Below are 57,671 nucleotides of genomic sequence, written 5' to 3'. Positions count from 1 at the left end.
CGCGCCGGACCGCCCGGCCCGAACACCTTGATCAGCTTCACCGTGCCCTGGCCCAGGTCCTGGTTCAGCCGGGCCACCAGCTGCGGCGCCAGCAGCCGCAACTGCGTCGCCCACACCGTCGAGTCGCACTGCACCGTCAGCACGCGCGCTTCCTCGTCGTACCGCTGCGGCTCGCAGTGCTGCGCCACCTCCGGACCGACCAGCTGCGGCCAGCGCCCCATCACGCCGCCGACCGCGGCCGGGGTCTCCCAGCCGCGCTCCGTGATCAGCCGGTTGATCGCCGCGCTCAGCGGCAGCGGATCGCGCCCGTCGGCGCGCGCGCCGGACCGCAGGCCGCCGCGGCGCGCCTGCTTCTTCTGCTGCGCGGCGGCGCCCCGCGCCCGCGCCTGCTCCTTGGCGGCGACCAGCGCCTGCCGGGCCAGATCGATCCCGGACAGCTCGGGGGGCTTGGGCTGGTCGGCGCCGGGCGGCCGCTCCGGGGGCTCCTCGGAGGGACGGTCCGGTCGCTCGCCGTTCATCACCTGCTCCGTCGCCCGCTCACGGCGTGACCTTCTCCGCCACGCCCTCGGACACCGCGAACCGGGCCCCGGTCAGCACGCCCGGCACATCGTCGTCCACCGCCGCGGTCACCAGCACCTGCTCGCCGGGCGCCACCAGTTCCGCCAGCCGCTCCCGCCGCCGGGTGTCCAGCTCCGCGAAGACGTCGTCGAGCACCAGCACCGGCTCGTTGCCCTCACCGCGCAGCAGGTCGTACGAGGCCAGCCGCAGCGCGAGCGCGTACGACCAGGACTCGCCGTGGCTCGCGTACCCCTTGGCGGGCAGCCGGCCCAGCTTGAGCAGCAGGTCGTCGCGGTGCGGGCCGACCAGCGTCACCCCACGCTCGATCTCGTTCTTACGGGCCGCGCCGAGCGCCTCGGTCAGCAGCCCGTACAGGTCCTCGCGCGTCGAGGCACCGGCCAGGCCCTCGCCCGCCGAGCCGCGGTACTCCATCGCCAGCGGGCCGCCGCCGGGCGCCAGCTGCTCGTACGCCTTGTCGGCCAGCGGCTGGAGCGCGGTGATCAGATCCAGTCGCTGGGCGAGCAGCTCCGCGCCGACCCGGGCCAGATGCTGGTCCCAGACGTCCAAGGTGGACAGATCCATCTGACGACCGCCGTGCCGCCGGGCCAGCGCCGCGCTCTTCAGGAGCGTGTTGCGCTGCTTGAGCACCCGGTCGTAGTCCGAGCGCACGCCCGCCATCCGCGGCGACCGGGCGGTGATCAGCTCGTCCAGGAATCGGCGGCGCTCGCCCGGATCGCCCTTGACCAGCGCCAAGTCCTCCGGCGCGAACAGCACCGTCCGTACGATCCCCAGCACGTCACGCGGTTTGACCTGCGACGATCTGTTGATACGGGCCCGGTTGGCCTTGCCGGGGTTCAGCTCCAGCTCCACCAGCTGCTGCCGCTCGCCCTGGACGACCGCGGCCCGCACGATGGCCCGCTCGGCGCCCATCCGCACCAGCGGGGCGTCGGAGGAGACCCGGTGGCTGCCGAGGGTGGCCAGATAGCCCACCGCCTCGACGAGGTTGGTCTTGCCCTGCCCGTTGGGGCCCACGAACGCGGTGACGCCCGGGTCGAGCGGGACCTCGACCCGGGCGTACGAGCGGAAGTCGGCGAGCGAGAGATGCGATACATGCATAGGGCGCGCCGACCTCCCCCGGCACCGGACTTCTCTGCCGGACTTGTTGGGTTGCTTACTTCTTCACGTTCTCGACCGCGTGGCCGCCGAACTGGTTCCGCAGCGCCGCGATCATCTTCATCTGCGGCGAGTCCTCCTGGCGCGAGGCGAAGCGCGCGAAGAGCGACGCCGTGATCGCGGGCAGCGGCACGGCGTTGTCGATCGCGGCCTCGACGGTCCAGCGGCCCTCGCCGGAGTCGGCGGCGTAGCCCCGCAGCTTCTCCAGGTGCTCGTCGTCGTCCAGCGCGTTGACCGCCAGGTCCAGCAGCCAGGAACGGATGACCGTGCCCTGCTGCCAGGAACGGAAGACCTCGCGCACGTCGGTGACCGAGTCGACCGCCTCCAGCAGCTCCCAGCCCTCGGCGTAGGCCTGCATCATGGCGTACTCGATGCCGTTGTGGACCATCTTGGCGAAGTGGCCCGCGCCGACCTTGCCGGCGTGCACCGAGCCGAACTCGCCCTCCGGCTTGAGCGCGTCGAAGACCGGCTGCACCTTGGCGACGTCCTCCGAGGAGCCGCCGTACATCAGCGCGTAGCCGTTCTCCAGGCCCCAGACGCCGCCCGAGACGCCGCAGTCGACGAAGCCGATGCCCTTGGCGCGCAGCTCCTCGGCGTGCTTCTCGTCGTCGGTCCAGCGGGAGTTGCCGCCGTCGACCACCACGTCGCCGGGGGACAGCAGCTCGCCCAGCTCGTCGATGGTGGACTGGGTGGCGGCGCCGGCGGGCACCATGACCCACACCACACGCGGCCCCTTGAGACCGTCCACCAGCTCCTTGAGGCTGTGGACGTCAGCCAGGTCCGGATTGCGGTCGTATCCGATGACGGTGTGGCCTGCGCGGCGGATGCGCTCGCGCATGTTGCCGCCCATCTTGCCGAGACCGACGAGACCGAGCTCCATCAGTACCCCTTACGTTGCGTTACGGCACATCCCCGACCTACGCGTCGAGTTTACGCGCGAAGCCACGACGCGGCGGCGCGGCCCCCACAGCTGTGGACAACCGGCGGCGGGTGGCCCGCGCCGGGCCCGGGACGTGCAGGTTTTCGTTGCCGAGCGCGTTCTTCCCGGTGCACGGGGCCACAGGGAAGGCCCCTGCCAAGCCTCGCCCGGTGGCGCCGGAACGGCTTCGGCCCCGCGGTTCCGGCACCGAAGCCGTCGCCGGGGACCGGGGGCGCACCAGCCGCTCCGTCGCGCCCCGTAACCACCCGTACCGGCTCGCTCGCCCGTACGGGTGCCCGCGCCGCGGCCCGGTACGGCCGGTCCGATGCGTACGGCCGGTAGGTGTGGCCGGTACGTACGGCAAACAGCTCCGCCCCTGACACGGGCCGACGGCACGCGTCAGGGGCGGGAAGCTTCCGGACGGCCGACCGCGGCGGGATCCGCGGCGGCCGTCCACAGCCTGTGGGGATCAGCCGGACAGGCGCACCGGCATGATCAGGTACTTGTACGCCTCGTCCGCCTCGGCGTCCTTGGCCGGGCGGCCGCTGAGGAGCGCCGGCTTCGTGGAGGTCGTGAAGGACAGCTGGGCCACCGGGGAGTCGATCGCCGACAGGCCCTCCAGGAGGAAGCCCGGGTTGAAGGCGATGGAGATGTCGTCGCCCTCCAGGTCCGCGTCCACCCGCTCCACAGCCTGTGCGTCGTCGCTGGAGCCGGCCTCCAGGACCAGCACGCCCTGCTCGAAGCTCAGGCGCACCGGGGTGTTCCGCTCGGCCACCAGCGCCACACGCTTGACGGCCTCGACGAACGGGGCGGTCTCGATCACGGCGACCGAGTTGAACTCGGTGGGGAAGAGCGTGCGGTACTTGGGGAGGTCGCCCTCCAGCAGCCGCGTGGTCGTGCGGCGGCCCGCGCCCTCGAAACCGATCAGGCCCTCACCGGCGCCCGAGCCGGACAGCGCCAGGGTCACGCTGTCGCCGCTGCTGAGGGACTTGGCGGTGTCCAGCAGCGTCTTGGCGGGCACCAGCGCCACCGCGGAGGCGTCCGGGCTCTCCGGCTTCCACAGGAACTCGCGCACGGCGAAGCGGTAGCGGTCGGTGGAGGCCAGGGTGACGGTGTCGCCCTCGATCTCGATCCGTACGCCGGTGAGCACCGGGAGGGTGTCGTCGCGGCCGGCGGCGATGGCGACCTGGGCGGCGGCCGCGGCGAAGACCTCACCGGGCACGGTGCCGGTGGCGGTCGGCATCTGCGGCAGGGCCGGGTACTCCTCCACAGGAAGGGTGTGGAGGGTGAAGCGGGAGGAGCCGCAGACGACGGTGACCCGTACACCGTCGGTGGAAATCTCCACCGGGCGGTTGGGAAGCGCGCGGCAGATGTCGGCCAGCAGGCGGCCGGAGACCAGGACGGTCCCCTCTTCCTCCACCTCCGCTTCCACGGACACGCGCGCGGAGACCTCGTAGTCGAAGCCGGAGAGGCTCAGGCTGCCCTCCTCCGCCTTCAGCAGCAGGCCCGCGAGGACGGGCACCGGCGGACGGGCCGGGAGGCTCTTGGCCGCCCAGGCCACTGCCTCCGCGAGTACATCGCGCTCCACCCGGATCTTCACCGGAAACCGCCTCCTGCTGTTGCTGGCTTACGCCCTGCTGGCCTTCTTCGTCGGCTGGGTCGCCGGAGACCAGTCTGACGTACGTCACCGACAGCCGTTGCTGCTCGGGGTCAAGTCGGATCGAGAGGCGCCGGACGACCGATCCCCAAGTTGTGCACAGCACCCGATTCGAAACGAGTTCCCAGGTAGCTATCCGTGGTCGTAGTAGTAGGGCTTGTGGAAACCGTGGACAACTGCGTCTGCGCAGGTCAACACGGTTTTTTTGTCCACCGGTCCTGTGGGCGGCAGCCGTGGACAACCGGCCTCTTCTGTGGACCGGCGTCCTTCATGCACACCCGATGCACAGGGGACCCCTACTTCTCCCCAGTCCTGTCCCCAGCTTTACCCAGGTTCCCCACAGCCCAATCCGGCACCTTGGTGTGATGCCTTTCACTCGCCCCGGTGAGCCCGGGTGTCACCTTGCCGAACAGTGGACAGGGGTGTGGAGAACTTGGGGACAAGGGCGGGTCGCCTGTGGGCGGCCAGTGGACAACGCGACCCGCCCACTGTGGAGCGATCTTCTGTCCACACCCTGTGGATGAGTGTTAGCCACAAATCCACACGCCGCTGACCTGCGCTGATACCCCAGCACCCCACTGTCCTGTGGACTTCACAGGGATAACTTCCCAGTCCCCAGCGTGTGGACGGAAGATTCTTGGCCAATCTGTGGAGCACGGCCGTGACCTGACGCGAAATCGAACAGAGGCGGGGACCTTCCACAGGGTCGGGACGGCGGTGGGCGGGTGCGAAGCGCTGTCCGGGCCCGGTCGGAACGCCGCTCCGGCGGGATTTTGGACGGTCGGGGGCGAGCCGGAGGCGGGTTCGTGGCGGGCGTACGGCGGTCTGCGGGCACCTCGGCGGGCGGTCGGCGCCCCCTTCGTACGGCGAGAGCCCTCCGTACGGGCGACGGCTCTCCGTACTCGCGCCGTACGAACGGCGAAGGGCGCCCCGGGAGTGCGTACGTCCCGGGGCGCCCTGGAGGCTCTGGCCGGCCGCTGGGCCGCGTCAGCCGTTCTTGATGCGGTTGGTCAGCTCCGTCACCTGGTTGTAGATGGAGCGCCGCTCGGCCATCAGCGCCCTGATCTTGCGGTCGGCGTGCATCACCGTCGTGTGGTCGCGCCCGCCGAACTGCGCGCCGATCTTCGGCAGCGACAGATCCGTCAGCTCACGGCACAGGTACATCGCGATCTGCCGGGCCGTCACCAGGACGCGACTGCGCGAGGATCCGCACAGATCGTCCACGGTCAGCCCGAAGTAGTCGGCGGTCGCGGCCATGATGGCGGTCGCGGTGATCTCGGGCGCCGCGTCCTCGCCCCCGGGGATCAGGTCCTTGAGGACGATCTCCGTCAGGCCCAGGTCCACCGGCTGGCGGTTGAGGGACGCGAAGGCGGTGACACGGATCAGCGCCCCCTCCAGCTCACGGATGTTGCGCGAGATCCGGGAGGCGATGAACTCCAGCACCTCCGGCGGCGCGTTGAGCTGCTCCTGCACGGCCTTCTTGCGCAGGATCGCGATGCGGGTCTCCAGCTCGGGCGGCTGGACGTCGGTGATCAGACCCCACTCGAAGCGGTTGCGCAGCCGGTCCTCCAGGGTCACCAGCTGCTTGGGCGGCCGGTCCGAGGACAGCACGATCTGCTTGTTCGCGTTGTGCAGTGTGTTGAAGGTGTGGAAGAACTCCTCCTGCGTCGACTCCTTGCTCGCCAGGAACTGGATGTCGTCGACGAGCAGGATGTCCATGTCGCGGTAGCGCTTGCGGAACGCGTCCGCCTTGCCGTCGCGGATGGAGTTGATGAACTCGTTGGTGAACTCCTCCGAGCTGACGTACCGCACCCGGGTGCCCGGATAGAGGCTGCGCGCGTAGTGCCCGATCGCGTGCAGCAGGTGCGTCTTGCCGAGGCCGGACTCGCCGTAGATGAACAGCGGGTTGTACGCCTTGGCCGGCGCCTCCGCCACGGCCACCGCGGCGGCGTGCGCGAAGCGGTTGGAAGCGCCGATGACGAAGGTGTCGAAGAGGTACTTCGGGTTCAGCCGCGCGGTCGGCTCACCGGGACCGGTCGCGGGCGCGGGCTGCGCGGCGAGCGGGCCTGGCGCGCCGCTGGGCGCGGGCAGCCCGCCCGGACCGGGGTTCTGGATGTGCCCGGGCGGCTGGTGTTCGGCCAGGTCACGGCGCTGCGGCTGCTGCTCGTAGGGCGAGTGGCCCTCGGGGTGCTGATGCTGCGGCGGACCGGAGTGCTCGGGTGCCGACGAACGGTAGTCACCCTGTGACCGCTGGGAGTGCTGCTGCTGTACGTGTGCGGGAGGCGGCGTCGCGTAAGGGTCGCGCTCGGGGAAGCCGCCCAGGCGCTGCTGCTGCCAGCCGTAGTCCTCGCGAGGGCCGGGGCCCCCCTGGCCGCCCATCCCGGAGTGCTGCTGCGGCCAGGCGCCGGGCTCGTGCCGGGGCTGCTGGTGCTGCTGCTGGTATTCCGGATACGCGGGGCGCACGTGCGGCAGGTCGTCGTCCTGGTGCCCGTAACCCTGCCGGTTGTCGTAGCCGTCGCTCTGCCGGCCGTCGTAGCCGCCGTACGCGTCGTGCTGCTGCCCCGGCTGCTGCTGGGGCTGGTGCCGCTGCTGCTGTACAGGGGACGACGGCGGGGCCGAGGGCAGCGGCTGCTGAGGCTGGGACTCCTCGGCGGAGTCGTCGACGGTGATCGCGATCCGGATCGGGCGGCCGCACTGGTGGCTCAGCGCCTCACCGATGAGCGGCGCGAGCCGGCCCTCCAGCACGCCCTTGGCGAACTCGTTGGGCACGGCCAGCAGGGCGGTGTCCGCCACCAGCGCCAGCGGCTGTGTCCGCTTCAGCCAGTCCTGGTCCTTCGGCTTGAGGCTGTCACTCTCCGCTCGCAGGAGGTGATCAAGTACACGTGGCCACACTGCGGCAAGATCGGCAGGTACGTCAGCCACAGAGCACGCTCTCTCACAGGTCCCACGAATGTGTGATTCTCAGGACGGGCGGGAAGGAATCGGAGTTGACCCACGGTAGTCAGGGCGACCGTGGTGATTCAAGTTGTTGTCCACAGGCTGTGCACAGTGTGTCCCGGACGAGGGCCGGTTTGACCGGATGACGCCGCCGCGCGTACCGTAACCAGGTCGAGTTGTCGATGGCTGCTGCCGCCTGCCTCCGATGGGCAAAGATCGCGCTCAAGTGATCGAAGTAGCGGTGCACTCGGGCGTTGCGAGCTACTCGTGGGCGCACGGTGACAGCCAGTCGACGCCCCACACCTGTCTCCCCGGAGACACCAAGCATCTCTGGAGCCCCCGAGTGAGCAAGCGCACCTTCCAGCCGAACAACCGCCGTCGCGCGAAGACCCACGGCTTCCGCCTGCGTATGCGCACCCGTGCCGGCCGCGCGATTCTCGCGTCCCGCCGTGGCAAGGGTCGCGCCCGCCTGTCGGCCTGAGCCCTGAGCTAGGTCCATGACGTGCTGCCTACCGAGCATCGGCTGAGGCGGCGCGAGGACTTTGCGACCGCGGTACGCCGGGGACGCAGGGCCGGGCGCCCGCTCCTCGTCGTCCACCTACGCAGCGGTGCAACGGACCCGCACGCAGCGGGGGAGAGCCCTCCCCCGGCGCGTGCGGGTTTCGTCGTGAGCAAGGCCGTCGGCGGCGCCGTCGTCCGCAACCAGGTCAAGCGACGGCTGCGTCACCTGGTGCGCGACCGGCTGGACCGGCTGCCCGCCGGTAGCCTGGTTGTCGTACGGGCGCTGCCCGGTGCGGGTGATGCGGGTCACGACCAGCTGGCCCGCGACCTGGACACCGCGCTGCAGCGGCTGCTGGGTGGAGATCCCCCAACCGAAGGTCAGGGGAGGGTGCCGCGATGAAGTACCCGCTGCTGCTGCTGATCAAGCTGTACCAGTGGACCATCAGCCCCTTGCTGGGTCCGGTCTGCCGGTACTACCCGTCGTGCTCCCACTATGGCTATACGGCCATCGACCGGCACGGCGCCCTGAAAGGGACCGCGCTGACGGCTTGGCGCATCCTGCGTTGCAACCCGTGGTCGCCAGGTGGCGTCGACCACGTACCACCCCGGAAGCGTCCGGTCTGGCATCGGCGGCTGAGGAGCCGCCTGGGCGGGTCCACCGTCCCTGAGCCTGCCGCACAGCCTGAGACTCAGCCCACCGCCCAAGGAGCCTGATTCGTGGACACGATCCTCAGTCCTCTCTATTACGCAGTTTCCTGGATCATCGTCCAGTTCCACTCGTTCTACAGCCTCATCTTCGACGAGAACAGTGGCGCGGCGTGGGGTCTGTCCATCGTCTCGCTGGTGGTACTGATCCGTATCTGCCTGATCCCGCTCTTCGTGAAGCAGATCAAGTCGACGCGGAACATGCAGGCGCTCCAGCCGAAGATGAAGGCGATCCAGGAGCGCTACAAGAGCGACAAGCAGCGTCAGTCCGAAGAGATGATGAAGCTGTACAAGGAGACGGGCACCAACCCGCTCTCCAGCTGCCTGCCGATCCTGGCGCAGTCGCCCTTCTTCATCTCGCTGTACCAGGTCCTCAGCCACATCGCGAACAACCAGACGGTCGGCGTCATCAACCAGTCGCTGCTGGAGAGCGCGCAGAAGGCGCACATCTTCGGTGCCCCGCTGGCCGCGAAGTTCCTGGACACGCCGGAGAAGATCCAGTCGCTGGGCGCCTCGGTCACCGACGTGCGCGTGGTCACCGTCATCATGATCGTCCTGATGTCGGCCTCGCAGTTCTACACGCAGCGCCAGCTGATGACCAAGAACGTCGACCTGACGGTGAAGACGCCGTTCATGCAGCAGCAGAAGATGCTGATGTACGTCTTCCCGATCATGTTCGCCGTCTTCGGTATCGGCTTCCCCGGCTTCCCCGTCGGCGTCCTCCTGTACTGGCTGACCACCAACGTGTGGACCATGGGTCAGCAGATGTTCGTCATCCGCCGCAACCCGACCCCGGGCAGCAAGGCCTTCCAGGAGCGTCAGGAGCGGCTGCGGGCCAAGGGCAAGCTCAAGGAGGACCCGGCCGAGGTCGAGGCCAGGAAGGCCGCCGAGGAGGCCCGCCAGAACCGGCAGCAGCCCAAGCGGCAGAGCAAGTCCCAGCGTCAGACCCAGCCCACCGGCGGCAAGCAGACCGGTGGCAAGCCGGCCGGCGGTCAGCAGCCCCGGCGCACCCGCGCGGGGTCCGGCTCCAGCGCTTCCGGTGCCTCCGACGCGGACGCTTCGAAGAAGCAGTCCCTGGAGAAGAAGGCACCGCAGGACAGCAAGCCGAAGGGCGGTTCCTCCGCCTCCGGCTCCCGTAACGCCAAGTCCGGACAGCGCAAGGGCCAGCAGCGGCCCAAGCACCCGTCCAAGAAGTAAGAAGGAGTCCTTCCGTGACGGACACGACCCCGGCCGCCGAGGGCACCGACACCCTGACCCGCCTGGAGCAGGAGGGTGAGATCGCGGCCGACTACCTTGAGGGCCTGCTGGACATCGCCGACCTCGACGGCGACATCGACATGGACGTCGAGGCCGACCGCGCGGCCGTGTCGATCATCAGCGACTCGACCAGCCGCGACCTGCAGAAGCTGGTCGGCCGGGACGGCGAGGTGCTGGAGGCGCTCCAGGAGCTGACCCGGCTCGCGGTGCACCGCGAGACCGGTGACCGCAGCCGCCTGATGCTGGACATCGCGGGATTCCGGGCCCGCAAGCGCGAGGAACTCGCGGAGCTGGGCGCGAAGGCTGCGGAGGAGGCCAAGGGCAGCGGCGAGCCGGTCAAGCTGAAGCCGATGACCCCCTTCGAGCGCAAGGTCGTGCACGACGCCGTCGCGGCGGCCGGGCTGCGCAGCGAGTCCGAGGGCGAGGAGCCCCAGCGCTGTGTGGTGGTCCTGCCGGCCTGACGGCCCGCGCCACCGAACAGCCCTTGATCTATCCGGCCCCGTCTGTACTCGCAGGCGGGGCCACGTCTTGTCAGCCTGATAACAGTCCAGAGGAAGGCGGTTCCCGTGACGGACGCAGCAGCGGAGCTCCCACCGGCGCCGGATGTGGCGCGCGAGGTGTTCGGTGAGCGTTTCCCGGAAGCCGTGCGCTACGGGGAGCTGCTCGCCGACGCGGGCGTACGCAGAGGACTGATCGGACCGCGTGAAGTGCCGCGGCTGTGGGAGCGGCACCTGCTGAACTGCGCGGTGCTCTCCGAGGTGGTGCCCGAGGGCGTCACCGTCTGCGACGTGGGCTCGGGCGCCGGGCTCCCGGGCATTCCGCTGGCCCTGGTACGCCCGGACCTGAAGATCACGCTGCTGGAGCCGCTGCTGCGCCGTACGAACTTCCTCCTGGAGGTCGTCGAGTTGCTGGGGCTGGATCACGTGACGGTGGTCCGCGGTCGCGCCGAGGAGGTCATGGGCAAGCTCCCGCAGGTCCATGTGGTGACCGCGCGAGCCGTGGCACCGCTCGACCGGCTGGCGGGTTGGGGTGTCCCCTTGCTGCGTCCGTACGGCGAGATGCTCGCGCTCAAGGGAGACACCGCCGAGGAGGAGCTGAAGGGTGCCCGCGCGGCACTGGGCAAGCTCGGTGTCGTGGAAACCTCCGTGGTCCAGGTCGGTGAGGGAATCGTGGACCCGATGTCGACCGTGGTGCGGGTGGAGGTCGGCGAGAGCCCGGGCGGTGTGCGGTTCGCGGCCAAGCGCGCCAAGGCGGCCCGGCCCAGCCGGGCATCGAGGGGGCGGCGACGCTGAGCGAGCTCCGGGGGCGCGAGGGATAGCCCGGGAAAACTAACAAAACGACATAAAGCGGAGTGTCGCGTACAAAACGGACGTGACACTGTCATCGTGTTTCACGTGAAACGTCGTTCTCTGCTGCATGGAATCATCAGCCGTGGTCGCGCAGCTGCCGAGCCGCGTAACCGCAGACCCACACAGGTCACGGATGTATCCACAGAAGCGGGTTCATCCACAGGAGAGCGGACCTCACTGGTTCACGACGCCGAAAGCATGGCAGGCTCTGAGCACTGCGAGCCTGATGTCGAGGAGAGTGAATCCTTGCGGTCCGACGCCAACATCGCGGGACCGATGACCGATCCGGTCCCCGGTCCCCGTAGCGAGTCGCTCGGGGATGACGTTTCACGTGAAACGCCGTCCCCGATGGACGACACCCCGATCGGTCGTGCAGCTCAGCTGGCGGTTCAGACGCTTGGCCGTACGGGAGAACCATTGCCACGACCCGAGGAAACCCGGGTCATGGTGGTCGCCAACCAGAAGGGCGGGGTCGGCAAGACCACCACCACGGTCAACCTCGCCGCCTCCCTTGCCCTGCACGGCGCCCGCGTCCTGGTCATCGACCTCGACCCGCAGGGCAATGCCTCCACGGCTCTCGGTATAGACCATCACGCCGAAGTCCCTTCGATCTACGACGTCCTGGTGGAAAGCAAGCCGCTGTCCGACGTCGTGGTGCCCGTACCCGATGTGGAGGGACTGTTCTGCGCGCCTGCCACGATCGATCTGGCCGGCGCCGAGATCGAGCTCGTGTCGCTGGTGGCCCGTGAAAGCCGGCTGGACCGTGCCATCAAAGCGTACGAACAGCCGCTGGACTACATCCTCATCGACTGCCCGCCCTCGCTCGGGCTGCTGACCGTCAACGCCCTGGTGGCGGGAGCCGAGGTGCTGATCCCCATCCAGTGCGAGTACTACGCGCTGGAAGGGCTCGGCCAGCTGCTGCGCAACGTCGACCTGGTGCGCGGGCACCTCAACCCCAAGCTCCACGTGTCGACCATCCTGCTCACCATGTACGACGGCCGGACCCGGCTGGCCTCCCAGGTCGCGGAAGAGGTGCGCAACCACTTCGGCAACGAGGTGCTGCGCACCAGCATCCCCCGCTCGGTACGCATCTCCGAGGCGCCCAGCTACGGACAGACGGTCCTCACCTACGACCCGAGCTCCAGCGGCTCGCTCTCCTACCTGGAGGCGGCCCGGGAGATCGCCCTGCGCGGAGTGGCCCGGACCGGCACCGGAACCCAGGGCCTCAACGTGACCTACGAACCACAGCACAGCATGTCGGAGGGGAACCAGTGAGCCAACGACGGAACAGGGGACTCGGACGTGGGCTCGGTGCGCTGATCCCCGCGGCACCGCAAGCCGCGGACAACACCGCTCCCGCGGTGAGCCGGGGCACGACATCGCCCTCCGCGGTGCCGGTCCTGACACAGGACCGGGGGGTGGCGGCGGCGAAGGTCACCGCGATCAACGCGAAGAGCGTTTCACGTGAAACGAACGAGCCGGAGGACGTGGAAGACACCACGGAAGGAGCGCAGGAGGTCGTCGGCGCGCACTTCGCCGAACTGCCCCTCGACGCGATCACGCCCAACCCGCGGCAGCCGCGCGAGGTCTTCGACGAGGACGCCCTCGCCGAACTGGTCACCTCCATCAAGGAGGTCGGCCTGCTCCAGCCGGTGGTCGTCCGGCAGACCGGACCCCAGCGGTACGAGCTCATCATGGGCGAGCGCCGCTGGCGGGCCTGCCGTGAGGCGGGCCTGGAGAAGATCCCGGCCATTGTCCGTGCGACCGACGACGAGAAGCTGCTGCTGGACGCGCTGCTGGAGAACCTCCACCGGGCACAGCTCAACCCTCTTGAAGAGGCCGCCGCGTACGACCAGCTGCTCCGCGACTTCAAGTGCACCCACGACGAGCTGGCCGACCGCATCGGCCGGTCGCGCCCGCAGGTCTCCAACACTCTGCGGCTGCTGAAGCTCTCGCCGTCCGTGCAGCGCCGCGTCGCCGCCGGGGTGCTTTCGGCGGGGCACGCCCGCGCCCTGCTCTCCGTGGACGACGCGGAGGAGCAGGACCGGCTGGCACACCGCATCGTGGCCGAGGGGCTGTCGGTGCGCGCGGTCGAGGAGATCGTGACGCTCATGGGCACCAAGCCCGCCGGCGGTTCCAAGGCCAAGAAGCCGCGGGCCGGCACCCGGGTGTCCCCCGCCCTGACCGACCTCGCCTCCCGGCTCTCCGACCGCTTCGAGACCCGGGTGAAGGTCGACCTGGGACAGAAGAAAGGCAAGATCGTCGTCGAGTTCGCCTCGATAGACGACCTGGAACGCATTCTCGGCACCCTCGCCCCCGGTGAGGGGCGGGTACTCGACAAGAGCCTCGCCGAGGAAAACGGCGACGAGGGCTGATCCGAGCCGTCCGGCCCCGAGGGCGGGCCGTGTTCCCGGCGAATTGCGGAACACGGCCCGCCCTTTGCTGTGTGGCGGTACCCGCGTAGGCGGACCGTGGATACGATGCGATCGGGTATGGCGCACATCCACGGGGAAATCCCCACAACGAGGAGTAAGCCATGCGAACGGTGAGCCGCACCGGACTGGTGGCAGCGGGCTTCGGCCTCGGAGCAGTCGGCGGTTTCGTCGGTGGCCTGCTCACGGAGCGGGAGCTGCGGACGGCATCGCGCGGTGCGGCGGGCGAGGGAAGTGAGGACCTGTCTTCATGGGCCGTCGGCTCGTACCGCTCACGCTGGACAACCTTCCGGATCTCCCCAAGCGCTGCCGTTCGTGCGTTTTCTGGGAGCTCGACCCCGTCAGCGGGGAGGCCGCGGTAAGAGCGGGCCGTCCCGAACTGGAGAAGGAAGCCTGGATCTCGGCCGTCCTCCTCGAATGGGGCTCCTGCGGCCGCGTCGTCTATGTCGACGACGTTCCGGTCGGGTTCGTGCTGTACGCCCCTCCCGCGTATGTGCCGCGCTCCACGGCCTTTCCCACGAGCCCGGTCTCCCCCGACGCCGTGCAACTCCTGACGGGTTGGCTGACGCCCGGCTATCAGGGGCAGGGCCTGGGCCGGGTGATGGTGCAGACGGTGGCGAAGGACCTCATCCGCCGTGGCTTCAAGGCGCTTGAGGCGTTCGGGGACGCTCGGTGGGAGGAACCCGCGTGTGTGCTCCCCGCCGACCACCTCCTGGCCGTCGGCTTCAAGACGGTACGCCCGCACCCCCGCTTCCCGCGCCTGCGACTGGAGCTGCGCACCACGATCTCCTGGAAGGAAGACGTGGAACTGGCCCTCGACCGTCTCCTGGGCGCAGTGCAGAAGGAGCCCGCCCTACGACCGCTCTGAGGAGCACCCACACAACGCGAACGGGCCCGCCCCCGAGGGGCGGGCCCGTTCGCATGGCATGTGAGGCGAGATCAGGCGAGGAAGTCGCCCAGCTCGCGCTCCAGCGCGGCCTTCGGCTTGGCGCCGACGATGGTCTTCACGACCTCGCCGCCCTGGTAGACGTTCATGGTCGGAATCGACATGACGCCGTACTTGGCGGTGGTCGTCGGGTTCTCGTCGGTGTTCAGCTTGGCGATGACGATCTCGTCGTGCTCGGCGGCGATGGCCTCCAGCGACGGGGCGATCTGGCGGCACGGGCCGCACCAGGTGGCCCAGAAGTCGACGAGTACGGGCTTGTCGCTCTTGAGGACGACCTCTTCGAAGTTGGCGTCCGTCACGGTCACCGTGGCACCGGCCATGGCAATCTCCTTACTGGGTGGGGTTGGGGCGTCGGGGCGGGGTCAGGCGGAAGCGGTCTTCTCCGGCTCGGGCACGTCCTCGCTGTCCGACAGGGCGGCGAGGTGGCGCTCGGCGTCCAGGGCGGCGGAGCACCCGGTGCCGGCGGCGGTGATCGCCTGGCGGTAGGTGTGGTCCACGACGTCGCCGGCGGCGAAGACGCCCGTGAGGTTCGTACGGGTGCTGGGGGACTCCACCTTGAGGTAGCCCTCGTCGTCCAGCTCCAGCTGACCCTTGAACAGCTCCGTCCGCGGGTCGTGGCCGATCGCGATGAACAGACCGGTCACCGGGAGCTCCGAGGTCTCGCCGGACTTCAGGTTGCGCAGTGTCAGACCGGAGAGCTTGTTCTCGCCGTGGATCTCGGCGACCTCGCTGTCCCAGACGAAGCTGATCTTCGGGTCGGCAAAGGCCCGCTCCTGCATCGCCTTGCTCGCCCGCAGCGTGTCACGACGGTGGATGATCGTGACCGACTTGGCGAAGCGGGAGAGGAAGGTGGCCTCCTCCATCGCGGTGTCGCCGCCGCCGACCACGGCGATGTCCTGGTCCTTGAAGAAGAACCCGTCGCAGGTCGCGCACCAGGAGACACCGCGGCCGGACAGCTCGTCCTCGCGGGGCAGGCCCAGCTTGCGGTGCTGCGAACCGGTGGTGACGATCACGGCCTTGGCGCGGTGCACGGTGCCGGCGGTGTCGGTGACGGTCTTGATCTCCCCGGTCAGGTCGACCGCGACCACGTCGTCCGGCACCAGCTCGGCGCCGAAGCGCTCGGCCTGGGCGCGCATGTTGTCCATCAGGTCGGGGCCCATGATGCCGTCGCGGAACCCGGGGAAGTTCTCCACCTCGGTGGTGTTCATCAGCGCGCCACCGGCGGTGACGGCGCCCTCGAAAACCAGCGGCTTCAGGGAGGCACGGGCGGTGTAGAGCGCGGCGGTGTAGCCCGCGGGCCCGGAGCCGATGATGATCACGTTGCGGACGTCGCTCACGGGTGTCTTCCTTGTCTCTGCCGACTGCTTGCTGGGGCTCTCGGTGAACTCTCACCCCACCCAACGGATCCTACGGGGCAGGCATTCCCGGGGTGCCCCGGCGCCCTCGCCGCCGGGTCAGTCTCGCCGGTACGAGTGGCTCAGCAGCACCTTCCCGGGCGCCGGCGGCGACGCCGAGACGCAGGAGGACGCGATGACATAGGCCGAGACGCGGCTGGGGTCGGTGGGGTGCGGCAGAACGACAAGGTACGCGTCCTGGCCCTCGTAAGAGCTGCGGACGGAGGCCAGGGGAGCCTCGGTCCGCCCGGTGCCCTGCTGGACGCAGGAGGGGACGGTGTCCGTCGCGCCGCGCAGCGGGGTGTCGGGGGAACTCTGCGTGCCGACGTCCGGAGTCTTCTTGCTGCCCGAGGAGGTGAGGAGGTCGTGGACGCGGGTTTCCAGGGTGGCGGACGTCAGGGCGGAAGAGGCTCCGGCGCCCTGCTTGGCCGTTTCGGCGTGCTGCTTCTGCGCATCGCTCTGTCCGCTGCCGGAGCTGATGTTCTGGATGATGACTCCGCCGACACTGAGGACCGCCGCAGCAGCCGCGGCACCGAGCAGTGCCCTAGGCCAGCGACGGCTCCGGGAACGGGCGCCGTGTGTCTGACGGCCCGGACCGGTAGCGGCTCGGGGGTGTCCGGCCGGCCGGGAAGCAGGCCCGGAAGGCGATGCGGTCGGCGGTGTTTCGGTTTCACGTGAAACGACTGCGACCGTGACATCCGGTGTTTCACGTGAAACATCGGGGTTCTGGTCCGGGGCCGTCGAGTCGAGCAGCGCTTCGGCCGCCAATGCCGCATCGATGCGCTCCGCCACATCGGTGGGCATGCGAGACGGCCCGGGGAGCGTGCCGAGCAGCCCCCGAATCTCCTCCAGGGAGGCGTATACGTCCTCGCACAGCTCACAGCACGCCAGGTGATCGCGTAGATCAGCGGTGCGGGACGGTGACAGCAGACCGTCCGTGAGCGCGGAGATCTCGGAGACCTCCGGGTGCTCGTCCGTGTCGGTCGTCGAAGTCACGAGCGCCCACCTCCGCCCTTCACGGCATCTGTGTCCTTCGGTCCTGCCGCCTCTGGGACGGATGTCCCCTGCGCCCGGTTCCTTCCCCCGCTGACGGGTCTGCTATCCCCTTCTCCTGAACGCAGATGGGTGAGCATCGGCAGCAACCGCGCCCGGCCCCGCGAACAGCGGCTTTTCACCGTGCCGGTGGGCACGTCCAGGATCTCGGCCGCCTCGGCCACCGGATATCCCTGCATATCAACGAGGACCAGGGCAGCACGTTGTTCCTCGGGCAGAGTGCGCAGCGCTCGGAGCAGCTCCCGGTGCAGGTCCTGCCGCTCGGCCGGTACGGCGGCGGATTCGTGCGGTTCCAGCAGCTGCTCCAGCCGTTCGGTCTCGGCTACCGGGGACGTACGGCGGGAGGCCGCCTTGCGGGCGCGGTCCAGGCAGGCGTTGACCGTGATGCGGTGCAGCCACGTCGTGACGGCCGACTGGCCGCGGAAGGTGTGGGCGGCCCGGTAGGCGGAGACGAGCGCGTCCTGGACGGCGTCCGCGGCCTCTTCCCGGTCGCCGAGGGTGCGGAGGGCCACCGCCCAGAGCCGGTCACGGTGGCGCCGGACCAGCTCGCCGAAGGCGTCGGGGTCGCCGGCCACATGGCGCGCGAGGAGGTCTCCATCGCTCGCCACGTCAGAGCCGCCTGTCTCAGGCCCCACAGGTCCCCCTGCTCGCGCGGTCAGCGGATATGTGGCTCCATTGAAGCCCGCCGCGCTGCGAAAGTAAACGTCGGAGAGGTGCGGAGCCGCGTTACCGGCCAGCATGCGCAGCCTGCGATTGGACCGCTGCGGTGTGCCATCACTTCGGTGCCGTGAAAGGGCGCTTATCGGCTGACTTGCCGAGGTCCGGACAAACTGAAACGATCATGAACGCCGGTGATTCCGCCGGATTCGTTGAATGCGGTCCCGGGTGGACACTGTCGCCCATATATCGCTGTCGGAGAAAGTTTCAGGAGTAGCTTTTCATGAGGAACCTCAAGCGTCTGCTGTTGGTAGTGGTGGCTTCGATAATCGCCCTCGGTGCGATGCCGGGTTCGGCTTCCGCGTATTCGAAGGGCAGCTGCAGCCACCGCAAGACGCTGACCACGAAGACCTACGGCGGGCATGCCACGGTGAAGCTGCTCGTGTACCGGTGCGGCGACGGCCATGACTGGACGATGGCCAGCATGACGTCGAACGGAAGCGACAGCGAGGGTGCGCTTTGGATGGATGTATCCCGTAACGGCGGGAAGACCTGGAAGGGATTGGTTCAGAAGCGTCGGTTCAGTCTCGACGCCGGTGACACTGCTGCGATTGCGAACAACAAGCTTCAGTACGACGGCCCCGGATACTCGGTGCGGGCCTGTGGGTACTTCGGAAACAACAAGGTCTACTGCACCGGCTGGAATTAGACAGCACCGTATTCGCTGGTCGGGCCCTGGCCGGTACATCGGCCAGGGCCCGAAGTCTGTCTTTTCTCGGTAGCTGCGCGGAATTCACCAGGCTGTCCTTGCCGGTCCGTGCGTATCCTCGTTCACAGGCCGGCGAAAGGTATCGAAGGGATCAGCCGTTGACCTTGATTTCCGAGATGCCGCCCCGGTAGCCGCCCGAATCGGAGCTCGGCAGTTCCGTGATGTGAATCAGGACGTAACGCGTCTTTACGGGCTTGTCGAGCTTCACGGACAACGTGTTGCCCGACTTCTCCAGCTTCGACAGGCGCTGCGGGAACGCGCTGAGCGTGGTCGGGTTGGAAGCCGCCGCGTCCGCGGCGAGCACTTCGGTGGTGTGCCCCGGCCGGTACATGCTGACCTCGACGCTGGAGACCTCCTTCACACTCCCCAGGTCGACGACGAGGCCGCTGCCGTCCTTGCGGGGCGAAAGGTTGCCGAAGTTCGCCCAGCCCTTGAACTCACCGGTGATCCAAGCGGTGCCGGGGTCCCCGTCCACAGCGTTCGACGCCGGGTCATGCTGGCTGGCGACGGGCTTGCTGGTGAGCGGCGAGAACTCGGTGACATCGTCGATCGCGATCGGCTTCGGAGCGGGCTTCTTCTGCTGCGTCCCGCTTTCCGGTTGGGTGTTCTCCTGGTTGTTCCGGCCCTCGTCCTGCAACAGAGTGTCCGCCAGCTGCCAGCTCCCGAGTCCCAGCGCCGCGATGAGCAGGCCGGAAACGCACCACTTCAGCGCCCGGCCGGTGCGGCTCTGCAGCGGTGGCGGCGGGGTGGGGACCGGTGCGGTGCGTGCTGACACACCACCGGTGCGCGTCGGCGGCTGGCCGTACGTGCCCTGCTGGTAGCCGGTGCGCTGATAGGGCGGCGGTGAGGTGAAGGACGTCTCCGGCGGTCGGATGCGCGGTATGGCCGTGACGGCCTTCGCCAACTCCTCCGGAGTCGTACAGGCCGGTTCCTGGCGGGACGCGGTGGCACCGTCGTTGACCAGCGCGCGCATGGCCAGCTCGGACAGGCCACGGTGCACGCCGGCCCGTACCTGGTCCGGCGGGATCATGCCGACGTCCTTGGGCAGCCCGGACAGGCCGTACGCGTCGCTCTCGTACGGCCAGCGCTGGGTCAGGGCGGCGTACAGGAGCGCGCCGATCGCCTCGGTGTCCGTGCGCTGCGGATGCTCGCTGGTGATGCCGCGCAGCGCGGCCATCACCGCCAGGCCGCGGATGCGGTACTGCCCGGACTCGGTCCGCAGCACCGAACTCGGGTTGAGCCTGAGATGGGACAGGCCTTCCCGGTGGGCGGCGGCCATGGCCTGGGAGACCTGGCTGACGAGCTGATAGGCGTCGTGCGGTTCGAGCGGCCCGTTCGCGAGCACGGCGGTCAGCTCGGTGGCGTCCGGCAGCCATTCGTGCACGACGTAGACGAGGTCGTTCTCCTCGACGGCGTCCAGGACCTGCACGAAGCGGGGGTCACCGAGCAGCGCGGCGGAGCGGGCGGCGGACAGCACGGGGCGGGCACGTGGGTGGTCCGCGGGCAGGACGTGTACGCCGACGGCACGGCGCAGTTTCTCGTCGACCGCACGCCAGCTGCTGAATCCGTCCAGACGGGTGACGCATTCCTCAAGGCGGTAGCGTCTGGCGAGCTTGTGGCCGCTGTGCAGTTCGGGCGGCTTGGTGTCGGTCACCGCGGCACGCTGATCGCCGGTGCGCGCGGTGTCCTGGTCCGTGCCGGTTACGCTCTCGGCCTCCGCACCGTCGTCCGTGGCCTGTCCCGCCTGGGCGGTCAGCGGTTCCTCACCGCTCGTGTCGGCCACGTCGACGGCAGCCGTGCTCCGTTCCGCCACCGTCGTTCCTGCCTCCCCATCCGTTGCAGGCTCTCCGAGCCAAGACAATTGTGCCCACAGTCCGCCACTATGCACGACACACGGTTGCGGCCGATGGTTGTGCCCGCTCAGCGCCCCAGCTTCGCGCGCACCATGCCGACCATGGCGTTCATCTCTTCGACCCGCATCCGCTTCGCGGCGAGGAAGAAGACGGCGATCAGTGTGACACCGCCGCCGACCAAGGCGGCCAGGGAACCGGCGACGCCGCTGCCGAGGGCCATGGTGATTCCGTATGCGGCCGCGCCGCCGACCAGAGCGGCGGGCACACAGGCCCCGGCGAGGCGGGCGTACGTACGAATGACGTGCGGCCCGTCCAGATCGCCGCCCAGCCGTGTGCGCAGTCGTCGCCAGGCGACGCCGACACCGACGGCGTAGGCCAGTCCATAGGCCGCGGCGAGACCCACCACGACCCATCGGGCCGGCAGGAGCAGGAAGCACAGACCGGAGACCGCGGCGTTGACGGCTGCCACGATCACGGTGTTGAAGAACGGCGTGCGGGTGTCCTCGTAGGCGTAGAAACCGCGCAGGATGACGTACTGCGCGGAGTACGGAATGAGGCCCAGACCGAACGCCATGATCACGTAACCGATGTTGGTGGCACCGGCGCCCGCGCTGGAGAACATCAGCGTCGCCATGGGGACACCGAGCGCCAGGAACGCGAAGGCGCACGGCACGATGGCCACCGCCGAGGTGCGCAGACCGTAGGAGATGTCGTCGCGTACGGCGGTGACGTCCCCGTCGTGGGCGGCCCGGGAGATGCGCGGCAGGACGGCGGTCATGACCGAGACGGTGATGATCGCCTGCGGCATCTGCCACAGCTGGAGGGCGTAGTTGTAGGCGGTGATACCCGTGCCGGAGTGGCCCTGGCCCTCGGCGACCGAGCCGGCCCAGGTGGCGATCTGGGTCACCACGACCAGGCCGAGCTGGTTGGCGAGCACGAAGAAGAAGGTCCACTTGGCCAGCCGCGCGGCCTTCCCCAGCCCGTGGCCGCGCCAGTCGAAGCGCGGGCGGAGCCGGAAACCGGCGTCCCGGAGGTAGGGGAACATGGCGAGCGCCTGCACGGTCAGACCGAGCAGCGTGCCGATACCGAGCAGCCGGACCGCGTCGGCGGAGACGTTGCCCGCGCTCACACCGCTCTGCGAGAAGTTGCCGAAGACCCAGATGAAGGCGCCGAACGTGGCGATCACGATGATGTTGTTGAGGACCGGGGTCCACATCATCGCGCCGAACCGGCCGCGGGCGTTGAGGATCTGCCCCAGCACCACGTGCACGCCCATGAAGAACATGGTCGGCAGGCAGTAGCGGGCGAAGGCGACCGCCACGTCCATCTGCTCGGGATCGGAGGCGATCTTCGGCGACATCAGGCCGATGAAGACCGGGGCCGCCAGCACACAGACCGTGGTGATGCCCGCCATCAGCACGGTGACCAGCGTCAGCAGGCGGTTGGCGTAGGCCTCGCCGCCGTCCTCGTCGTTCTTCATGGCCCGCACGAGCTGCGGGATGAACACCGCGTTCAGGGCGCCGCCGCCGACGAGGATGTAGATCATCGTCGGGAGGGTGTTGGCGACCTGGTAGGAGTCGTTGAGGGTGCCGACGCCGATCGCCGCGGCGATGACGAGGTTGCGGACGAAGCCCAGGATGCGAGAGACCAGCGTGCCCGCGGCCATCACCGCACTGGACTTCAGCAGCGACGACGCGCGTCCTCCGGAGCGCTTGGCGGGAGCCGCGGGCTCCGGGGCGGGGGTCGGCGGCTGCTCCGGTACGGAGGTGGCCTGCGGCACCGGCTCCTGCTGCGGCGTCATCGGACGCTGTTGCGGCTCGTACGGCTGCTGCTGGTCCCGGTACAGATGAGCGAAGGCGTCCGGTTCCCGGCGTTCGTCGGAGGCCTGCGAGATCAGGTCGTCCACGCCCACGAACTGCGTCGTGGCGGCGTCGTCGCCGTACGGCAGATGCCGCGTCGGGCCCTGCGGCTCGGGTGGCGGTGGCGGGGCCCACACCTGTGGGTCAGGGGTGTGCTGGGGAGCTGGCGGCTGCTGGTAGAGCGGGTGCGGGGCCTGCCCGGGAGGCGGCGGGGGGTGCGCGGACCGGTCGTAGAAGACGTCGTTGACCGGATCCTGAGCCGTGGGGTCCTGGGACCGGTAGGGATCGTTGGCGTACGCGTCGTGCACATACGGGTCATGGGGCTGCTGCCCCTGGGGCGTCGGCGGTCCCTGACCCGCGGGGGTGTCGTGCGCACCCCTGCCGCGGTCACCGTCGTACGGCGCATTCATCGCTGCCCCACCTCATCCGTCGCCGGCCATCCGGCCCCGCCATCTATCAACGGTCCACTTTCTCACCTGAGCCGGACCCGTCCGTGCTTTCCGAACCGGTGTCCGGCTCGCGGTCACCCGGCTGCTCCGGCTCGTCACCGTCCGTACCGCCGTCTCCGTTGCCGTCCCCGGCCCCGCCGTCACCGTCGGTCCCGTCGCCGTCGCGCCCCACCGCGGCGCGCTTGCGCTGGAGGTAGATGCGGACACCGGCGAGGACGAGCAGCAGGACGCCGCCCGCGATGACCAGCATGATCGTCGAGGTGATCTCGGTGACGTTGACCTGGAAGGTCATCGGCCGGCCGTACGGTTTGCCGTCCGAGGTGTAGAGCTGCGCCGTCACCTGCACGGGGCCGTTGGCGTTCGCCGTCGTGTCGAACTTGAACGACTGGCTGTGGCCGCCGTCGACCGTGATCTCCTGCGGCTCGCCCGTGTCGAGCCGGTTGGGCTGCGAGGAGGTGAGCTCCAGCGTCAGTCCCTTGACGCCCTGGACCAGGTTGTTCTGCACCGTCACCGGAATCGTCGCGCTGCGTCCGGAGAGCGTCGCGGGAGACTTCTGGATCAGCTGCACGTTCTTCGTCAGACCGTCGAGGTACGTCCGCACAGAGCTGCGGAAGGCCGCGGCGCCCGCTTCGTCGTTCCGCCACTCGGTGGACATCTCCCGCATGATGGCGTTGCCGAACGGCGTCACCACGCGCGGGGGCTGGGACAGCACGGGCGCGAAGTCGTCCAGCGCGGTCTGGGTGTCCTGGATCTCTTCGAAGGCCTCGGTCGGGAGTTCCTGCTTGCGCAGTGAGGCCGGGTACTCGCCGGCGCCCGGCACCTCGCGGTTGGCCCCGGGGTCGGGCGCGGCCTTGGCGGCACCCGCCAGGTTCAGCGGCTCGGCCCAGCGGCCCGGCACCAGGTTCTTGACGCCCGCGGCCATCGCCTGGGCCTGGGTGACCGACGGCGTGCGCTGCGGCGCGACGACGATGTTGCGCTGCCGTCCGGGCTCCTGGCCATTGATCATCAGGCTCTGGGCGAGGAACTGCTGGATGGCCAGCGTGGAGTTCTCGGCCTTGGCCAGGTCGCCCTCGAACGCCGTGGACAGCCCGGCGTCGGCGACGATGGCGGTGTTGCCGCCGCCGATCGGACGGGCCGCCGTCGGGCTGTAGGAGAGGCTCTTCTCCTGGAGGCTGTCGCTGCGGGCGATGATGTTGTGGGCGCCACCGGAGGTGGCGACATCGACGATCGAGGAATCGACGGCGCCTTCGGCGGGCCAGGCGAAGTCCGTACGCGGTTTGATGCCCAGGACCGTCTCCACGGTCTTGGCTGCCAGCGTCGTGGCGGGGCCGAGGTGCGCGAGGGCGCTGGGGACCTCTTTACCGCGGTGCGCGAGCGAGGCCAGGTCGGGGTCGGCGAAGGGCAGCGCGATGACCTCGTGGGTCTTCACCGCCTCCTCCATCTGCTTCAGCCACTGCTTGGCGACCGCCTGGTTCTTGCCCGCCGTGGGTCCGTTCGGCCCTTCGACCTTGTACGTCCTGGTCATCGCGTCGACGGAGGCGAGCACGTCGGGATCGATGACGAAGGTGACGGGGAGGTCCTTGCCGAGCGCCACGAGCTGCTGGAGCCGCCCACCGGGAGCGATCTCCGATGCCAGGTTGTCGTTGCGGAAGACCGGTGTCTGCTCCGCGTCGGCGTCGGTCTCCGCGGTCAGGTGTGTGGAGGAGATCAGCGGCCACAGGTACGTGAGCTGCGTCTTCTTCCCCACGTCGGAGTTCTGCCAGGGCAGGAACGTCCGCTTGATGCCGAGCACCTGCTCGTAGGAGGCGCCCTGGGACCGGCCGGATACGGAGACGCCGAGCTGGTAGACGCCGTCGTCACCGAGATCGAGGTCCTTGACCGGAACGTGGAGGGTGAAGGTGCGGCTGACGCCCGGGTCCAGCTTGTCGATCTTCTGGGTGCGGTTCTCGATCTCCTGACCGTCGGCTCCGGGGGAGAAACCCGTGCGCTTGGCGGCCGTGTCGATGGCGCTGCGGCTGTTGAGGGCGGGGCCTCGCCGCAGACCCACGTGCGCGTCGGTGATCGGTGTGTTGCTGCCGTTGGTGAGCGTCCCGGAGACGGTGAGGGTGTCGTCCTTCTTCGGCGCGCTGGGGGTCAGCGCGTCGACGGAGACATTGACGGTGCGGGGGCCGGCGGCACGGGCTTCGGGGGCGGCCGGAATCTGCGTCATCCCGGCCAGCAGCGGCACACCGGCGACCAGCGCCGCGACCCGGCGGAACCACCGACGGCGCGGCCGTTCACTCCCTTGGAACCCTGCCGCCTCGGCCACGCGTTCGCCCGTCCCTCGTCGTCGTCAGTGGTCGTCGGAATGTGCGTCCACGCATGGTAACGAGACCCGCTGGGGGGAAGTGCTGGGGACCGGTCCACAAGATCGCTCGGCGGTCGGGCGGGTGGGGAGCTTGGCCCCTTTTCCCGCGCTGCGCGGCGCCGCCGCCGACGGGACGCCGCGCGCGACGCGGCCACGTACCCTGTTCTGTTGTGCCGAACGCCAACAATGACTTCCCCGCCCCGCAGCCCGAGCGGACCCCGCAGTCGACGGACGCGCTGAACCAGGTCCAGCGCCGTGCCGTCGGAGAACTGTTGCGGGTGTCCCCCGTCGCGGACGATCTGGCCCGCCGTTTCCAGGAGGCCGGGTTCACGCTTGCCCTGGTCGGCGGCTCGGTACGGGATGCCCTGCTCGGCCGGCTCGGCAACGACCTCGACTTCACCACCGATGCCCGCCCCGAGGACGTACTGAAGATCGTCCGACCGTGGGCGGACGCGGTGTGGGAGGTCGGCATCGCCTTCGGCACCGTCGGCTGCAAGAAGGACTCGTTCGACATCGAGGTCACCACCTACCGCTCCGAGGCGTACGACCGGACCTCGCGCAAGCCCGAGGTGTCCTACGGCGACTCCATCGAGCAGGACCTGGTGCGCCGGGACTTCACGGTGAACGCGATGGCGGTGGCACTGCCGCAGAAGGAGTTCATCGACCCGCACAGCGGCCTGGAGGACCTGGCGGCCCGTGTCCTGCGGACGCCGGGAACGCCGGAGGAGTCCTTCTCCGACGACCCGCTGCGGATGATGCGAGCCGCCCGGTTCGCCGCCCAGCTGGACTTCGAGGTGGCCGACGACGTCGTCTCCGCGATGAAGGCCATGGCCGAGCGCATCGACATCGTCTCCGCCGAGCGGGTGCGGGACGAGCTGAACAAGCTGCTTCTCGGCGCCCACCCGCGCAAGGGCCTCAAGCTGCTGGTCGACACCGGACTCGCCGACCGGGTGCTGCCGGAGCTGCCCGCGCTGCGTCTGGAACGTGACGAACATCACCGTCACAAGGACGTCTACGAGCACTCGCTCACGGTGCTTGAGCAGGCCATCGACCTCGAAGAGGACGGTCCCGACCTGGTGCTGCGGCTGGCGGCGCTGCTGCACGACATCGGCAAGCCCAGGACGCGCCGTTTCGAGAGCGACGGCCGGGTCTCCTTCCACCACCACGAGGTGGTGGGAGCGAAGATGACCAAGAAGCGGATGACCGCGCTGAAGTACTCCAACGACCTGGTCAAGGACGTCTCGCGGCTGGTGGAGCTGCACCTTCGCTTCCATGGCTACGGCACGGGCGAGTGGACCGACTCGGCGGTCCGCCGGTATGTGCGGGACGCCGGCCCGCAGTTGCAGCGCCTGCACAAGTTGACGCGTTCGGACTGCACCACCCGCAACAAGCGCAAGGCCAACGCCCTCTCCCGTGCCTATGACGGGCTGGAGGAGCGCATCGCGCGGCTGCAGGAGCAGGAGGAGCTGGACTCGATCCGGCCGGATCTGAACGGCAACGACATCATGCAGGTCCTCGACATCGCGCCCGGCCCGGAGGTCGGTAAGGCGTACAAGCACCTGCTCGAACTGCGACTGGAGAACGGCCCGATGGAGCGGGAAGAGGCCGTCGCCGCTCTGCGGGAGTGGTGGGCCGCGCAGCAGTGAGTCGTTGTTTCACGTGAAACACGATGGTGGGCGCTGTCGTGTTTCACGTGAAACGAGGGTCGTCTCCCCTTCTTGCTGCCTTCGAGGCCGAGCGCGCCCCTGCTGCGGTGTGGGCGGCCGGTGACATCCGAGTAGGCGTTGTACTCCGTCAGGTCGCACAGCTTCTCGTCGGTGCTGTTGCCATGCACCTCGAATGTGACGGGGCGCGAGGTGATCCTGTCGCCACTGGGGCGCCCCAGGGCCGGGCTCGGGCGACTAGCGCCGTACAAAGCGGGTCAGCGACACCGCGGTTGTCGCGTAGAGCAGAGCCACGGTGACGACGAGGACGCTGGACCTGCCGTCCGGCGGCAGCATCAGCGCCGCCACGGCAGCGGCACCGACGTAGGCGACGTTGAAGAGCATGTCGTAGACCGCGAAGACACGGCCGCGGAAGGCATCGTCCACGGACGACTGCACCACCGTGTCCGTGGAGATCTTGGCCGCCTGGGTGCTGAGGCCGAGGACGAAGGCGGCGATCAGTAGCGGCACGTAGGCGAAGGACAGTCCCAAGGCCGGTGTCAGTACCGCCGACAGTCCCGCACAGCAGGCCATCCAGACCAGGGGCGTGTACCTGCCCACGGCCGACGGCGTGATGACGGCGGCGGTGAAGAAGCCCGCGCCCGATACGCCGACGGCGATCCCGAGGAGCGCCAGCCCACCCGACTCGCTGTCGGACCATGCGTATCGGCACAGCATCAGCACCGTCACGGTCAGCGCCCCGTAGCAGAAGCGCAGCGCGGTCATCGCCGCCAGTGCCGCCGCGGCGGTACGCCGCTCCACGAGGTGGCGCAGCCCGGACACCAAGCCCCGTGTGGTGCTCAGCAGTGCCGCGCCGATACGAGGTTGGAGCTGGGAAGGGTCTGGCCCCAGCAGCCCCGGGCCCATGCGCAGCGAGACACCGGCGGCGCACAGGTAGAGGGCGGCGGCCAGCAGCACGATGGCCGTGTTCGACTGGGCCCCGGCCAGCCGGACGGCGAAGGCGAGCCCACCGCCCGCGGTCGTCGCGAGCGTGCCGGCGGTCGGGGACAGGGAGTTGGCCACGACCAGCTGTTCCGTACCGACGACCACACGCGGCAGGGCGGCCGAGAGCCCGGCCAGCACGAAGCGGTTGACGGCCATGACGGAGAGCGCGGAGGTGTAGAAGAGCCAGTCGGAAGCTCGCGCGGTGATCAGGGCCGCGGTGCCGACGGCGAGCACGGTGCGCAGCAGGTTGCCGTACAGCAGAACCTGCCGACGGCGCCACCGGTCGAGGAGGACACCCGCGAAGGGGCCGAGCAGCGAGTACGGGAGCAGCAGGACCGCCATGGCGGAAGCGATGGCCGCGGGAGATGCCTGTTTCTCGGGCGAGAAGACGACGTACGTGGCGAGCGCGACCTGGTAGACACCGTCGGCGGCCTGTGAGAGGAGCCGTACGGCCAGCAGGGAGCGGAAGTCGCGCAGCTGGAGCAGTACGCGGAGGTCACGCACAACGGGCATGTGACCCAGCCTCACACAGCGCACAGGCCCCCGGACGGAATTCCGGGGGCCTGCGGGCTAGGCGGACGGCGCGGTGCTCAGCGCTCGACCTCACCCTTGATGAACTTCTCGACGTTCGCGTGCGCCTCGTCGTCGAAGTACTGCACCGGCGGCGACTTCATGAAGTACGAGGATGCGGAGAGCACCGGGCCGCCGATGCCGCGGTCCTTGGCGATCTTCGCGGCGCGCAGGGCGTCGATGATGACACCCGCGGAGTTCGGGGAGTCCCAGACCTCCAGCTTGTACTCCAGGTTCAGCGGGACGTCGCCGAAGGCACGGCCCTCCAGACGCACGTAGGCCCACTTGCGGTCGTCCAGCCAGGCGACGAAGTCCGACGGGCCGATGTGGACGTTGTCCTCGCCCAGCTCGCGGTCGCGGATCTGCGAGGTGACGGCCTGGGTCTTGGAGATCTTCTTGGACTCCAGGCGCTCGCGCTCCAGCATGTTCTTGAAGTCCATGTTGCCGCCGACGTTCAGCTGCATCGTGCGGTCCAGGACGACGCCCCGGTCCTCGAAGAGCTTGGCCATCACGCGGTGCGTGATGGTGGCGCCCACCTGCGACTTGATGTCGTCACCGACGATCGGCACGCCGGCCTCGGTGAACTTGTCCGCCCATTCCTTGGTCCCCGCGATGAAGACCGGCAGGGCGTTGACGAAGGCGACCTTGGCGTCGATGGCGCACTGGGCGTAGAACTTCGCGGCGTCCTCGGAGCCGACGGGCAGGTAGCACACCAGGACGTCGACCTGCTTGTCCTTGAGTACCTGGACGATGTCCACCGGCGCCTCGTCGGACTCCTCGATGGTCTGGCGGTAGTACTTGCCCAGACCGTCGAGGGTGTGGCCGCGCTGCACGGTCACACCGGAGTTCGGCACGTCGCAGATCTTGATGGTGTTGTTCTCGCTGGCACCGATGGCGTCCGCCAGGTCGAGGCCGACCTTCTTGGCGTCGACGTCGAAAGCGGCCACGAACTCGATGTCACGCACGTGGTAGTCGCCGAACTGCACGTGCATCAGGCCGGGCACGCGGCTGTTCGGGTCTGCGTCCTTGTAGTACTCGACGCCTTGCACCAGCGAGGCGGCGCAGTTGCCCACGCCGGCGATGGCTACGCGAACCGAACCCATTCCGGTTGCTCCCTGTGTTCTCGACAAGCCCCGCGGACTGCGGAGCCTCATGTGGTGGTGTCATCGGACGGATCCGGCCGGGAACCACCCCGACGCCGGGGCAGGCCGCCCGTATCTCCTGACGTGTCCTTCTGGTTCCGCTCAGCGGGGTCCACGGCGCGTTGATCACGTCCGGCGCGTTCGCTCTCGATCAGCTCGTTGAGCCACCGGACCTCGCGCTCCACGGACTCCATGCCGTGCCGCTGCAGTTCGAGGGTGTAGTCGTCCAGCCGCTCGCGCGAACGTGCCAGGGATGTGCGCATCTTTTCGAGGCGCTCCTCCAAGCGGCTGCGGCGGCCTTCCAGCACCCGCATCCGTACGTCGCGCGAGGTCTGCCCGAAGAAGGCGAAGCGGACGCCGAAGTGCTCGTCCTCCCACGCGTCCGGGCCCGAGTGGGCGAGCAGCTCCTCGAAGTGGCTCTTCCCCTCCGGTGTCAGCCGGTAGACGATCTTCGCCCGGCGCCCCGTGAGGGACGTGGGCGCGGTCTCCGGATCACCGCCCGTCTCCTCGGTCAGCCAGCCGTTCGCGACCAGCGCCTTCAGGCAGGGGTAGAGGGTGCCGTAGCTGAACGCACGGAAGACCCCCAGCGACGTGTTGAGCCGTTTGCGCAGCTCGTAGCCGTGCATGGGGGACTCGCGGAGCAGTCCGAGGACGGCGAACTCAAGGATGCCGGACCGCCTGCTCATGCCCGCCTCCTTGTCCTCGTGCGTTCTTTATGCCGAGCTGATGTATCGATTCGATACATCCAGACGATAGGTCGGGCCCACGGGAGCGGCAAGAGGGATGACGGTGAGCGCCGTCACATCACTGTTTCGGTCTCACCAACCTGACGGATTTGGAGTGAATTTCAACAGTGAGCAGGTTTTGGCCGTGCGTAGTCTGTGCGGCATGCAGACTGCCGGGAACCGTGGGGCGACAGGGGACGTCCCCGTCCTCGGTGTAGTGCGACCCCATGAGCCATATGGGTGCCGTACGTCGGGGGGACCTGAAGCCAACTGCCGCCTTCAGGCGACGAGATAGATAGCGCGCCTGCCCGAGGAGTATTCGTTCCATGAGCGAGCACCGTCGCAAACCGCCCCAGCCACAGGGCGGCGGACGTGCAGCGGCCCGACGAGCCGCACAGCAATCGGGGCGCCGTGCGGCGCCCTCCCGTGGCTCCGCCCCCGGCCCGGCTCCCGACTCCGGGGCGTACGGGCAGGAACGGCCGGCCGGCGGCAGAGCAGAGGCGCGGCGGGCCGCGCAACGCGGTGGTCGGCGGCGCGCTTCCGATACGGCCGCGATGGCCTCGGGCAGTGGCCATGGCGGCCGTGGTGGTGGTCGGCGCACCGGCGGCGGTGGTGGCGAAGGCGGTCGCGGGCGGGGCCGGGGAGCGGGCAACCCCGGCAAGAAGCGGCTCATCGACTATCCGCGGTCCGGCAAGATCGGCTGGCGCCGCTTCGTGCCCTCGTGGAAGCAGGTCCTCACCACCTGCATCGGCTTCATGGCGCTGCTCGTCGGCGCGGCAGGTCTCGCACTCGCGTACGTGGACATCCCGGACGTGCAGAAGGCGTCGCAGCTGCAGAAGAACGTCTACTACTGGTCCAACGGCAAGCCGATGGTCGTCGCCGGCGGTGGCGAGCTCAACCGCCAGATCGTGCCGATCGACTCGATCCCCAAGACCATGCAGAACGCGGTGATCTCTGCGGAGAACGCCTCGTTCTATCAGGACTCGGGCGTCGACCCGATGGGCATCGCGCGTGCCATCTTCAACATGGCCAAGGGCGGCGAGACCCAGAGTGGCTCGACCATCACCCAGCAGTACGTGAAGAACACGTACCTCGATCAGTCGCAGACGCTCAAGCGCAAGGTCACCGAGCTGTTCATCTCGGTGAAGGTGGGCATCCAGGTGAAGAAGGACACCATCCTGGCCGGCTACCTCAACACCGCGTATTACGGGCGCGGTGCGTACGGCATCCAGGCGGCGTCCCGGGCGTACTACGGCAAGGACTGCGACAAGCTCACGCCGAGCGAGAGCGCCTTCATGGCCGCGCTGCTCAACGGCCCCAACCTCTACGACCCGTACATCACGACGGAGACCAAGGGCGCGAACCTCAAGCGGGCCGAGAACCGCTGGAAGTGGACGCTGGACCGCGAGGTCGAGGTCGGGCGGATGACCAAGGCGGAGCGGGACCAGATCAAGGAATTCCCGATGCCCCGGAAGCCCAAGAAGGCCATGGACCTCCGCGGCCAGAAGGGCTACCTCGTCGACCTCGCGAACAACTACATCACGGCGAACACCAACATCACGGACGCCAAGCTGAAGATGGGCGGTTACGAGATCCACACGACCTTCGACGAGAAGAAGGTCAATGAACTCGCCGAGTCCGTGGACAAGGTCACCAAGGAGCACATCAGGCCGGACCAGCGCGAGGTGGACAAGTACATCCAGTTCGGCGGCGCCTCGGTCGAACCCAAGACCGGCAAGATCGTCGCCATCTACGGCGGCAAGGACGCGACCCAGCACTATACGAACAACGCCGACTACACAGGTGTCCAGGTCGGTTCGACCTTCAAGCCGTTCGTGCTGGCGGCGGCGATGACCGACGGCGTACGGGATCCGCACAATCCCCAGCGGCGCACGCGGGTCTCGCCGAACAGCATCTACAACGGCGACAACAAGCTGAAGCTGCTCAACTACGACGGGACCGTCTGGCACGACAAGGACGGCAAGGAGTGGCACCAGGCGAACGACGGCAACGAGGACCGCGGAAAGATCACCCTGCGTACCGCCATGCAGTTCTCGGTGAACACACCGTTCATCCAGCTCGGCATGGACGTGGGCCGTGACAAGGTGAAGGAAGCGGCCATCGCAGCGGGGCTGCGCGACGACCAGAGCATGGCGAAGACCACCCCGACCTTCTCGCTGGGCACCTCGGCGCCGAGCGCGATCCGGCTGGCCGGCGCGTACGCCACCTTCGCCGCCAGCGGCCAGCAGAGCGACCCGTACTCGGTCGAGAGCATCGAGAAGGACGGCAAGACCGAGTACAAGCACACCGACAAGCCCAAGACGGGCTTCAGCGCGGCGGTCGCGGACAACGTCACGGACGTTTTGAAGACCGTGATCGAGAAGGGCACCGGTACGGCGGCGAAGCTGCCCGACGGCCGTGAGGCGGCCGGCAAGACCGGCACCACCGACGACAACAAGTCGGCGTGGTTCGCCGGGTACACGAAGCAGCTGGCCACCACGATCGGCATGTGGCGGGTGGACGACCAGGCCAAGCAGCAGCAGTTCCTGAAGATGTACGGCGTGGGCGGCGAGAAGAAGGTCCACGGCGCCTCGTTCCCGGCCCGCATCTGGGCGGACTACATGGCACAGGCGATGAAGGGCCAGAAGCTCGAACGCTTCCCGGACCCCGCGCCGATCGGTCAGACGGTCTATGGCGACGGAATGAGCCCGTCCCCGAAGCCCACCCCGTCCGCTCCGACGCCGAGCTCCCCGACGCCCACACCGTCCAAGACGGTCAAGCCCAGTGAGCCCGCGAGCCCCACTCCGACCACCACCTGCGCGGACTGGGACCTCGCATGCCGGCACAACGGTGGCACGACCGACGGTGGCCAGACCGGCGGCCGGCCGGGTGGCGGGGACACCGGCGGTACCACCACGTCACCCGACCCGAGCACGGGGGGACCCGGAGGCGGTGACGACGGTGGCATCTTCGGACGCCCGGCAGGCGGGACATCGGGTGGACGACGCGATTGACCGCTGACTGTTTCACGTGAAACGTGACAGCCGAAGCCCCCGACCCGGTGGATCCGGGCCGGGGGCTTCTCCGTGTTCGGCCCAGGACCGTACGGCAGGATGGGCGCATGACGAGCGTGGGACAGGACGAGCCCGTACGGCCGACGAGGCGGGACGAGGTGGCGGCTGCCGGCAGCGAGCTGATCGGCGGTCCTGCCGGACGGCGCGCTTTCTTCCGCACGGGCTGGTGGAACCCGGTACGCATCGTCGCGCTGGTCGCCATCGGGATGTTCGCCCTCGGTATGGTGCAGAAACTGCCCTGCTACAACAGCGGCTGGTTCTTCGGCGCCACCAGCCAGTACACGCACGCCTGCTATTCCGACATCCCGCACCTGTACGCGGGTCGCGGATTCGCCGACGGACTGATCCCGTACTTCGACAAACTGCCCGGTGACATGGAGTACCTCGAATACCCGGTGCTGACCGGAGTGTTCATGGAGGTCGCCTCCTGGATGACGCCCACCGGGGGCTCGATCCAGCAACGCGAGCAGATCTACTGGCTGGTCAACGCGGGCATGCTGATGGCATGCGCGGCGGTCCTCGCGGTCTGCGTGGCACGTACCCACCGGCGCCGTCCGTGGGACGGGCTCCTGGTCGCCCTCGCCCCGGCCCTCGCTCTCACCGCCACCATCAACTGGGACCTGCTGGCCGTCGCCCTGACCGCTGTCGGGATGCTCATGTGGTCGCGCAGCCGGCCCTTCGCGACGGGCGTGTTCATCGGACTGGCGACCGCCGCGAAGCTGTACCCGGTGCTGCTGCTCGGACCGCTGCTCATCCTGTGCTGGCGGGCGGGACAGTGGCGCGCCTACGGCAAGGCCGTGATCGGTGCCGCTGCCGCATGGCTGGTGGTCAATGTGCCGGTGATGATCACCCATGACGCGTCCGGATTCCACATCAGGGAGGGCTGGTCGAAGTTCTACACCTTCAGCCAGGAGCGGCCCATCGATTTCGGTTCCATCTGGCTGCTCATCTCCCAGCGCACGGGCAACCCGATGGAGGACGCGAACACCTACGCCACCCTGCTCATGATCCTCGGCTGTGGCGCCCTGGCCCTGCTGGCCTTCTACGCGCCGCGCCGGCCGCGGTTCGCGCAGCTCGCCTTCCTGGTCGTCGCGCTCTTCATCCTGACCAACAAGGTCTACTCACCGCAGTACGTGCTGTGGCTGATCCCGCTCGCCGCACTGGCACGGCCACGCTGGCGCGACTTCCTGATCTGGCAGGCGTGCGAGGTCATGTACTTCCTCGGCATCTGGATGTACCTCGCCTACATCGGCAACGGCGACAAGCACCAGGGGTTGCCGCTGGAGGGCTACCAACTGGCCCTGATACTGCATCTGTTGGGGACGCTGTATCTGTGTGCCGTGGTGGTGCGGGATGTGCTGCTGCCGGAGCGGGACCTCGTACGCAGGGACGGTGAGGACGACCCGTCGGGCGGGGTGCTGGATCACGCACCCGATGTCTTCGTGCTGGGCCGGGCGCATCGGCTGTCCCGGCACGCCTTGCAGTTCGAGAAAGCGGCGCAGGTCCGCTGGGGTGTGGCCGGCGACTCCGTCCACCGGTAACCGCGCGCACGGAACGGGCCCGGTGCCGCAGATCTGCTCTGCGGCACCGGGCCCGATGTTTTCGTTCTGGGCGGCTCAGCGGTCCACGAGGCGGTCGTACTGCGTCGTGGTGTGCCGCAGGTGCGCCACCAGTTCCTCACCCACCTGCGGCTCGGGGGCATCCCCCGGTACGAAGAGGATGGAGACCTGCATGTGCGGAGGCTCCGCGAACCACCGCTGCTTGCCCGCCCACACATACGGCGAGAGGTTGCGGTTGACGGTCGCCAGGCCCGCGCGGGCCACGCCCTTGGCGCGGGGCATCACGCCGTGCAGCGCCTTGGGCGACTCCAGGCCCACGCCCTGCGACGTACCGCCGGCCACCACGACCAGGTAGCCGTCCGAGGCGGCCTTCTGCTGCCGGTAGCCGAAGCGGTCGCCCTTGCTGACCCGGGTGACGTCCAGGACCGAGCCGCGGTACTCGGTCGCCTCGTGGTCACCGAGCCACAGACGCGTGCCGATCCGCGCGCGGAACCGTGTCTGCGGGAACTGCTGCTGGAGACGGGCGAGTTCATCGGCCTTGAGGTGGCTGACGAACATGGTGTGCAGCGGCAGGCGGTTGGCCCGCAGCCGGTCCATCCAGCCGATGACCTCCTCCACCGCGTCGGAGCCGTCGGTACGGTCCAGCGGGAGGTGGATGGCGAAGCCCTCCAGCCGTACGTCCTCTATGGCGGCGGCCAGCTTCGGGAGGTCTTCCGGCAGCACGCCGTGGCGCTTCATGCTGCTCATGACCTCGATGACGACCCGGGCGCCGACCAGGCCGCCCACGCCCTCCACCGAGGAGACCGAACGGATGGCACGGTCCGGCAGCGGAACCGGTTCCTCGCCGTGCCGGAACGGCGTCAGCACGAGCAGGTCACCGCTGAAGAAGTCCTTCATGCGGGCCGCCTCGTAGGTCGTCCCGACGGCGAGGAGGTCGGTACCGAGGAGGGCCGCTTCCTCGGCGAGGCGCTCGTGCCCGAAGCCGTAGCCGTTGCCTTTGCAGACCGGGACGAGCCCTGGGAACTGCTGCAGAACGCTCTGCTGGTGTGCCCGCCAGCGCGCGGTATCGACGTAGAGGGTGAGCGCCATGGCCGGGCCCGGAACCTTTCTCGTAGCTGCGTTGCGGTCGAAACAGAGGGGAGAGGTCAGCGGCGCGACATGTAGATGTCGAGCGCCTTGTGCAGGAGCTTGTTGAGCGGGAAGTCCCACTCGCCGAGGTACTCGGCTGCCTGCCCGCCTGTGCCCACCTTGAACTGGATGAGGCCGAAGAGGTGGTCGTTCTCGTCGAGCGAGTCGCTGATGCCGCGCAGGTCGTAGACGGTGGCGCCCAGCGCGTAGGCGTCGCGCAGCATCCGCCACTGCATGGCGTTGGAGGGCCGGACCTCACGGCCGATGTTGTCCGAGGCGCCGTAGGAGTACCAGACGTGGCCGCCGACGACCAGCATCGTCGCGGCGGAGAGGTTCACGCCGTTGTGGCGGGCGAAGTACAGCCGCATGCGGTTGGGGTCCTCGGTGTTGAGGGCCGTCCACATGCGCTGGAAGTAGCCGAGCGGCCGCGGCCGGAAGCGGTCGCGCACCGCGGTGATCTCGTACAGCCGCTGCCACTCGGGCAGATCCTCATACCGTCCCTGGACGACCTCGACGCCGGCCTTCTCGGCCTTCTTGATGTTGCGGCGCCACAGCTGGTTGAAGCCCTTGTGGACGTCCTCCAGCGAACGGTTCTCCAGCGGCACCTGGAAGACGTAGCGCGGCTGTACGTCACCGAAGCCGGCCCCGCCGTCCTCGCCCTGCTGCCAGCCCATCCGGCGCAGCTTGTCGGAGACCTCGAAGGCGCGCGGCTCGATGTGGGTGGCCTCGATGTCGCGCAGCCGCTTGACGTCCGGGTCCTGGATACCGGACTTGATCGCGGCGGCGTCCCAGCGCCGGATGATCACCGGCGGGCCCATCTTCACCGAGAAGGCGCCCTGCTGCTTCAGATGCGCCAGCATCGGCTTCAGCCAGTCCTCCAGGTTCGGGGAGAACCAGTTGATCACCGGGCCCTCGGGCAGGTAGGCGAGGTACCGCTTGATCTTGGGCAGCTGGCGGTAGAGGACCAGACCCACGCCGACCAGCTGTCCGCTCTTGTCGAACCAGCCCAGGTTCTCCGAGCGCCATTCGGACTTCACATCGGCCCAGGCCGGCACCTGCATGTGGCTCGCCGAGGGCAGACTCTGGATGTACGCCAGATGCTGCTCTCGGCTGATGGTCCTCAGGGTCAGGCTCATGCGGGGCGCTCCTCGGCAGGTTTGTCCCCAGGGTCGGGGCTCCGGCTCTCGCGCCGAAGCCTACTGCGACAGGGGAGCGCCCCGTTTGGGCGAAGGGGGGTGGAGCCCCGGCGCCCGCCCAGGCCCGGCTAGCCGAGGACCCCGCCGAAGAGACCGCCGTGGGCCATGCCGAGGAAGAATCCGACCGCCGCGGCACCGAGCCCGATGATCAGCAGGAAGCGCTCGGCGGTCGTCGCGGAGATGAACTGTCCCCACGCCCCGGTGCCGATGCCGATCAGTCCCGTCCAGGAACTCAGCAGGTGAAGGTGGTGGAAGTGGGCGGTGAAAAAGGCGATCAAGCCGAAGACCAGCGTCACGGCGACCAAGGTGTTCTCGACCGGATGGGCCTTGCCGTCGCTGTTCAGAAGGGAGAGGAGGCCGTGCTGCGGCCGGACTGCCTGTGCCATGCGACACCTCCGATGACAGGGCGGCGAACTGTAACGCCGCTCACACCCGTTGTGTTCCAGATTGGGGGGATCAGCCTCCGGATTTCAACCGGAGGCTTGGCGGCAGGTACTCTGTACAGTCTGCGCCCACGTCTGCCCAGGTCTCCTGGGTCGGCCCGGTGCGGAACGCATCATGACCCTCCTGCCACGGAACGACCGTGGCCGCTGAGTCCAAAGGAGGTGGGTTCAACATGCGTCACTACGAGGTGATGGTCATCCTCGACCCCGATCTCGAGGAGCGCGCTGTCTCCCCGCTGATCGAGAACTTCCTCTCCGTCGTCCGTGAGGGCAACGGAAAGGTCGAGAAGGTCGACACCTGGGGCCGTCGTCGTCTCTCGTACGAGATCAACAAGAAGCCCGAGGGCATCTACTCGGTCATCGACCTGCAGGCCGAGCCTGCGGTCGTCAAGGAACTCGACCGTCAGATGAACCTGAACGAGTCGGTCCTCCGGACCAAGGTCCTCCGTCCCGAGACCCACTGAACGCATCAGCGTCAGCGGTGACCGGGTTCGAGTAGCCACACCAGCAGCCAGCAGCACACCCGCCGAGAGGTTCCCCTAATGGCAGGCGAGACCGTCATCACGGTCGTCGGCAATCTTGTCGACGACCCCGAGCTGCGCTTCACCCCGTCCGGTGCGGCGGTTGCGAAGTTCCGCGTCGCATCCACCCCCCGCACCTTCGACCGCCAGACCAACGAGTGGAAGGACGGCGAGAGCCTGTTCCTGACCTGCTCGGTGTGGCGTCAGGCGGCGGAGAACGTCGCCGAGTCCCTCACGCGGGGCACCCGCGTGATCGTGCAGGGCCGCCTGAAGCAGCGGTCGTACGAGGACCGCGAGGGCGTCAAGCGCACGGTCTACGAGCTCGACGTCGACGAGGTCGGCGCCAGCTTGCGCAACGCCACGGCCAAGGTCACCAAGACCTCGGGCCGCGGTGGCCAGGGCGGCGGCTTCGGCGGCGGCCCGCAGGGCGGTGGCCAGGGTGGCGGCGGTTGGGGCGGCGGCCCCGGCGGCGGCCAGGGCGGCGGTGCTCCCGCCGACGACCCGTGGGCGACCGGTGCCCCTGCAGGCGGCGGCCAGCAGGGTGGCGGCGGCGGTGGCTGGGGCGGTGGCTCCGGCGGCGGCTACTCGGACGAGCCGCCCTTCTAGGTCCGACGACCGGCCCGTACGCACGCTGTTTCACGTGAAACAGCGTGAAACGGCCGGGGGCCTGAGGGCGACAGCACAAACTTCTTGAACTCACTGGAGAGAGACAATGGCGAAGCCGCCTGCTCGCAAGCCTAAGAAGAAGGTTTGCGTGTTCTGCAAGGAGAAGATCTCCTACGTCGACTACAAGGACACGAACCTGCTGCGGAAGTTCATCTCCGACCGCGGCAAGATCCGTGCCCGCCGGGTGACCGGCAACTGCACCCAGCACCAGCGTGACGTCGCCACGGCCGTGAAGAACAGCCGTGAGATGGCGCTGCTGCCCTACACCTCCACCGCGCGATAAGGGAAGGGTGACCGACACATGAAGATCATCCTCACCCACGAGGTCTCCGGCCTCGGCACTGCCGGTGACGTCGTCGACGTCCGTGACGGGTACGCCCGTAACTACCTGGTCCCGCGCGGTTTCGCGATCCGCTGGACCAAGGGTGGCGAGAAGGACGTCGCGCAGATCCGCCGCGGTCGCAAGATCCGCGAGATCGCCACGATCGAGCAGGCCAACGAGATCAAGGGCCAGCTTGAGGGCGTCAAGGTGCAGCTGGCCGTGCGTGCCGGCGAAGCCGGTCGCCTGTTCGGCTCCGTCACCCCGGCCGACGTCGCCTCGGCGATCAAGGCCGCCGGTGGCCCCGACGTGGACAAGCGCCGCGTCGAGCTCGGCTCGCCTATCAAGACCCTGGGCTCGCACCAGGTGTCCGTGCGTCTGCACACCGACGTCGTAGCGAAGCTGGGCGTCGAGGTCGTCGCCGCCTGATCGCAGCGGTCGTAGCACCACGCCGAAGGGCCGCACTCCGGAAACGGGGTGCGGCCCTTTCGCGTACCGGTCAGTCCTCGGCCTCGTCCTGGGCCCGCTTGTAGAGGTCGGCCACCTCATCACCGAAGTACGCGGCGTAGGAGACATCGTCCTCGTCGCCGCCGCCCTCGTGGCCGCCCAGAACACCGATCACCGTGCCCGTGTGGCTCTTGGGGTCGTAGTCGGCGAGCCAGGGGCTGCCGCTCGTGCCGCCCGCGAAGTCGGTGCACTGGACGCGCATCTGGGTGTCGCTGAACTTCGTCGTGCGGTTGTGGCACGAGATCGGGGTCTCGCTGCTGGTGGGATAGCCGGTGATCTTCACATCGTTGTCGAAGCCGGGATCGATGCCGAGGGTGTTGCCGCCCAACACGTCCTGGATCTGCTTGCCGTCCTTGCTGTCGAGAACGAGGAAGGCGACGTCCATGTTCTCGTCCTGGGACTTGGCCCAGCGGTCGTCGACGACGACCTTCCTGACCTTCCACAGGCCGGTCGGTTCCTTGCCGTCGCGGTAGTCGGGCGCGAAGACCAGGTCCTCCACGGGCCGGCCGGTCTCGGCGTCGAAGGCGCAGTGCGCCGCGGTGATCAGCATGTTCCGGCCGGGGCTCTGCACGACACTGGCGGTGCAGAAGTGATCGCCGGAGTCGTCCTTCTCGAAGATCGCACCCACTCGGGCGTTCTGCTCGGTGCTGCGCGGGGTGTACGCGCTGCCGTCGTCGGCGGGGGCCGTGGCGGACGGGTCCTGGTCCTGGGGGTCGTGGTCCGACTCCCCCGATTTGCCGAATCCGCTCCTGATGGTGCCGCCGCCGCGGCTGCTGGTGTCGGCTTCCTGGGAGGCGTAGCCCACTATGACGCCGGCCCCGATGACGGTCAGCGTCAGGGGCAGGACGATTTTCCTGGCAAGCGGGCGCACACGGTCATTATCAGCATGGCCGGTTTACTTGGGGTGTCTTCAACGCGAGGCTCCGGTCACAATCCACCGACCCGACCGGGTGCGTGTCCACAATGTCAGCATCCGCACGGTCATCATCAAGGCCATGGCCCACCACAGGGCGGTCAGGCCGCCGCCGACGACGGGCACCAGCAGCGCGGCGGGGGCGAAGAGGGCCAGCGTCACCAGCATCGCCCACGCCAGGTACGGGCCGTCGCCCGCGCCCATGAGCACGCCGTCGAGAACGAAGACGATGCCGGAGACCGGTTGGGTGAGGGCGACGACGAGAAGCGTGGGCAGCAGCACGTCCTTCACGGCGGGGTCGGTGGTGAACAGCGGCATGAACAGGGGGCGGGTGAGCACCACGAGCAGGCCGAGCACCACGCCGGAGGCGATGCCCCACTGCACCATGCGCCGACAGGCCGCCTTGGCGCCCGCCGCATCGTCGGCTCCCAGGTAACGGCCGATGATCGCCTGGCCCGCGATGGCGATGGCGTCCAGGGCAAAGGCCAGCAGCTGCCAGAGGGTGATGACGATCTGGTGGGCGGCCACCTCGGCGTCACCGAGGCGGGCGGCGACGGCGGTCGCGATCATCAGGACGGCGCGGAGCGAGAGCGTACGTACCAGCAGCGGTACCCCGGCCTGGGCGCAGGCCCGGATCCCGGCGGCGTCCGGCCGGAGCGATGCGCCGTGCCGTCGCGCACCGCGCACCACGACGAACAGGTAGACGGCGGCCATGCCGCACTGGGCGATGACGGTTCCCCAGGCCGAGCCCGCGATGCCGAGTCCGGCACCGTAGACGAGTCCGATGTTCAGGACGGCGTTGACGGAGAAGCCGCCGACGGCCACGTACAGCGGGGTCCGGGTGTCCTGGAGACCGCGCAGGACACCGGTGGCCGCCAGCACCATGAGCATCGCCGGGATGCCGAGGGCGCTGATGCGCAGATAGGTGACGGCGTACGGAGCGGCGGTCGCGGAGGCGCCGAAGACGTCGACGAGCCAGGGAGCGGTGGGCAGGACGGCGGCCAGGACGGCCGCACCGAGCAGGAGCGCGAGCCAGATGCCGTCCACGCCCTGCCGGATGGCACCGGAGCGGTCACCGGCGCCGACCCGTCGGGCGACGGCGGCGGTGGTGGCGTACGCGAGGAAGACGAAGACGGAGACGGCGGTGGTCAGCAGCGGGGCGGCGACTCCGAGTCCGGCGAGTTGGCGGGTACCGAGGTGGCCGATGACGGCGCTGTCGACCATGACGAAGAGGGGCTCCGCGACCAGCGCGCCGAAGGCGGGCAGGGCAAGCGAGATGATCTCGCGGTCGTGGCGGCGGTCGGGGCGCCGCGGCGTCGCGGGGGCCTGTGTCATGCTGCCAATCTAATCTTCCACAGGTAAGTGACACAACTGCCAAGCGGCCCTTACCGGCTGCCAGGCGGAGTGTTCTGCTCCGTGGCGTTTGGGTCGATCATGAACAGGTTCCCGAAGTTTTTCTCCCCCACAGCCTATGGATGACAAAAGCGCAGTTCAGAGCGGCTGTGGACAGCTGATTGTGTGTTTGTCCACAGCGGTGTCCCCCGTGCCGTGCACAGGTTCGGTGCACTTCTCCACAGGATCGGGTCCATCGTCCACATGGCCTGTGGATAACCAGATTGGCGGACGGTGCCGTCGGGCCTACCGTAGTCCGGCGCCTGGCCCCTGTTTCCGTCCGAGAACCCATCCGCACTCGACGCGCCGTAACCGGAGCCGGGCCTCTCGCTTTGTCAGAGCTGTGCCGTAAGAAAGAAGCGCACAGCAAGGTCCGCGCTGCGGACGGGAGGAGGTGCCGGGGTGAGCATGCCCGAGCCCGTGGAGGACCCCTGGGCGGACACCGGCCCCAGCGACCGGCTGCCCGCCGCGCGCTCCCGTCGAGGCGAGGGCAAGGGCCGTGGCCGCGACGACCGGCGCGAGCGCGGCGACGAGGAGGGCGGCTGGGCCCCCGGTGGCTTCGAGCGCGTACCGCCGCAGGATCTGGACGCCGAGCAGTCCGTGCTCGGCGGCATGCTGCTGTCCAAGGACGCCATCGCGGACGTCGTCGAGGTCCTCAAGGGCCACGACTTCTACCGCCCGGCCCACGAGCTGATCTACCAGGCGATCCTCGACCTGTATGCGAAGGGCGAGCCGGCCGACCCCATCACGATCGCGGCCGAGCTGACCAAGCGCGGTGAGATCGGGCGGGTCGGCGGCGCGTCGTATCTGCACACCCTCGTCCAGTCCGTGCCGACGGCGGCGAACGCCGAGTACTACGCCGAGATCGTCCACGAACGGGCGGTCCTGCGCCGGCTCGTCGAGGCCGGCACGCGCATCACACAGATGGGATACGCGGCCGACGGCGATGTGGACGAGATCGTCAACAGCGCCCAGGCGGAGATCTACGCCGTCACCGAGCAGCGCACCAGCGAGGACTACCTGCCGCTCGGCGACATCATGGAGGGCGCGCTCGACGAGATCGAGGCGATCGGCTCCCGCCAGGGGCAGATGACCGGCGTACCGACCGGCTTCACCGACCTGGACTCCCTGACCAACGGCCTGCACCCCGGCCAGATGATCGTCATCGCGGCGCGTCCCGCGATGGGTAAGTCCACCCTGGCGCTCGACTTCGCCCGAGCGTGTTCGATCAAGAGCAATCTGCCGAGCGTCATCTTCTCGCTCGAAATGGGCCGCAACGAGATCGCGATGCGTCTGCTGTCCGCCGAGGCGCGGGTGGCCCTGCACCACATGCGCTCCGGCTCCATGACGGACGAGGACTGGACCCGGCTGGCCCGCAGGATGCCCGACGTTTCGGCCGCGCCGCTGTACATCGACGACTCGCCGAACCTGTCGATGATGGAGATCCGCGCCAAGTGCCGCCGCCTCAAGCAGCGCAACGACCTCAAACTGGTGGTCATCGACTACCTCCAGCTGATGCAGTCCGGTGGCTCCAAGCGCGCCGAGAGCCGTCAGCAGGAGGTCTCGGACATGTCCCGTAACCTCAAGCTGCTGGCCAAGGAACTGGAGATCCCGGTCATCGCGCTCTCGCAGCTGAACCGTGGTCCCGAGCAGCGTACGGACAAGAAGCCGATGGTTTCGGACCTGCGTGAGTCCGGTTCCATCGAGCAGGACGCGGACATGGTCATCCTGTTGCACCGCGAGGACGCCTACGAGAAGGAGTCCCCTCGCGCGGGCGAGGCCGACCTGATCGTGGCCAAGCACCGTAACGGCCCGACGGCGACCATCACCGTGGCGTTCCAGGGCCACTACTCGCGGTTCGTGGACATGGCGCAGACCTGAGAGGCGCCTGCCGCCGCCGAATTCTCACCGGCCCAGAAGGGCCGCCTTCTGCACGCGTCGCGCGAAGACCTCCTCGCGACGGTCCGCCATCTGCCGCAGAGCTTCCTTGCGGTCCCGCTTGGACAGCCGGTCGAGATAGGTGTGGCCGAGGAGGTGGTCGGTCTCGTGCTGAAGGCACCGTGCGAAGTAGCCCGTGCCTTCGATGACGAGGGGGTTTCCGTCCTTGTCGAGACCACGGACGACGGCACGGTCCGTACGGGGGACCGTCATGGTGGCGCCGGGTACGGACAGGCAGCCTTCGCATGCTTCGATGAGTCGGCGACCGCCGGGTTCGGGTACGTCCAGGACCGGGTTGATGATGTGGCCGACGTGCCGGATGCCGTCGTCGTCCGGGCAGTCGTACACGAACAGCCGCAGGTCGACACCGACCTGATTGGCGGCCAGGCCGGCGCCGTCGGCTATGTGCATGCTCAGGAACATGTCGTCGATGAGCGTGGACAGCTCGGCGGAGCCGAAGCCGGTCACTTCCTGGCACGGGCGGCTCAGAACTTCCTCACCGATTTCCGTGATCCGTCGTTCCGAACCCCGCTCCGCCTCCGGGGGAAGAGCGGGGTAGGAATCGACGGGGCGGCCCTGCACACGGACTCGCCGGTCTGCGGTACGCGTCGTCCGGTCGTGACGAACAGGCATCGCTGTCTCCCCTTCTGCGCACGTCACAGGAGCCGTGGACACCGCCGCGGCTGATCTGCCCCGCGCGAGAGTCGCTTGCGCGGGGCTTTGCAAAGTAGCAGACTTTGCAAAGTGACTGAGGATGATCTCGCCGCGCACGCCCACCGGACGCGTGACGCCGACGCCGTGTTGCCCGAGCACGAGGTCCGTACGGCCTTGCTGGACCTGTTGGCGGAAGTCGGCACCGTCACCGCGACCGAAGCCGCCGCACGGCTGGGCTACAGCTCCGGGCTCTGCTCGTTCCACCTTCGCCAACTCGCGCGGCACGGACGCATCGAGGAGGCCCCGCACCGTGGGGGCCGCGCACGGCCTTGGCGCCTGACGCGGCGCGACGCCGCCTCCGGTACGCCCGAGGAGGAGCAGTTCGGAAACTTGGCGCGTGGCCTGGAGGACGAGAGCTGGCAGCGATGGCTCACCCAACGCGACCAAGCACCGGTCGAATGGCGCAACGACGAAGCCTTCAGCGCGGTCGCCTACCTGACGCCCGAAGAGATGAGCCGGGTCGCCGAGGCCATCCGACGGGTACTGGCCCCCTATCAGGACCGCGAGCAGCGTCCTCTGGCCCGACCTGACGGTGCCCATCCGGTGGCGCTCATCGCCCGGTTGTTCCCGTTGCTTTCGGAGACGACGGGTGATGGGAATTCGGAGTGAAGCCGTGGTGACTTCAGGTGGTTCTGCGGGGCTGGCGGGTCGTGCTCTTGGGCTCCATACGGGCCGTAGGCGCTGCGTTGTCCGTAGGCTTCGGTGCCTGCCGCGCTGTTGCCTCGTCGATGGTCTTTTGCAGTGCCTGACGAGCGGCAGCGAGGTCGGCGGAGCGGCGGTCGAGGTCGCGTAGCTGGGCGTGGAGAGCGTCGAGCACCCCGGGGCAGGGGTGTACGGCGGCGGTGCCGGTCGTGCAGGGCAGCACCTGACGGATGATGCGGGTGGGGAGCCCGGCGGCGAGGAGCGCGCGGATGCGTCGTACGGCGGTGACGTCGGATTCGGCGTAGGTCCGGTAGCCGTTGGGCAGGCGCTCGGGACGGAGCAGACCCGCCCGCTCGTAGTAGCGCAACAGCCGTTCGCTGCTCCCGGACCGCTCGGCCAACTCACCGATCAGCACGGTCCGTCCCCTCGCTTGACCTTCCAACCATGTCAGGGATCAACACTGCTTCCGCCTGCCCGCATTCCGCGGGCGGCCCGTACCACCGGAAGGCGCAAGCGTGATCATCGACGGCCACAGCCATGTCCACGACCCGCTCGACATCCACCTGTCCGCGTTGGACGACGCGGGGGTGGACCGTACGGTCCTCTTCCCCACCCGTCCGCATCCCGAACGAGCGACGGACCTGGTGTCCCTACGCCATGAGATGAGCGTGTTGGACCGGGCGTTGGCGGGGGGCTCCGCCGGCGGCTCGGGGGCCGCTGGGGACGATGGGTACGCCAAAGCGTGGCAGGAGCTGGACGCGGCGCTGGCCGCTCAGCCGTCGCGCTTCCTGGGCTTCGGGGCCGTTCCCTTGGGCCGTACTGCTGACGAGACCGCGGCCTGGGTGGAGCGAGAGGTGGTGGGCCGAGGGCTGTACGGCATCGGGGAGCTCACCCCGCCGCCGGATCGGGCGGCACTGGTGGAGCCGGTGCTTCGAGCGGCCGCCGACCACCGCGGGCTTCCGGTGGTGGTGCACGGCTACGCCCCCACGAGCGCGGCGGACCTGCACACCCTGACCGACCTGGCCGCCCGCTATCCGAAGGTGCCGTTGGTGATCAGCCAACTGGGCGGGAGCCATTGGATGCAGGCGATCGAACTCGCCCGGACCACACCCAACGTCTACCTGGAGCTCTCCACCGCCCACCTGATCTTCGCGGTGCGTCTTGCGATCCGCGAACTGCCCGCCCGCACCCTCTTCGGCTCGGACGCTCCCTATGGTGACCCGGTCGTCGCCCGAACTACGGTGGAACGGGTCACACGGCCCGGGGAGGTCCGCGAGCGGGTGCTGGGCGGGAATCTGGCCGTGCTGCTGGGGCTGTCGTGAACGCCGGGTCGGCATCCGAGCCCGGGGGCCGATCGGCGTACCGGCCGACTGTCAGTGGTCTGCCTCAGACTGCGCAGCATGATTCCTTGGACTCTCACCGACATCACCGAAGCGGTGCGCGCGAGTTGGGCCGCTGACACGTGCTCTCCCGACGACCTGGCCCGGGACGGCTGGTCCAGCGACAACCCTTCCTGGGGCCATTGCGACATCACCGCGCTCGTCGTGAACGACTTCTTCGGCGGGGGCCTCATGGTCGGCGAAGTGCACCTTGAGGGGGAAGGGCACGGTCATCACTGGTGGAACCGGCTCCCCAGCGGCATCGAGATCGACCTCACTCTGGAGCAGTTCCGGCTCGGGCAGGTGGTGACCGGGGGCCGGGCCGTGCGACGCCCCACAGGTCGGCCGGCTCCGCGCTGGGATGAGTACGAGATGCTGCGTGACCGGGTCCGAAGCAGGCTCGGCGGATACCCCGGTAGGTGATCTGAGGAGCCGCCTCGTCGGTGGCTTTGACCTTCAGGTTGCTTGAAGCTCGACAATCGCGTGCATGGACGAGAGCGAGGAGCTGCTGGGCATCGGGGCGTTCGCGCGGCGCGTGGGGCTGACTCGCGGCGCGTGGGGCTGACTCCCAGCGCGCTGCGTTTCTACGACGATTGCGATGTCCTGCGGCCCATCAGGGTCGATCCGGCGAGCGGGTACCGGTTCTACGGGCCCGAGCAGGAAGTCCGGGGCGTACTTCTGCGCCGGCTGCGTGCGGCGGGACTGCCACTGGTGGACGTCAGAGTCGTGCTCGACGGTGGCGAAGCGGAAGCCCGTACGGTGCTTCGCACGCACCTGGAGCGCACGCGACGGACCGCGGACACCGCGCGGGTTCTGGTGGAGGGGCTGCTCCGCGATCTCCCGGGGGGAGCGTCGGAGCAGCCCCTGGGGCGGGCCGTCGTCGGGGGTGCGGAGCTGGCCAGTGCGGTACGGCAGGTGGGGCCCGCCGTGGCGGATGCCGGGACGCAGCAGGAGTTCCCCGTCCTTGGGTGCGTGTTGATCGAAGTCGGCGACGGGGAGCTGCGGTTGGTCGCCACCGATCGGTACCGGCTCGCGGTCCGTGTGCTGCGGGCCGGGACGGTGGACGGTGGCCCGTGCCGGGTGCTCGTCGATGCCGCGGAACTGGCGGACATGGCGGCCTGGGCCCTGCGGCGGCAGTACGTCGATGTCGAGGTGTACGGCGATGGCGGGTGCCTGGTCGGGGCGGGCGGTGAGCGGCGTGCGTTCGTGGGGCGGACGGAGGAGTACCCCGATTACCGGCTGGTGCTGGACGGCCTGAATGACGTACGGCATCGGGTGATTGTGGACCGGGAAGCGCTGCGCGAAGCGTTCGCCGAGCGGGAGAAGGGCGCCGTGCTCACTGTGCGGTCCGGAGCGCAGGAGGCGGCCATCAGCGGAGATGGCGGCAGCCGGGTCACGGTGAGTGCGGTGTGCACGGGCCCGTCGCTACGGGTGGCTTTCGACCCGGCGGTGCTCGTACCCGCGCTGGATGCGGGCGTAGGCCCCGATGTGTTGCTGGAATTCGCCTCCGGTGCGGAACCGGTTGTCGTGCGCTCCGCTGATCAAGGCAGCTTCACGACCTTGGTGATGCCGGTGCGGGAGCTTGTTTCACGTGAAACGGACTGAGGGGAGAGGGGCCGTGGACCCGGAGAACCACGTGGTGCGACTGTGCGTACGAGGTATGGGCGCCGAGGCCCGGGGCGAGGAGGACGAGGCGCGACGGCTGTTTCTACAGGCCTGGGACGAGGCGACCGACGACTACGAGGCCTGTATCGCTGCCCATTACGTGGCCCGACACCAGACCACGCCACAGGACACGTTGCGGTGGAACCGGGAGTGCCTGGACCGGGCCGACCGAGTGGGGGATGAACGCGTACGTGGCTTCTACGCGTCCCTGTACGCGAACATGGGGCGCGCGCACCGCGAGCTCGGCGAGATGACCGCCGCACACGCGTACTTCGTGCGGGCTGCCGAACGGGTACGTGACATTCCCGAAGGGGAGTACGGGGTGTGGAACCGGTTCGCGATCGCCGAGGGGCTGCGTGAAACGGCCGCCCCGTCGGTGGTTGGCGACACTCCCGAGTGCCGGGAGGGGACGGAACCGGTGAGGGCGTCGCCGACCGAGTTGCTGTCCGGTCTGGTGACCAAGCTGTGTGAACGCAACGAGCTGAAGGCGCTGGGATTGATCCTGCCCGCATTCCTGGGCGACCTGGGGACCGAGGAGGATCGGGTACGGCTCCGCTCGGCTCTGCACATGGTGCATGCGGCACGGTGGCTCCCGGCAGTGGAACAAGCGGCTTTGGAAGCGGCCATTACGGCGCTGGCGGAGACGGAGGCGGACAGGGCTTCGGTTGCTGGATGAGAGGCGGGGAAACGGAAGCCGCTCTGCATGGGACCGGGACCGGGGTCGGAGGCTTCAGCCTTCTCTGAACTGGTATCGCGGGATCAGGCACCGGGTGAGGACAGCTCGCACTGTGGTTGGGGCCCGCCGGGCTGAAGGGAGGCGTTGGCCAACTCGCCGAGGGCCTGTTCGGCGCGGGCGAGCTCGTTGCCGACCTGCTCCCGTACGTCCTGGAGCTGGGCGATACAGGTGTCCAGCTCGGCGAGCTTGCGGCGGTACACCTGAAGCGAAGCGGGGCAGGAATCGCCGGACGGGTGGCCGGCGCGCAGGCACTCCACGAAGGGCCGGGTCTCCTCCAACTCGAAGCCGAAGCGTTGCAGCATGCGGATCTGCTGGAGAAGCCGCAGGTCGGATTCGTCGTAGGAGCGGTGGCCGTTCGGCGTACGTTCGGCGTGCAACAGTCCGCGCGCTTCGTAATACCGCAGGGTTCGGGTGGTCGTCCCGGCCCGCTCGGCAAGCTCTCCGATCCGCATTTCCATTCCCCCATCCGGCCCGGTTCGGTGCTGGCCGGGCCCGCCATGCCGAAGACCGTAGTGCCAGGAGGCGCCGTTCACGAGTGCGGGCTCCGGGCGGCTTCTTGTGGCGGTCGGCTCCCTCACGAGAGGAGTCGGTGCTCGTGGCCGGACGACGGCAAGTTCGAGTTTCCGGGGCGGTTCTCGCGGGGCGGGTGATGGGATGGGCCCGTCCTTTTCCCGTGATCGTTGTTGAGCTGTCGAGGAGTGCCATGAGCGCGGAATCATTCGGCGTGGCCCAGGGCCTGGTGTCGTCCGAATCGGTGAGCGGTTCGCAAGAGCGTGGTGCCGAGCGGTTCGGGACGTTGTTGCCGGAGACGCGGCGGGCGCTGGTCCGGCGCCTGGCCGTGGGCCAGGCGGAGGGGCGCGCGCCGTCGATGACAGGAGCGGTCGTACGGGGCGGGCGGGTGGCCTGGACGGGTTCCCGCGACGGTTCCTGCCCTGATGGCGCCGGTGGGGTGGACGTGCAGTACCGGATCGGGTCGATCACCAAGACGTTTGTCGCGGTGCTGGTGATGCGGCTGCGAGACGAACGGCTGCTGACGCTGGAAGACCGGATCGGCGAACATCTGTCGGGCAGCCCGGACCCCGACGTGACCATCGCCCAACTGCTCTCGCACAGCTCCGGGCTGGCGGCGGAAGCCCGCGGGCCCTGGTGGGAACGGACGCCCGGCTCGTTGCGGCAGACGCCCGGTGACCTCTTCGAAGACAACCCCCGCCGACTGCCCGCCGGGCGCCGATTCCACTACTCCAACCCGGCCTACGCCCTGCTGGGCTCGCTGGTCGAGCAGAAGCGGGGCGGACAGACCTGGGGCGAAGTGCTGCGCCGTGAGGTGCTGGAGCCGCTGGGCATGAGCCATACGTCGCTCCTCCCTGAGGCCCCGCATGCCGACGGCTGGGCCGTGCACCCGTGGGCGGATGTGCTGCTGCCGGAGCCCGCCGAGGACACCGGGCTGATGGGCCCGGCCGGACAGCTGTGGTCCACGGTGGAAGACCTGGGAAGGTGGGCGGCCTTCCTGACGTACGGGGACGACCGGGTGCTCGGTGCCGCCACCCTGGCCGAGATGCGGACACCCGCCGTACCGCCCGAGGGCACGCAGTGGGACGCCGGCTACGGGCTCGGCATCCAGCTCACACGGCGCAACGGCCGCCTGCTGTTCGGCCACACCGGTTCGATGCCCGGCTTCCAGTCCTCCCTGTGGATCGACGGGGCGGAGGACGTCGCCGGCATCGCTCTGACGAACTGCACGTCGGGGCCCGCGATCAGCGCCATCGCGGCCGACCTGGCCGGGATCGTCGCGGAGCGGGAGCCGAGGATCCCCGAGCCGTGGCGTCCGCTGGCCGGCCCGCTGGACGAAGACCTACTGGCACTCACCGGACCCTGGTACTGGGGCGCGCACCCGTACGTGCTGCGGTTGCGTGCGGACCGGGGCCTGGAGATCTCGCTGATGTCGGGGCCGGGTGGGCGTGCCTCGCGGTTCCGCGCGGAGGCCGACGGCACGTGGACCGGGCTCGACGGTTACTTCGCGGGCGAGAAGCTGCGCGTAGTCCGGAACGAGGGCGACGGCTCGGTGAGCCACCTGGACCTGGGCACCTTCGTTTTCACCCGTGGCCCGTACGCGCCTGCCGGGCCGGTACCGGGCGGTGTCGACGCCGAGGGCTGGCGCGGGCGCTGACGGCTGTGTCGGGCCCGCCACGTGTGAGCCATGAGTGGCGGGGCGGGCCAACGGGGGCGAGGAGCGGGGCCGTGGGGGCGGACCGAGCCTCTACGACGGGGCAGAGGTGTACGGGCGTGGATCAAAACCCGTACGGCAAGGGCGACCACCCCGGACGTACAGTCGAGCCAGATATCAGGAGCCGCCGCACCGCGGCCCGCTACCGCTGGAAGGCCACCGTGACTGACGCGACCGCCGTGAACACGACCTCCGACGCCCCGGACCTGCTCGACCTGCCGCCGCTCACCGCCGGACACTTCGCGCGGATCGAGGACAAGGTCGCAGCACTGATGCGGACCCGGGCCGATGTGGTGGCCACGCAGGGCGAGGCGCTGCTCCCCCTGGAGGCGTGCATCCGTTCCGCCGTGGGGCCCGGCAGCACCGCGCTCAACATCGTGACCGGACCGTACGGCGAGACCTTCGGCGGCTGGCTGCGGTCGTGCGGTGCCGAGGTCGTCACGATCAGTGCGCCGTTCACGGGGGCCGTGAGCCCGGAGCAGGTGGCCGAGGCGCTGCGCGAGCACCCGGCCATCGACTTCGTGAGCCTGGTGCACGCCGAGGCGGCGACCGGCAACACCAACCCCGTCGCCGAGATCGGGGCCGTCGTACGTGAGCACGGCGCGCTGCTGATGCTGGACGCGGTCGCCTCGGTGGGCGCCGAACCGCTGCTCACCGACGAGTGGGGAGTGGACCTGTGCGTGATCGGCGGGCAGAAGGCACTGGCGGGCCCGGCCGGCGTGTCCGCCGTTTCCGTGAGCGCCCGCGCCTGGGAGCGCATCGCAGCCAATGGACAGGCGCCTCGCCGCTCCTATCTGTCGCTCCTGGACTGGAAGGAGCGCTGGATCGACGGGGGCCGTACCGCGCTGCCGCACGCGCCGGCGCAGCTGGAGATGCTGGCCCTGGAGCAGGCTGTGGACCGTGTCGACGCGGAAGGGCTCGACGCGGCCATCACCCGGCACCGGGCGGCTGCCGCAGCGGTACGGGCCGGAGTGCGGGCGCTCGGTGCGTTGTCCCCGTACGTTGTCCGGGACGAGGACGCGGCTCCGGTGGCCACGACGCTGCGCGCACCCTCCGACATGGACGCCCGCGAGATCGTCTCCGCCGCGCTGGACGCGGCGGAGGGGCCGGTCGCAGTGCCCGTGCAGGCCGCCGCGGGTGCGCTCGCCAAGGAAATGATCCGCGTCAACCACTACGGCCGGGCCGCGGAGCGGGGTGTGGTGCTGGCGTCCCTCGCCGCGCTGGCAGCAGGTCTGCGCGTGCTCGGCGTGACGGTGGACGGTGACGGGGCGGCTTCGGTGGCCGGCGCGGCCTGGGATGAGGTCATGGCGGGCTGAGTCTCGGGCCGAGGTCGTTGAGAGCCGAGGCTTTGGGCGAGCGCTAGGAGCAGGAGAGCGCGAGAGCGCGAGAGCGCTTCAGGGGTGCTGTTTCACGTGAAACGGCACCCCTGTTTCTTTGTCGGATGCGCTGGCTGTGTTTCACGTGAAACAGCGTGGTGAGGGCGGCGTGCCCATCAAGTGGGCCGTAGCGCAGCCGAGTTGAGCGGCGCGGGCGGCGCATAGGTGAGTAAATGCGCGTCGGTGGGCTTGTGCTGCGTCGCGTGCCCTTTGCGGCCTTGGTGAGCCTCCTTCTGTTGGGTGTACTCCGGTGGCGGGTCGGTGGCGCCGGGGTCAGGCTGGACACTGAGCACGCCGCGAGCCCCTTCGGTATCGGTGCGCCTGGAGGGGCAGCGTCATGGCTGAGTCGGCCCCTTCGCCCGCCGACAGGCAGTGGGCCACCGCATCGGCCGCAGCGCCGCCCCGTTGCTCCATTTCTTCCGGAAGACGCGGCGCCACCTCTTTATGGATCATGGTTTGAGGCTGCCTTAAAATCGGAACGAATAACCCGGTTGAACGTGTGGAGCGCTCGACCCGAGGATCACTGGTTCCGAGGAGGCTCAGTCGTGGCGAGCGAAGAGCTCGCGCCTGCGCGGGCGGACGCGCGGCGAAACAGAGCGCTGGTGCTGCAGGCGGCTCGATCGGCCTTCGAGGAGCAGGGGTTGGGGGTGCCGCTCGGGGAGATCGCGCGGCGTGCCGGTGTGGGCGCAGGTACCGTCTACCGTCATTTCCCGTCGAAAGATGCCCTGTTCAGGGCCACGGTCGCCGACCGGGTGCGGCTCTTCACCGATACCGCACGGGACTTGGCGGACGCCGAAGACCCGGTAAGCGTCTTCTTTCGGTTCCTCGCGTCGGTGATACGCCTCGCCTCGCGGAACAAGGCGCTGTGCGATGCGCTGGAGGCTGCCGGCGAGGGTGCTTATGAACCTTCTCCGCAGGCCGTGCGGGACTTCGGCGAAGCGCTGGAGGTATTGCTCGTGCGTGCCCAAGAGGCCGGTGGCGTAAGGAAAGACGTCGATCTGGACGATGTTCGGGAGCTTCTGGTCGGGTGCCTGTCGATGGAGCGGCGTCGTGCTTCGTCGGGGGCGCCGCAGGGCCGTATGGCGGCTTTGATGTGTGATGGGCTGCGTGAGCGCAAGGGTGTTACGAAACTGCCTCGACAGGCGCCGGGGCGTAACGAAACGCTGTGTGTGGAGTGTGGTGGGCCAGTTCCCCCGGCTCGTACGGGGCGGCCTGCCAGGTACTGCGGTGGCGCGTGTCGGCAGAAGGCGCACCGGGCCAGGGCCCGCACGCGTATGCGTAACGGAAGTGATCGGAGCGGCTGACGGGCGGACGGGCGACGGCGGACGCGCGATGGGTGGACGGGCGACGGGCGGACGGGTGGATGGTGCGTCCATAGCCCGGCGAGTGCGAACTCCAAGCCCAAGCGCCCGCCGGGTGATCAACAGACGCCCGACGCGTGCCGGACAGCGCTCAGCGGGATCCGGACAGCGCTCAGAAAGTGCCCGAAGATGTGCCCGCCGTCGCGCCGGAAAGCGCCGACCAGGGGCAGAGGCCCGCAGACGGCGACGCCGCAGGTGGCAAACCCGCAGGCGGCAAACCCACAGATGGCAAACCCACAGGTGGCAGGGCCGCAGGCGGCCAAGCCCAAAGGCGAGCACAGAGGCAAGCCCAAAGGCAAGGCCACAAGTCAGAGCTGCAGCTTGAAACCCAGGTGAGAAGCCTCGAAGCCGAGGCGCTCGTAAAAGCGGTGCGCGTCGATGCGCGTCGCGTCGGAGGTGAGCTGTACCAGTCGGCAGCCGAGGGCGCGCGACTCGTCGACCGCCCACTCGATCAGGCGAGTGCCGAGGCCGTTGCCGCGCTCGTCGGAGTGGATGCGTACCGCTTCGATGATCGAACGGCTGCTGCCGCGCCGGGACAGCCCCGGAACGACCGTGAGCTGGAGTGTCCCCACCGGCCGGTCATCGCGGACCGCGACGACCAGGTGCTGGTGGGGGTCGGCGGCCAGCCGCTCGTACGCCGTGCGGTACGGGGCCAGGTCGTCCGGTGTCTCGCGGGTGGCGCCCAGCGGGTCGTCGGCCAGCATCGCGACGATGGCGGGAAGGTCGTCCTCACTCGCCCGGCGGATCTCGATTTCGCTCATGGCGGGACCCTACGACCCTCGCTCAGGCGTGCGGAGCGAGGGTTTCCACCGCCGTCACCAGGGGGGCCAGTTCGGGGCGTTTCGCGGCGTCCTGGAGGGCTTCGCGCAGCGCCGCGTCATGCGTCGGCCGGGCCTCTTCGAGCAGGCGGCGGCCCTCGTCGGTGACGTTGGTGTAGATGCCGCGCCGGTCGTCCGGGCACAGATAGCGGGAGAGCAGGCGGCGGTCTTCCAGGCGGGTGACCAGGCGGGTCGTGGCGCTCTGGCTGAGGACGACGGAGTCCGCGACCTGGTGCATGCGCAGATGGCCGCCCGGTCCGTCGTGCTGCTCGCTGAGCACGTTCAGTACGGAGAACTCCCGGACGCTGAGGTCGTGCCGGGCCTGGAGCGCGCGCTCGATGTGCGACTCGATACGGCCGTGCAGGGCGGAGAGGGCGCACCAGCCCTGGGCGAGGGCCGGGGCGGATCCGCCGCCGACGGGACAGCCCTGGCCCGGCGTGTCCGTGTCCGAGTGCCCGTCCGCCGTCCGCGCCTGGTTTCCCTGCCCGTCCCGCCGCGCCGACGGCTGCGTCTGCTGCCGGTCCTGCCGCGGCGCCTGCCGGGTCTGCTGCGTCATCGAGGGACCTCCTTACAGGTCGTACGAACCAGGATAGGACACCGGCGAAATATCCCGCGTTTGCAAGTAGTCAGCGTCTGCAATTATTGTCGACGCTTGTTAAGGCTGGCTGCAATCGTTCGAAGGGATCCGTCATGCCTCTCGCCCTCCTGGCGCTCACCATCGGCGCCTTCGGGATCGGGATGACCGAGTTCGCGGTGATGGGGCTGCTGCCCGACGTGGCCGCCGGCTTCGGCGTCTCCATCCCGCTGGCCGGGTACGCGACCACGCTCTACGCGCTCGGCGTCGTCGTCGGCGCCCCGCTGATGACCGTTCTCGGCACCCGTATGACCCGTAAGCAGATGCTGATGCTGCTGATGGGGCTGTTCGTGGTGGGCAACCTGCTCACCGCCGTGGCGCCGGTCTTCGCGGTGATGCTCGCCGGGCGGATCGTTTCCTCCTTCGCCCACGGCGCGTTCTTCGGCATCGGATCACTGGTGGCCGCGGACCTCGTCGCCCCGCACAAGCGGGCCGGCGCCATCTCGATGATGTTCGCCGGCCTGACCGTCGCGAACGTGGTGGGCGTACCGACCGGCACCCTGCTCGCCCAGCAGATCAACTGGCGCGCCACCTTCGTCGCCATCGCCCTCCTGGGCGTGCTCGGCCTGCTCGGCGTCGCCAAGCTGGTGCCCGCGCAGCGCGTCCGGGCAGCGGCGCCGATGGGCCAGGAAATCGCGGCCTTCCGCAACCCGCAGGTCGGTCTCGCGATGCTGATGACCGTCCTCGGCTTCGGCGGCGTCTTCGCGGCCGTCACCTATCTCGCCTCGATGATGACCGAGGTCACCGGCTTTGCGGCGTCGTCCGTCATCTGGCTGACGGCCGTCTTCGGCCTGGGCATGGTGGCCGGGAACCTGATTTCGGGGCGGTTCACCGACCGCTACATGATGCCGATGCTGTACATGTCCCTGGTCGGGCTCGCGCTCTCGCTGGCCGCGTTCAGCCTCGTCGCGCACCACAAGGCCCTGGCGACCGTCACCATCGCCCTCATCGGTGCCTTCGGTTTCGCGACCGTACCGCCGCTTCAGAAGCGGATCATGGACCAGGCGTCGGCGGCGCCCACCCTGGCCTCGGTGGGCAACATCGCGGCCTTCAACTTCGGCAACGCCCTGGCCGCCTGGCTGGGCGGCATCGTCATCGCGGCCGGGCTCGGGCTGACCGCGCCGAACTGGGTCGGAGTGGGGATGACCCTCCTGGCGCTGGTCGTCGCGGTCGTGGCCGGGGCGCTGGAGCGTCGGGGCAACCGGAGCGGTAAGGACGGCCTGGACACCCGTGAGAGCCGGGTTGCCGCCGCGGGGGCCGGCAGCGGCACGGGTGGTGCCGAAGAGACGGCCGCCGCGGCGGTACGCGGCTGAGCCCGGCCCCGTAACCCACGTACGGGCCCGAGCACCCGCCCAACTCCCAGGCCGACCGGCCCAATCCCCGGCCCATACCCATCAAGACCCCCGAGCCGCGCCCCCTGGCCGCCGCTCGGAATCACGAACAAGCGTCACCCGTTCACCTAGGAGCACCACTCATGAGCACCACCCCCTCCGTTCGCCCCCTCACCACTCAGGACGCGGACGCCCTGATCGACGCCGCCCGCCGCGCGGCCGCCGACCTCGGTGTACGGGGCAGTGTCACCGTCCTGGACGCGGGCGGTCACCTGCTCGGCTTCCGGCGCGACGACACCGCCGTGCTGATCTCGGGCGAGACCAGCACCCGCAAGGCGTACACCGCCCTGCAACTGGACGCGCCGACCGCCGACCTCGTCGACGCCGTACGGCCCGACGGCCTCTTCCACACCCTGCCCACCGCGCTCGACCGCCCGTTGCTGTTCATCGCGGGCGGTGTGCCCGTCCACCGGGACGGGCGGCTGATCGGCGCCATCGGCGTCGGCGGCGGGGCCCCGGAACAGGATGACCGCATCGCCCGGACCGCCATCGAGGCGGCAGGCCTCAACTGACGCCGCCACTAGGGCGTTTACGCGACGAGGGCTTAGACGATGTCTTGTTTGGCGAACTGGAGGCCCTACAGGTCCTGGTCGGGTGTTGTGATCCCGAGATCGACACGCATGACGTGACGCATTCTCCACAGGGGATCCCACAGCTTGTCCATGCTCTCCCAGGCGGCCTCCAGGTTCTCTCCCTGCTGGGCAGTGCCTCCATCGAGCCGCATCAGCAGGCCGTAGAGATCGCCGAGATGGCGGTTCGCCGTGCTGGCCGCTTCCGCCACAGTGTCGGGCAGCACCATCTGGGCCTCAGCGTGACGCAAACGGTGCTCGCGGCGGGCCCGGTCCAGATCTGACCGCAGCTCCTCGGCCATCTCGCCCCTCTCCAGGGCGTGGAGGATGTTCGTCATCACGTTGGCCAGATCGCGAGTGCCCGCGCTGAGAGTGGCGTAGCAGGTGCGCCGCGCCTCAAGCTGAGCCTGGCGCGTGGCGTACTCGCGTTCATCTTGCTGCAGTTGTCTTGTGTGTTCCAGCTCGCGGGCCCTGGCACGGTCGGCGCTGCGCTGTGTGATCACGGCGGCTGCGAGCGTGCCGCCAATACCCAGAACCGCGATCACGATCTGGCTGATTGAGCTGTTCAAGCTGTCCCCCCGCATCCGATCGGCTCGCCGGGACTGT

General features: G+C 69.1%; 54 protein-coding genes (1 of these 54 cut by a window edge). 28 read left to right on the top strand and 26 right to left on the bottom strand.

Annotated elements, in window-relative coordinates; all coding sequences use genetic code 11:
- The 5 genes from CP973_RS01155 to dnaA all read right to left on the bottom strand — a co-directional run.
- Positions 1-518, bottom strand: the 5' portion of a protein-coding gene (locus CP973_RS01155; RefSeq protein ID WP_244409223.1) for a DciA family protein. The gene continues 58 nt to the left of window position 1, outside the view; 518 of the gene's 576 nt are visible here — the first part of the coding sequence; it begins with the start codon at positions 516-518; the stop codon falls past the left edge of the window.
- A gap of 19 nt (positions 519-537) precedes the next feature.
- Complete coding sequence (gene recF, locus CP973_RS01150) at positions 538-1,674, bottom strand: DNA replication/repair protein RecF (RefSeq protein ID WP_150236770.1); 1,137 nt, start codon at positions 1,672-1,674, stop codon at positions 538-540.
- A gap of 55 nt (positions 1,675-1,729) precedes the next feature.
- Positions 1,730-2,611 (bottom strand): phosphogluconate dehydrogenase (NAD(+)-dependent, decarboxylating), encoded by an 882-nt coding sequence (gnd, locus tag CP973_RS01145; RefSeq protein ID WP_150236768.1) that lies wholly within the window; start codon positions 2,609-2,611, stop codon positions 1,730-1,732.
- A gap of 508 nt (positions 2,612-3,119) precedes the next feature.
- On the bottom strand, positions 3,120-4,250 hold the full coding sequence (dnaN, locus tag CP973_RS01140) for a DNA polymerase III subunit beta (RefSeq protein ID WP_030665588.1): 1,131 nt from the start codon (positions 4,248-4,250) through the stop codon (positions 3,120-3,122).
- A gap of 1,044 nt (positions 4,251-5,294) precedes the next feature.
- On the bottom strand, positions 5,295-7,229 hold the full coding sequence (gene dnaA, locus CP973_RS01130) for a chromosomal replication initiator protein DnaA (RefSeq protein WP_150236766.1): 1,935 nt from the start codon (positions 7,227-7,229) through the stop codon (positions 5,295-5,297).
- Between the two features lie 358 nt (positions 7,230-7,587).
- Here dnaA and rpmH point away from each other — a divergent pair, with 358 nt between their 5' ends.
- From rpmH to CP973_RS01085, 9 genes are all read left to right on the top strand, one after another.
- Positions 7,588-7,725, top strand: a complete 138-nt coding sequence (gene rpmH / locus CP973_RS01125) for a 50S ribosomal protein L34 (RefSeq protein ID WP_003949374.1) — start codon at positions 7,588-7,590, stop codon at positions 7,723-7,725.
- Between the two features lie 21 nt (positions 7,726-7,746).
- On the top strand, positions 7,747-8,145 hold the full coding sequence (gene rnpA, locus CP973_RS01120; protein WP_030598868.1) for a ribonuclease P protein component: 399 nt from the start codon (positions 7,747-7,749) through the stop codon (positions 8,143-8,145).
- Positions 8,142-8,459: a membrane protein insertion efficiency factor YidD gene (yidD, locus tag CP973_RS01115; protein WP_150236764.1), complete on the top strand. Its 318-nt coding sequence runs from the start codon at positions 8,142-8,144 to the stop codon at positions 8,457-8,459. The genes rnpA and yidD overlap by 4 nt, the downstream gene beginning before the upstream one ends.
- 3 nt (positions 8,460-8,462) lie before the next feature.
- The gene (gene yidC / locus CP973_RS01110; RefSeq protein ID WP_150236762.1) at positions 8,463-9,647 is read left to right on the top strand and encodes a membrane protein insertase YidC; all 1,185 of its coding nucleotides are present in this window, start codon (positions 8,463-8,465) and stop codon (positions 9,645-9,647) included.
- Between the two features lie 14 nt (positions 9,648-9,661).
- Positions 9,662-10,168 carry a Jag family protein gene (locus CP973_RS01105; RefSeq protein WP_150236760.1) on the top strand — a complete coding sequence of 169 codons (507 nt, stop codon included), beginning with the start codon at positions 9,662-9,664 and terminating at the stop codon, positions 10,166-10,168.
- Positions 10,169-10,273: 105 nt separating this feature from the next.
- Positions 10,274-10,999, top strand: coding sequence for a 16S rRNA (guanine(527)-N(7))-methyltransferase RsmG (gene rsmG, locus CP973_RS01100; RefSeq protein ID WP_030598865.1), 726 nt, complete (start codon positions 10,274-10,276; stop codon positions 10,997-10,999).
- A gap of 255 nt (positions 11,000-11,254) precedes the next feature.
- The gene (locus tag CP973_RS01095; protein ID WP_150236759.1) at positions 11,255-12,331 is read left to right on the top strand and encodes an AAA family ATPase; all 1,077 of its coding nucleotides are present in this window, start codon (positions 11,255-11,257) and stop codon (positions 12,329-12,331) included.
- Positions 12,328-13,431 (top strand): ParB/RepB/Spo0J family partition protein, encoded by a 1,104-nt coding sequence (locus tag CP973_RS01090; RefSeq protein WP_150236757.1) that lies wholly within the window; start codon positions 12,328-12,330, stop codon positions 13,429-13,431. The genes CP973_RS01095 and CP973_RS01090 overlap by 4 nt, the downstream gene beginning before the upstream one ends.
- Positions 13,432-13,738: 307 nt before the next feature.
- Entirely contained in the window at positions 13,739-14,356 is a 618-nt protein-coding gene (locus CP973_RS01085) for a GNAT family N-acetyltransferase (RefSeq protein ID WP_003978871.1), read from the top strand.
- 71 nt (positions 14,357-14,427) lie between these two features.
- Here the strand turns inward: CP973_RS01085 and trxA are convergent, their stop codons facing one another.
- The 4 genes from trxA to sigM form a co-directional block, all read right to left on the bottom strand.
- Positions 14,428-14,754, bottom strand: a complete 327-nt coding sequence (gene trxA / locus CP973_RS01080; protein WP_003978872.1) for a thioredoxin — start codon at positions 14,752-14,754, stop codon at positions 14,428-14,430.
- Positions 14,755-14,796: 42 nt separating this feature from the next.
- Positions 14,797-15,771: a thioredoxin-disulfide reductase gene (gene trxB, locus CP973_RS01075; RefSeq protein ID WP_150236755.1), complete on the bottom strand. Its 975-nt coding sequence runs from the start codon at positions 15,769-15,771 to the stop codon at positions 14,797-14,799.
- Positions 15,772-15,888: 117 nt separating this feature from the next.
- Complete coding sequence (locus tag CP973_RS01070) at positions 15,889-16,824, bottom strand: anti-sigma factor family protein (protein ID WP_150236753.1); 936 nt, start codon at positions 16,822-16,824, stop codon at positions 15,889-15,891.
- Entirely contained in the window at positions 16,821-17,516 is a 696-nt protein-coding gene (gene sigM, locus CP973_RS01065; RefSeq protein ID WP_150236751.1) for an RNA polymerase sigma factor SigM, read from the bottom strand. Before sigM ends, CP973_RS01070 begins: the two co-directional genes overlap by 4 nt.
- 305 nt (positions 17,517-17,821) lie before the next feature.
- On the opposite strand from sigM, the gene CP973_RS01060 reads away from it, so the two are divergent.
- Entirely contained in the window at positions 17,822-18,247 is a 426-nt protein-coding gene (locus CP973_RS01060) for a hypothetical protein (protein ID WP_150236748.1), read from the top strand.
- A gap of 151 nt (positions 18,248-18,398) precedes the next feature.
- Here the strand turns inward: CP973_RS01060 and CP973_RS01055 are convergent, their stop codons facing one another.
- The 3 genes from CP973_RS01055 to CP973_RS01045 form a co-directional block, all read right to left on the bottom strand.
- Positions 18,399-20,120: a protein kinase family protein gene (locus CP973_RS01055; protein ID WP_150236746.1), complete on the bottom strand. Its 1,722-nt coding sequence runs from the start codon at positions 20,118-20,120 to the stop codon at positions 18,399-18,401.
- A 107-nt stretch (positions 20,121-20,227) separates the two neighbouring features.
- Positions 20,228-22,429, bottom strand: coding sequence for a murein biosynthesis integral membrane protein MurJ (gene murJ, locus CP973_RS01050; protein WP_150236744.1), 2,202 nt, complete (start codon positions 22,427-22,429; stop codon positions 20,228-20,230).
- Positions 22,430-22,475: 46 nt separating this feature from the next.
- Entirely contained in the window at positions 22,476-24,776 is a 2,301-nt protein-coding gene (locus CP973_RS01045) for a DUF6049 family protein (RefSeq protein WP_167538251.1), read from the bottom strand.
- 209 nt (positions 24,777-24,985) lie between these two features.
- Here CP973_RS01045 and CP973_RS01040 point away from each other — a divergent pair, with 209 nt between their 5' ends.
- The gene (locus CP973_RS01040) at positions 24,986-26,461 is read left to right on the top strand and encodes a CCA tRNA nucleotidyltransferase (protein WP_150236742.1); all 1,476 of its coding nucleotides are present in this window, start codon (positions 24,986-24,988) and stop codon (positions 26,459-26,461) included.
- Positions 26,462-26,716: 255 nt separating this feature from the next.
- Here CP973_RS01040 and CP973_RS01035 read toward each other — a convergent pair whose 3' ends face one another.
- The 3 genes from CP973_RS01035 to CP973_RS01025 form a co-directional block, all read right to left on the bottom strand.
- Positions 26,717-27,976: an MFS transporter gene (locus CP973_RS01035; RefSeq protein WP_150236736.1), complete on the bottom strand. Its 1,260-nt coding sequence runs from the start codon at positions 27,974-27,976 to the stop codon at positions 26,717-26,719.
- 77 nt (positions 27,977-28,053) lie between these two features.
- Positions 28,054-29,136, bottom strand: coding sequence for an inositol-3-phosphate synthase (locus CP973_RS01030; protein ID WP_150236735.1), 1,083 nt, complete (start codon positions 29,134-29,136; stop codon positions 28,054-28,056).
- Between the two features lie 47 nt (positions 29,137-29,183).
- Complete coding sequence (locus CP973_RS01025) at positions 29,184-29,861, bottom strand: PadR family transcriptional regulator (protein ID WP_150236733.1); 678 nt, start codon at positions 29,859-29,861, stop codon at positions 29,184-29,186.
- Between the two features lie 365 nt (positions 29,862-30,226).
- On the opposite strand from CP973_RS01025, the gene CP973_RS01020 reads away from it, so the two are divergent.
- A complete protein-coding gene (locus CP973_RS01020; protein WP_150236731.1) occupies positions 30,227-32,914 on the top strand; it encodes a transglycosylase domain-containing protein in 2,688 nt (895 codons plus the stop codon).
- Between the two features lie 107 nt (positions 32,915-33,021).
- Positions 33,022-34,515, top strand: a complete 1,494-nt coding sequence (locus CP973_RS01015; RefSeq protein ID WP_150236729.1) for a glycosyltransferase family 87 protein — start codon at positions 33,022-33,024, stop codon at positions 34,513-34,515.
- 75 nt (positions 34,516-34,590) lie between these two features.
- On the opposite strand, the gene CP973_RS01010 is transcribed toward CP973_RS01015, so the two are convergent.
- From CP973_RS01010 to CP973_RS01000, 3 genes are all read right to left on the bottom strand, one after another.
- The gene (locus CP973_RS01010; protein WP_150236727.1) at positions 34,591-35,622 is read right to left on the bottom strand and encodes an alanine racemase; all 1,032 of its coding nucleotides are present in this window, start codon (positions 35,620-35,622) and stop codon (positions 34,591-34,593) included.
- Positions 35,623-35,678: 56 nt separating this feature from the next.
- The gene (locus CP973_RS01005; protein WP_150236725.1) at positions 35,679-36,797 is read right to left on the bottom strand and encodes a lipid II:glycine glycyltransferase FemX; all 1,119 of its coding nucleotides are present in this window, start codon (positions 36,795-36,797) and stop codon (positions 35,679-35,681) included.
- 128 nt (positions 36,798-36,925) lie between these two features.
- Entirely contained in the window at positions 36,926-37,243 is a 318-nt protein-coding gene (locus CP973_RS01000) for a hypothetical protein (RefSeq protein WP_150236724.1), read from the bottom strand.
- 230 nt (positions 37,244-37,473) lie between these two features.
- Here CP973_RS01000 and rpsF point away from each other — a divergent pair, with 230 nt between their 5' ends.
- The 4 genes from rpsF (at position 37,474) to rplI (ending at position 39,235) form a co-directional block, all read left to right on the top strand.
- On the top strand, positions 37,474-37,764 hold the full coding sequence (gene rpsF, locus CP973_RS00995) for a 30S ribosomal protein S6 (protein WP_003978891.1): 291 nt from the start codon (positions 37,474-37,476) through the stop codon (positions 37,762-37,764).
- Between the two features lie 78 nt (positions 37,765-37,842).
- Positions 37,843-38,427, top strand: coding sequence for a single-stranded DNA-binding protein (locus CP973_RS00990; protein ID WP_030598827.1), 585 nt, complete (start codon positions 37,843-37,845; stop codon positions 38,425-38,427).
- A 106-nt stretch (positions 38,428-38,533) separates the two neighbouring features.
- Positions 38,534-38,770: a 30S ribosomal protein S18 gene (gene rpsR, locus CP973_RS00985; RefSeq protein WP_003978893.1), complete on the top strand. Its 237-nt coding sequence runs from the start codon at positions 38,534-38,536 to the stop codon at positions 38,768-38,770.
- An 18-nt stretch (positions 38,771-38,788) separates the two neighbouring features.
- Positions 38,789-39,235, top strand: coding sequence for a 50S ribosomal protein L9 (gene rplI / locus CP973_RS00980; RefSeq protein ID WP_150236722.1), 447 nt, complete (start codon positions 38,789-38,791; stop codon positions 39,233-39,235).
- 70 nt (positions 39,236-39,305) lie between these two features.
- Here rplI and CP973_RS00975 read toward each other — a convergent pair whose 3' ends face one another.
- Positions 39,306-40,184, bottom strand: a complete 879-nt coding sequence (locus CP973_RS00975; RefSeq protein ID WP_150236720.1) for a trypsin-like serine peptidase — start codon at positions 40,182-40,184, stop codon at positions 39,306-39,308.
- 39 nt (positions 40,185-40,223) lie between these two features.
- Positions 40,224-41,561, bottom strand: coding sequence for an MATE family efflux transporter (locus CP973_RS00970; protein WP_150236718.1), 1,338 nt, complete (start codon positions 41,559-41,561; stop codon positions 40,224-40,226).
- A gap of 465 nt (positions 41,562-42,026) precedes the next feature.
- Here CP973_RS00970 and dnaB point away from each other — a divergent pair, with 465 nt between their 5' ends.
- On the top strand, positions 42,027-43,499 hold the full coding sequence (dnaB, locus tag CP973_RS00965) for a replicative DNA helicase (protein WP_208853115.1): 1,473 nt from the start codon (positions 42,027-42,029) through the stop codon (positions 43,497-43,499).
- Positions 43,500-43,523: 24 nt separating this feature from the next.
- Here dnaB and def read toward each other — a convergent pair whose 3' ends face one another.
- A complete protein-coding gene (gene def / locus CP973_RS00960; RefSeq protein ID WP_150236714.1) occupies positions 43,524-44,189 on the bottom strand; it encodes a peptide deformylase in 666 nt (221 codons plus the stop codon).
- Between the two features lie 111 nt (positions 44,190-44,300).
- Here def and CP973_RS00955 point away from each other — a divergent pair, with 111 nt between their 5' ends.
- The gene (locus CP973_RS00955) at positions 44,301-44,879 is read left to right on the top strand and encodes a winged helix-turn-helix domain-containing protein (protein WP_150236712.1); all 579 of its coding nucleotides are present in this window, start codon (positions 44,301-44,303) and stop codon (positions 44,877-44,879) included.
- 13 nt (positions 44,880-44,892) lie between these two features.
- Here CP973_RS00955 and CP973_RS00950 read toward each other — a convergent pair whose 3' ends face one another.
- The gene (locus CP973_RS00950) at positions 44,893-45,327 is read right to left on the bottom strand and encodes a MerR family transcriptional regulator (RefSeq protein ID WP_150236710.1); all 435 of its coding nucleotides are present in this window, start codon (positions 45,325-45,327) and stop codon (positions 44,893-44,895) included.
- 100 nt (positions 45,328-45,427) lie between these two features.
- Here CP973_RS00950 and CP973_RS00945 point away from each other — a divergent pair, with 100 nt between their 5' ends.
- The 4 genes from CP973_RS00945 to CP973_RS00930 all read left to right on the top strand — a co-directional run bounded on the left by CP973_RS00945 (position 45,428) and on the right by CP973_RS00930 (position 48,632).
- Complete coding sequence (locus CP973_RS00945) at positions 45,428-46,234, top strand: amidohydrolase family protein (protein WP_150236708.1); 807 nt, start codon at positions 45,428-45,430, stop codon at positions 46,232-46,234.
- 78 nt (positions 46,235-46,312) lie between these two features.
- Complete coding sequence (locus tag CP973_RS00940; RefSeq protein WP_150236706.1) at positions 46,313-46,714, top strand: YunG family protein; 402 nt, start codon at positions 46,313-46,315, stop codon at positions 46,712-46,714.
- Positions 46,715-46,846: 132 nt separating this feature from the next.
- The gene (locus CP973_RS00935) at positions 46,847-47,896 is read left to right on the top strand and encodes a DNA polymerase III subunit beta family protein (RefSeq protein WP_244409220.1); all 1,050 of its coding nucleotides are present in this window, start codon (positions 46,847-46,849) and stop codon (positions 47,894-47,896) included.
- A gap of 13 nt (positions 47,897-47,909) precedes the next feature.
- Entirely contained in the window at positions 47,910-48,632 is a 723-nt protein-coding gene (locus CP973_RS00930; protein WP_208853114.1) for a hypothetical protein, read from the top strand.
- Between the two features lie 83 nt (positions 48,633-48,715).
- Here CP973_RS00930 and CP973_RS00925 read toward each other — a convergent pair whose 3' ends face one another.
- The gene (locus CP973_RS00925) at positions 48,716-49,144 is read right to left on the bottom strand and encodes a MerR family transcriptional regulator (RefSeq protein ID WP_150236704.1); all 429 of its coding nucleotides are present in this window, start codon (positions 49,142-49,144) and stop codon (positions 48,716-48,718) included.
- Positions 49,145-49,491: 347 nt separating this feature from the next.
- On the opposite strand from CP973_RS00925, the gene CP973_RS00920 reads away from it, so the two are divergent.
- The 3 genes from CP973_RS00920 (at position 49,492) to CP973_RS00910 (ending at position 53,596) form a co-directional block, all read left to right on the top strand.
- Positions 49,492-50,859: a serine hydrolase domain-containing protein gene (locus CP973_RS00920; protein ID WP_208853224.1), complete on the top strand. Its 1,368-nt coding sequence runs from the start codon at positions 49,492-49,494 to the stop codon at positions 50,857-50,859.
- A gap of 218 nt (positions 50,860-51,077) precedes the next feature.
- On the top strand, positions 51,078-52,232 hold the full coding sequence (locus CP973_RS00915) for a pyridoxal-phosphate-dependent aminotransferase family protein (protein WP_244409219.1): 1,155 nt from the start codon (positions 51,078-51,080) through the stop codon (positions 52,230-52,232).
- A gap of 605 nt (positions 52,233-52,837) precedes the next feature.
- Positions 52,838-53,596 (top strand): TetR/AcrR family transcriptional regulator, encoded by a 759-nt coding sequence (locus CP973_RS00910; protein ID WP_150236702.1) that lies wholly within the window; start codon positions 52,838-52,840, stop codon positions 53,594-53,596.
- Positions 53,597-53,961: 365 nt separating this feature from the next.
- Here the strand turns inward: CP973_RS00910 and CP973_RS00905 are convergent, their stop codons facing one another.
- Positions 53,962-54,414 (bottom strand): GNAT family N-acetyltransferase, encoded by a 453-nt coding sequence (locus tag CP973_RS00905; protein WP_150236700.1) that lies wholly within the window; start codon positions 54,412-54,414, stop codon positions 53,962-53,964.
- A 22-nt stretch (positions 54,415-54,436) separates the two neighbouring features.
- The gene (locus tag CP973_RS00900) at positions 54,437-55,027 is read right to left on the bottom strand and encodes a MarR family winged helix-turn-helix transcriptional regulator (RefSeq protein ID WP_425281921.1); all 591 of its coding nucleotides are present in this window, start codon (positions 55,025-55,027) and stop codon (positions 54,437-54,439) included.
- A gap of 134 nt (positions 55,028-55,161) precedes the next feature.
- Here CP973_RS00900 and CP973_RS00895 point away from each other — a divergent pair, with 134 nt between their 5' ends.
- Together CP973_RS00895 and CP973_RS00890 are read left to right on the top strand one after the other, a co-directional pair.
- The gene (locus tag CP973_RS00895) at positions 55,162-56,418 is read left to right on the top strand and encodes an MFS transporter (RefSeq protein ID WP_150236698.1); all 1,257 of its coding nucleotides are present in this window, start codon (positions 55,162-55,164) and stop codon (positions 56,416-56,418) included.
- 161 nt (positions 56,419-56,579) lie between these two features.
- On the top strand, positions 56,580-57,008 hold the full coding sequence (locus CP973_RS00890; RefSeq protein ID WP_150236696.1) for a GlcG/HbpS family heme-binding protein: 429 nt from the start codon (positions 56,580-56,582) through the stop codon (positions 57,006-57,008).
- Between the two features lie 65 nt (positions 57,009-57,073).
- Here the strand turns inward: CP973_RS00890 and CP973_RS00885 are convergent, their stop codons facing one another.
- Complete coding sequence (locus CP973_RS00885) at positions 57,074-57,634, bottom strand: hypothetical protein (RefSeq protein WP_150236694.1); 561 nt, start codon at positions 57,632-57,634, stop codon at positions 57,074-57,076.
- Positions 57,635-57,671 lie beyond the last annotated feature (37 nt).

Source organism: Streptomyces albofaciens JCM 4342 (assembly GCF_008634025.1).
Classification (GTDB): domain Bacteria; phylum Actinomycetota; class Actinomycetes; order Streptomycetales; family Streptomycetaceae; genus Streptomyces; species Streptomyces albofaciens.
Note: the sequence above shows the minus strand (reverse complement) of the source record. Positions and strands in the feature narration are given on the sequence as shown.

Coding starts and splice junctions, on each gene's coding strand:
- CP973_RS00890 (WP_150236696.1), top strand. CDS start 56,580: ATGAGCACCACCCCCTCCGTTCGCCCCCTCACCACTCAGGACGCGGAC.
- CP973_RS01020 (WP_150236731.1), top strand. CDS start 30,227: ATGAGCGAGCACCGTCGCAAACCGCCCCAGCCACAGGGCGGCGGACGT.
- CP973_RS01095 (WP_150236759.1), top strand. CDS start 11,255: ATGGCAGGCTCTGAGCACTGCGAGCCTGATGTCGAGGAGAGTGAATCC.
- CP973_RS01015 (WP_150236729.1), top strand. CDS start 33,022: ATGACGAGCGTGGGACAGGACGAGCCCGTACGGCCGACGAGGCGGGAC.
- CP973_RS01035 (WP_150236736.1), bottom strand. CDS start 27,976: ATGCCCGTTGTGCGTGACCTCCGCGTACTGCTCCAGCTGCGCGACTTC.
- CP973_RS00925 (WP_150236704.1), bottom strand. CDS start 49,144: ATGCGGATCGGAGAGCTTGCCGAGCGGGCCGGGACGACCACCCGAACC.
- def (WP_150236714.1), bottom strand. CDS start 44,189: ATGCCTGTTCGTCACGACCGGACGACGCGTACCGCAGACCGGCGAGTC.
- CP973_RS01000 (WP_150236724.1), bottom strand. CDS start 37,243: ATGGCACAGGCAGTCCGGCCGCAGCACGGCCTCCTCTCCCTTCTGAAC.
- CP973_RS01060 (WP_150236748.1), top strand. CDS start 17,822: ATGAGGAACCTCAAGCGTCTGCTGTTGGTAGTGGTGGCTTCGATAATC.
- trxA (WP_003978872.1), bottom strand. CDS start 14,754: ATGGCCGGTGCCACGGTGACCGTGACGGACGCCAACTTCGAAGAGGTC.
- CP973_RS00900 (WP_425281921.1), bottom strand. CDS start 55,027: ATGACGCAGCAGACCCGGCAGGCGCCGCGGCAGGACCGGCAGCAGACG.
- yidD (WP_150236764.1), top strand. CDS start 8,142: ATGAAGTACCCGCTGCTGCTGCTGATCAAGCTGTACCAGTGGACCATC.
- rplI (WP_150236722.1), top strand. CDS start 38,789: ATGAAGATCATCCTCACCCACGAGGTCTCCGGCCTCGGCACTGCCGGT.
- CP973_RS01085 (WP_003978871.1), top strand. CDS start 13,739: ATGGGCCGTCGGCTCGTACCGCTCACGCTGGACAACCTTCCGGATCTC.
- CP973_RS01025 (WP_150236733.1), bottom strand. CDS start 29,861: ATGAGCAGGCGGTCCGGCATCCTTGAGTTCGCCGTCCTCGGACTGCTC.
- gnd (WP_150236768.1), bottom strand. CDS start 2,611: ATGGAGCTCGGTCTCGTCGGTCTCGGCAAGATGGGCGGCAACATGCGC.
- CP973_RS00905 (WP_150236700.1), bottom strand. CDS start 54,414: ATGAGCGAAATCGAGATCCGCCGGGCGAGTGAGGACGACCTTCCCGCC.
- rpsR (WP_003978893.1), top strand. CDS start 38,534: ATGGCGAAGCCGCCTGCTCGCAAGCCTAAGAAGAAGGTTTGCGTGTTC.
- murJ (WP_150236744.1), bottom strand. CDS start 22,429: ATGAATGCGCCGTACGACGGTGACCGCGGCAGGGGTGCGCACGACACC.
- CP973_RS00970 (WP_150236718.1), bottom strand. CDS start 41,561: ATGACACAGGCCCCCGCGACGCCGCGGCGCCCCGACCGCCGCCACGAC.
- CP973_RS01030 (WP_150236735.1), bottom strand. CDS start 29,136: ATGGGTTCGGTTCGCGTAGCCATCGCCGGCGTGGGCAACTGCGCCGCC.
- dnaB (WP_208853115.1), top strand. CDS start 42,027: ATGCCCGAGCCCGTGGAGGACCCCTGGGCGGACACCGGCCCCAGCGAC.
- CP973_RS00990 (WP_030598827.1), top strand. CDS start 37,843: ATGGCAGGCGAGACCGTCATCACGGTCGTCGGCAATCTTGTCGACGAC.
- CP973_RS00940 (WP_150236706.1), top strand. CDS start 46,313: ATGATTCCTTGGACTCTCACCGACATCACCGAAGCGGTGCGCGCGAGT.
- CP973_RS01005 (WP_150236725.1), bottom strand. CDS start 36,797: ATGAGCCTGACCCTGAGGACCATCAGCCGAGAGCAGCATCTGGCGTAC.
- CP973_RS01010 (WP_150236727.1), bottom strand. CDS start 35,622: ATGGCGCTCACCCTCTACGTCGATACCGCGCGCTGGCGGGCACACCAG.
- rpsF (WP_003978891.1), top strand. CDS start 37,474: ATGCGTCACTACGAGGTGATGGTCATCCTCGACCCCGATCTCGAGGAG.
- CP973_RS00895 (WP_150236698.1), top strand. CDS start 55,162: ATGCCTCTCGCCCTCCTGGCGCTCACCATCGGCGCCTTCGGGATCGGG.
- recF (WP_150236770.1), bottom strand. CDS start 1,674: ATGCATGTATCGCATCTCTCGCTCGCCGACTTCCGCTCGTACGCCCGG.